The following is a 56416-nucleotide window of genomic DNA, read 5'->3' as shown; positions in this document are numbered from 1 at the left end:
GTGACGGCGACCTTCCAGTCGCCGGCGACGGGGATCTGCACGCCGCTCGCCGACCAGTGGCCGGTGGTGATGTGGTCGGGGTCGACCGGAAGGGGGCCGATCTTCTTCGCCTCCTGGGTGAGGGAGACCTTCACCTCGGGGACGTCGAAGGCCCGGCCGTTGGGCCGCTGGACGTACACGTGCATCTCGTTGCCGCCCACGCGTGCGGGGTCGAGGTCGATGCTGACGACGCCCTTGCCGTCGGTGCCGCCGGTGTCGAACGGCATGTCCAGGGTGAGTGCGCCGGACGACGCCGAGGTGCCGGAGCGGCTCTGCGCGGCGCCGGCCGCCTTGGCTTCCTGCTCGGTGCGGCCCGGCTCGGTCTGGGTCAGCGCGGTGGTGACGGCGAGCAGCACGACGGCGACACCGGCCTCGGCGAGCACCGAGCGGCGCAGACCGAAGCGGTTCGGGTCGCCGTCCCGCAGCCGCTTCTGCCGGGCGGCGTCGACGGCGGCGCGCTGCCGGGCGAGCTGGGCGGCACGCTGGGAGTCACCGGTGCCGGTGCCCTTGCCGCCGGCAGCGCCCCTGCCGGTCGCCTTGGAGGCCGTGACCTGCTCCTTCTCCCTCTCCCTCTCCTTTTCCTTCTCCGTGCGGGCCTGCGCGGCCCGGACCTGGGCCTTCTTCGCCTTGCCCGCGCGGACGACCGGGTCGGTGAGCCGCGTGGTCCACCGCCGGGACACGGCCGCGATGCCGACCAGCACCGCCACCAGCCCGATCTTGACCAGCAGCAGCTGCCCGTAGCGGGTCTCGGTGAACGCCGACCAGGAGCCGAGCTGCCGCCAGGACTGGTAGACGCCGGTGACGACGAGGGCGACGACGCAACCGAAGGCCAGCCGGGAGAAGCGCTGGACGGCGGCGGCCTCGACCGGGGTGTCGGCGGGCGCCCGGTACAGCGCGACCAGCAGGGCGGCGAGGCCGCCGAGCCAGCCGGCGACGGCCAGCAGATGGAGGACGTCGACCGGCATGGCGAGGCCGGGTTCGAGTCCGGTGGAGGCGTGCTCGGCCATGGCCCAGCTGGCCGCGAGCCCGGCCGCGACGACGACTCCGCCGACCGCGAGCCCGAAGGTCAGGTCACGCTTCTCGGTGCCCTCCTCCCGCCGGGTGTAGGCGCCGAAGAGGACGGCGACGAACAGCGCGGCGGCGGCGAGCAGCAGCAGCCGGGAGACCAGCGCGGCACCGGTCTTGGTCTGGAGCACCTGGCCGAGCAGATCGAGGTCGAAGACGTCGGCGACCTTGCCCGAGCTGGTGTACGAGCCGCGCAGGAGCAGCAGCCACAGGGTGGCCGCGGTCAGCGTGATCCAGCCGCCGACGACCAGCCGCTGCAGGGCCCGTACCCCGGCGCCGCGCTGCCAGCAGGCGAGGACGAAGGCCGCGCCGCCGGCGAGCACGATGAAGCCGGCGTAGGACACATAGCGCCCGAAGGCGTAGAGCCCGCCCACGACTCCGCCGCCCGCGACCGGTCCGGTGCCGGAGACGACGGTCTGCGAGGGCGCCCCGACGGAGAAGGTGTAGGCGCCGGCGACGGGATGGCTGTCAGCGGAGACGACCTGGTAGGTGACGGTGTACGTGCCCTTGGCCAGGCCGCTCTTGAGCTTCACGGCGTACGTCGTGCCGCTCACGTTGGCGGGGCTGCCCGTCTGGACGGGCTTGCCCTTGGGGTCGAGGACGCGCAGCGAGTCGTCGCTCATCGCCACCTTCTCGGAGAAGGTGAGCGACACCTGGGTGGGCGCCTTGTCGGCCACCACCCCCTGTGCGGGGTCGCTGCCGGTCAGCGCCGCATGGGCGGAGGCCGGTCCGGCGCCCGCCAGGAGCGCGCCGGTGACGGCGAGGCACAGCAGCAGCAGGATCCGCAGGCGGGGGGCGATGGTCCGGGTCACGGTGGTCCCTCCCTCAGTGGCCGGTCGACGGGTTGTACGTCGCGGACTTCACCGGCATCTCGACGGTGAGGGGCCCGGACTTGGCAAAGGTGAGCTTGACGGTGACGGTCTGGCCCTGCCGGGGCGGGTGCTTCAGCTTCTCGAACATCAGATGGTTGCCGCCGCTCTTGAACACGAGCCGGCCGTGGGCCGGTATGGCGAAGGAGGACTCCTCCGTCATGGCGCCGCCGACGGTGCTGTGCATGGTGACCTGGCCGGCCGCCGCGCTGCTGACCGAGGTCAGCCTGTCGTCGGTCCCGCCGTTGTTGGTGATGGTCAGGAAGCCGGCCGCCATGTCGGCGGAGACGGGCTGCGGCATGTAGGAGGAGGCGACCGACAGCTCCGCCTTCGCGGCGCCGGAACCCGAGCAGCCGGTGAGGGCGAGGGCGCCGGCCAGCGCGCCCGCGGTCAGGACGGCACGGCGCCTCACGGCTTGGCCCCCTTCACGAGCTCGGGCAGGTCCTTGGTGTAGTCGTCGACGGTGGCCCGCTCGCCGTAGAGGACGTAACCGGCGTCGGTCTTCGGGGAGAAGGCGATGACCTGGGTGCCGTGCACCGAGACGAGCTTGCCGCTCTTGTCCTTCTTCGTCGGCTCGATGGCGATGCCGACGGACCGGGCACCGGCCTTGACCTTGGCGAAGTCGCCGGTCAGGCCGATGAACCGGGGGTCGATGCCCTTGAGCCACCTGCCCAGCTCGGCGGGGGTGTCGCGGCCGGGGTCGGTGGTGACGAACACGACCCGCAGATCGTCCTGCTCGGCCTTGGGCAGCGCCTTCTTGGCCACGGCGATGTTGCTCATCGTCGCCGGGCAGATGTCGGGGCAGTGCGTGTAGCCGAAGTAGAGCAGGGTCGGGTGGCCCGCGGTCTCCTTGCGGAGGTCGTACTTCTTGCCGTGGGTGTCGGTGAGGACCAGGTCCGGCTTGGTGAAGGGCTGGTCGAGGACGGTGGCGGCCTTGCCCTGGTCGGACCCGCCCGAGACCACGGTGACCGGTGACGCGGCGTCGTCGCCGGAGCCGCAGGCGGACAGGGTCAGGCTGGTGGCGGCGAGCAGTACGGCCGCGGCGAACGTCTTCTTGCGCATAGAAAAATGTCCCAGATGTGTGAACTCCGGCGCGCACCGGGGTCGTACGGGGTGTCGCACGTCGCCGTACGACACCCGGTGCGCGCCGCGGACCCGAGGGCTCAGGCGGCGTTCCGGCGGCGGCCGGCGAGGACGCCGTAGGCCACGCCCGCGACGCCGATGACGATGCCGGCCGCACCGAGCACGCGCGCGGTGGTGTCGCTGTCGCTGCCGGAGTCCGAGGCGGCGGCCGTCTTCTCGGTCTTGTCGGTCTTGTCGGCGGTGTCGGTGGCGCCCGCCGAGCCGTGGTGGTCCTCGGTGGCGGCGGACAGCTCAAGGACCGGGGCCGGGTTCTCGGGCTCGTCCTGGCCCTTCTGCGGCACCTCGATCCAGCGCACGACCTCCTTGTTGGAGTACGTCTGGATCGCCTTGAACGTCAGCTCGTCGGCGTTCTCCGGCAGGGCTCCGAGGGAGAGCGGGAACTTCTGGAAGTAGCCGGGCTCGATGCCCTTGCCGTCTGCGGTCCAGGTGACCTTGGAGACGGCCTCGTCGATCTTCTCGCCGTGCATGGTCAGCGGCTTGTCCAGCTTGGACTTGGTGACGGCGACCTTCCAGCCCGGAACCGGCTGCGGCATCACCGAGGCGATCGGGTGGTCGGCCGGAAGGCTCACCTCGATCTTGGTGGTCGAGGCGTTGTCGCGCTCGTTCGGGACCTTGAAGTCGACGACCGCGTAGCCGCCCTTGGCCGCGGTGCCTTCCGGCTGCACGCTGACGTGCGCGAAGGCGGGGGCGGACAGGACGACGACGGCCGAGCCCGCGACGAGGGTGGCGGCGGCGATACGAGAAGCCTTCATGGCAGGGAGTACTCCACTCCGGGTGAGGTCCGATGGTGATCAGGAGTACGCGTGCGCGGGGCCGGACCACTCGTGGCCGGCGCTCCGGATGTGCGCACGCGCGCGTGCCGCACGACGGCGGCCCTCCTGTCCGGCTCCCCGTTTCCGGTTCCGCTGGAGTGGTGGTCGCGTCGCGTCAGGCGGCGAGAAGGAACGCGGCGGCGGGCGGGCCGCGCCGGATCACCGTGTGCTGGAGCGCGGCGGTGTGCGGGGCCGGTGCCTCGTCGCGGTCGGGGCGCGGGCCGCGCGGGCCGGGGTCGGCGGCGGGGAGCAGCCCGGCGCACAGGGCGCGCGCCAGCGCGAGCGCCGCGCGCAGAGACCGTACGAGCGCCCCCTCCGTGACTCCGTGCGCCGACAGTTCGATTAGCCGCAGCACGGCAAGGTCCCCGCGGCGCAGCAGCCAGCCGGCGGCGACGGCCGCGAGCACATGCCCGAGCAGCATCGGCAGCGACGGCAGCAGGCCGGCCGAGGCGCCGGTGACGTCGTGCCCGTGCGGGAAGGCGCCCAGGACGGCCGTCGGCCGGCCCGAGCGGTCTATGAGGCGCGCGTCGAGCAGCAGCCGGAAGGCGTGCCCCGGGCTGAGGGACACCGGGGTCGATCCGCACAGCAGCCGCGCGGCCTGCTCGACCAGCGCGCCGTCGCTCAGCGTCGCCCCCGTGGATCCGGCGGATCCGGTGGCGGCCGTCGGCCCCATCGGCATCCCGGCCATCGCGGTCCCGTGCTGGCCCAGGCCGAACAGCGTGTGCAGCCCGGTCTGGCCGACGGCGAGCAGCACGGCGATCCCGGGCAGCGAGCGGGCCCGTCCGGCGAGCGGCACCACGAGCAGCAGGGCGCCGAGGAAGCCCGCGCCCAGGGTCCACAGCGGCACCTGCGCGCAGGAGGCCAGAGCATGCCCGCACGCGGCCAGCGCGACGCAGACCGCGGCGAACACCGCGGCCCGCAGAATCCGGAGCCCGGCTCCGGGACGCGCCGTGCGCATGTGGGGGGCAGTCATGGCGCGCTCATCATCGCACTGCCCTTACCCACGGCATACGGCAGGTCGCCGAGGCCGTCCCTCATACACCGATTCCTCCCCCGGCGCATCGGCTGTATGGGCGGAGTCACCTCAAAAGAGTGCTTACGGCTCCGTACGGGCGGCAATACGTAACGGTATGTCGAGCCGCGGCCAGGAGGCTGGAGCATGAGCATCTGGTGGTCACTCCATCTGCGGCGCGAGGCCGCGAGCGTGCCGCTCGCCCGCCGACTGCTGATCGGCACCATGGAGACGGCGGGCGTCGACCCGGACATCTCCTACGACCTGTCGGTCGCCCTGAGCGAGGCCTGCGCCAACGCCGTCGAGCACGGCGGGGACGCGGCGTCCGGCACCTCGGAGGCGTACCGGGTCACCGCCTACCTCGACGGCGAGAAGTGCCGTATCGAAGTGACCGATTCCGGTCCCGGTCTCGCCCTCGGCCACGAGGTGCGGCCCGCCCGCCCGGACGCCGAGCACGGCCGCGGCCTCTGTCTGATCCGGGAGCTCGCCGACCACGTCCACATCGGGGTGAAGCCCGGCCGGGGCACCGGGACGGTGGTCAGCTTCGACAAGCTGCTCAAGTGGAAGAAGGATCCCTCCCTGCTCACGGCCTAGCGGCGCACCCGGACCGGCCCGCCCGCTACGGACCCGCCGTGTCCAGCACCTTCGCCAGGACATCCAGCGCCTGCGGATAAGCGCGCTCCCGCGGGGTGCCGTAGCCGACGACCAGGCCCTGCGGCCGGCCCGGCCCCGGGGTGTGCCAGTGCTCGCTGAGGGCGCCGACCGCCAGCCCCTCGGCCGCCGCCCGGGCGAGCGCCCCGGCCTCGTCCTCCACCTCGATCAGCGCGTGCAGCCCGGCCGCGATCCCGCGCACGCTGCGCCGCGCCCCCAGCCGCTCCAGCAGCTGGTCCCGGCGCCGCCGGTAGCGCAGCCTGCACGCGCGCACGTGGCGGTCGTAGGCGTGACTGTCGATCAGCTCGGCGAGCGCGAGCTGGCCGATCGTCTCGGTGTGGTGGTCGCTGTGCAGCTTGGCGTCGGCGACCGCGTCGACCAGGTGCGGGGGCAGCACCATCCAGCCCAGGCGCAGGGCGGGGCCGAGCGTCTTGGAGGCGGTGCCCAGGTAGACGACCTGGCCCGGTGCCATGCCCTGGAGGGCGCCGACGGGCTGCCGGTCGTAGCGGAACTCGCCGTCGTAGTCGTCCTCGACGATCAGTCCGCCGTGCGCGCGCGCCCAGTCGGTGAGTGCCCGGCGCCGCTCGGGGTGCAGGGTCACCCCGGTCGGGTACTGGTGGGCCGGTGTGACCACCACGGCCGCCGCCCCGCCGAGTTCCCCGGGGCGCACCCCGCGCGTGTCGACCGGGACCGGCAGGACCGTCCCGCCGTTGTGCCGGACCACCTCCCGGTGGAAGGGCAGCCCCGGGTCCTCCATGGCGACGGCGGCGCCGCCCAGCACGCGGGTGAGCAGCGCGAGGCCCTGCACATAGCCGGAGGTGACGACGATCCGCTCCGGCGGCGCGAGCACCCCGCGGGCCCGCCCCAGATAGCCGGAGAGCGCGGTGCGCAGCTCGATCCGGCCGCGCGGGTCGCCGTAGTCGTACGCCAGCGAGGGGGCCGTCGCTATGGCCCGGCGCAGCGCGCGCAGCCAGGCGGCGGCCGGGAACGCGCCGACGTCCGGGCTGCCCGGGCGCAGGTCGAAACGCGGCGTACGCGCGCGCGTGGCCGTTCCCGGTTCCTCGGCGGCCACGGCCGGCAGCTCGGCGACCCGGGTGCCCGAACCCTGCCGCGCCGTCAGGTACCCCTCGGCGACGAGCTGGTCGTAGGCGGCCTTGGCGGTGCCGCGCGAGATGCCGAGGTCGGCCGCGAGCCGCCGGGTGGCCGGCAGCCGGACGCCGGGCGTGAGCCGCCCGTCGCGCACGGCGTCCCTGAGGGCCCGTTCGAGCCCGACCCGGCGTCCGTCCGCCGAGTCCGGTTCCAGGTGCAGGTCGACGCCGACGCCGGACCAGAAGTCGTTCACGATCCCCCCAACGTGAAAATGGCCGGGTACCCATCGGTACCCGGCCATTCAGTGTGGCGTCAGCCCTTCAGCGAGGCCATCCAGGTCTCCACATCGGCGGAGCGGCGCGGCAGACCGGCCGAAAGGTTTCGGTTGCCGTCCTCGGTGACGAGGATGTCGTCCTCGATCCGGACGCCGATGCCCCGGTACTCCTGCGGCACCGTGAGGTCGTCGGCCTGGAAGTACAGGCCCGGCTCGACCGTCAGCACCATGCCCGGCTCCAGCGTGCCGTCGACGTAGGTCTCGGTCCGCGCGGCGGCGCAGTCGTGGACGTCCATGCCGAGCATGTGACCGGTGCCGTGCAGCGTCCAGCGGCGCTGGAGCCCCAGCTCCAGGACCCGCTCCACCGGGCCCTCGACGAGACCCCACTCGACGAGCTTCGCGGCCAGCACGCGCTGCGCGGCGTCATGGAAGTCGCGGTACTTCGCGCCCGGGGTGACGGCCGCGATACCGGCCTCCTGGGCCTCGTACACCGCGTCGTAGACCCGCTTCTGGACCTCGCTGTACGTGCCGTTGACCGGCAGCGTGCGCGTGACGTCGGCGGTGTAGAGGGAGTGGGTCTCCACGCCGGCGTCGAGCAGCAGCAGGTCGCCGGAGCGGACCGGGCCGTCGTTGCGCACCCAGTGCAGGGTGCAGGCGTGCGGGCCGGCCGCGCAGATGGAGCCGTAGCCGACGTCGTTGCCCTCCACGCGCGCGCGGAGGAAGAACGTGCCCTCGATGTAGCGCTCGGAGGTGGCCTCGGCCTTGTCGAGGACCTTCACGACGTCCTCGAAGCCGCGGACCGTGGAGTCGACGGCCTTCTGCAGCTCGCCGACCTCGAACTCGTCCTTGACCAGCCGGGCCTCGGAGAGGAAGACGCGCAGCTCCTCGTCGCGCTCGGCGGTGACCTTGTCGGTCAGGGCCGCCTCGATGCCGGCGTCGTGACCGCGCACCACCCGGACCGGGCCGGTGGCCTCGCGCAGCGCGCCGGCCAGCTCGCGCACATCGGCGGCCGGGATGCCGTACAGCGCCTCGGACTCGGTGAGCGAGTGCCGGCGGCCGACCCACAGCTCGCCCTGGCCGGAGAGCCAGAACTCGCCGTTCTCGCGGTTCGAGCGCGGCAGCAGGTAGATCGTCGCGCGGTGGCCGTCGGCCTCGGGCTCCAGGACCAGGACGCCGTCCTCGGTCTGGTCGCCGGTGAGGTACGCGTACTCGACGGACGCGCGGAAGGGGTACTCGGTGTCGTTCGAGCGGGTCTTCAGGTTGCCCGCCGGGACCACCAGCCGCTCGCCCGGGAAGCGGGCGGAGAGCGCGGCACGGCGGCGCGCGGTGTGCCCGGCCTGCTCGATCGGCTTCAGGTCGCGCAGCTCCGTGTCGGCCCAGCCGGACCGCATGTTCTCGGCCAGCTCGTCGGAGACACCCGGGTACAGGCCGTTCTTCCGCTGCTTGACGGTCTCCTCGGACTCGGTCTCCGGGCCCTCCGCGGTAGCGGAATCGGGCACAGCCGGGTTGAGCTCGTCGGACACGTGATCCTCCTCGATACGCCTGGTGATCTCCCCCGGGGCCCGGGACGCTCCTGCTTGTGGCCGAGCGGGGCCTCCATCATCGTACGGTCGTACCGGGAGCGGGCGGGGTCCGGATGACCTGTTATGCCCGGTCATGCCAGCGGACCGCGGTGCGCTCAGTCGAAGCGGGCCGCCAGCAGGACCACGTCCTCCTCGCTGTCGGCCGTGTCGAGTCCGTCCGGCAGGACCGCGCGCAGGACGTGCTCGGCGACGGCCCCCGGATCGTGCCGCACCGCGCGCGGGACGCCCGCCGCGGCGGCGTGCAGCCGGGCGAAGGCCCGGTCCATCGGGTCGCCGGTACGGTGCAGCAGCCCGTCGGTGTAGAGCAGGACCGTCTCCCCGGCCTCCGCCTGGAACTCCACACTGGGCGCCTCCCAGCAGGCGAGCATGCCGAGCGGCGCGGAGACGGAGGTCTCGGCGAACTCGGTGCGCCGCTCGCCGATCAGCAGCGGCGGGCTGTGCCCGGCCCCGGCCAGAGTGATCTTGCGCAGGGCGGGCTCGCAGTAGGCGAACAGGGCGGTGGCCGAGCGGGCGGGCTCGGTCAGCCGCAGCAGCAGCTCCAGGTCGGACAGGACGGCGACCGGGTCCTCGCCCTCCATCACGGCGTACGCGCGCAGGGAGGCGCGCAGCCGGCCCATGGCGGCCACCGCGCTGGGCCCGGAGCCGGTGACCGAGCCGACGGAGAGGCCGAGGGCGGCGTCCGGGAGCGGCAGCGCGTCGTACCAGTCGCCGCCGCCGCGCGGTCCCGTGCGGTGCCGGGCGGCGAGCTGCACGCCGGCGACCCGGGGCAGCCGGGAGGGCAGCAGTTCCTCGGTGATGGTCGCCACGCACGCGCGCGTGCGCTCCACTTCCAGCAGCCGGGCGAGGTGCTCGGCCGCGTGCCGGACGTACAGGCCGGCGAGGTGGCGGCGGCGCTCGTGCGGCTCGGCCGGTTCGTCGTAGAGCCAGACGACGGCGCCCAGGCGGCCGGCGGAGTCGGTGGCGAGCGGCAGGGCGTAGCTGGCGGCGTAGCCGAGACGGGCGGCGACCTCGCGGTGCCGCGGGTCGAGGCCGTCCTCGGCGAGCAGATCGGGGTGGACGATCTCGGCGGTGCCCGCGGTGTCGTACGGCAGGGCGCCGCGCGGCACGGTCTCGATGTGGCCGAGGTCGGCGTGGCCGAGGCCGAGGCCGACGGTGGTGCGGGGGCCGAGCCCGTCGCCCGGCTCCAGGACGACCAGGCCGCGGCGGGCGCCGACCAGGGAGGCGCCGGCGCGCAGCAGCTCGTGCAGGGCGGGGTCCAGCGCGCTGGTGCCGGAGAGGCGCTCGGTGAGTTCGTGGAGGGTCGTGAGGTCGGAGACCCAGCCGGCGAGCCGGTCCTGGAGCAGCGCGCCGGGTGCGGGCGGGTGCGGTGCGGGGACGGGGGCGGGCGCGGTGTCCGGGACGGGACCGGAGCCCGGTACGGGAGGGGCGGGCGCGACAGTGTGTGCGGATGAGGGAGCCGTTGAATCGATTCCGGCCACTTTCGCAGAGTGCGGGGCGTTCATGGCGTCCGGCCTTCAGACCGGTGCGTATTGCTGAGAAGCATCGCAAACCCCCATGTCATTCTGCGCCGCTAGCAGTGTCTCCACATGTACACGCACTCGTGAGGGGATGTCCAGCATTGTCCTGCGGGGATTCCTGGTGTCCATGGGGCGGACGAGGGTTTTTCCCGAACCCCTTGCCTTACTGCCAAGTTGGCTGAAAACTGCCTTAGGTATCGGTTCATTGCGGTCGACTGGCCTTGCTCCACAGAGCGTCACAGCGGTCGTGATGGGTACGTACTCGGAGAAGGCCAGGGGTGGTTGGGGGCCGCCCGGAACCTGGCGACGGACCCGGGCGTCATAGCCACCGACGGCCGAGCCCCATCCTCCCGTGGCGGAGGCGGAGAGAAATACGCGCGACGGCAAAACGCCAGACTTCGCCACCCCCACACCGCAACCGTGCTTTTGATAGACGCACTACGGAAGCGGACGCGGCCAACGCTCGACCCCATGGGGTTCCTGGGGTTCCCCATGCCGTGCGCAGGGGTGTGATGCGCCATTTGATACGCACAGTGAAGTGATCGACACATGGTGTGATGTGGCTCTCGGTGTTGCCAGCGGTGCAACGGAAAGGAACGAGCGCTCATGCGCGAGATCCCCGGAAAGCGACGCAGGCTCCTGTCCAGGCGGAACGGCCGGAGGCCTGAGCTGATCGACGCGGCCCTGACCTTCGCGGCGGAATACCGGTGGCCGGTGCTCCCGGGCGTGGCGCCGGACCCCCGGGGGCGGGCCCGCTGCGCCTGCCCCGACCCGGAGTGCACGGTTCCCGGTGCGCACCCCTTCGACCCCGGGCTGCTCGCGGCCACCACGGACGCCCGCATGGTGCGCTGGTGGTGGACCAACCGGCCGGCCGCCCCGATCGTCCTGGCCACCGGCGGCACGGCGCCCTGCGCGGTCAGCCTGCCGGCGCTCGCCGCCTCCCGTGCCCTCGCCCTGCTCGACCGGCGCGGCATGCGGCTCGGCCCGGTGGTCGCCGCGCCGACCCGCTGGGCGCTGCTCGTGAAGCCGTACTCCATGGAGCAGCTGGGTGAGCTGCTCTACGCCAAGGACTTCGTCCCCGGCTCCCTGCGGTTCCACGGCGAGGGCGGCTATCTCGCCCTGCCCCCGTCCGAGACCGGCCAGGGCGCCGTCCGCTGGGAGCGGGCCCCGCTGCCCGGCTCGGCCTCCCCCTGGGTGCCCGACGTGGAGGCCGTGGTGGACGCCGTGGTCGACGCCCTCACTCGTACGGGTGTGAGCGCACCCGAGTTGTAGGGGTGTCGGGCGCGGTCAGGGCGGGTGGGCGCCACTGGCTCGTTATCTTCCGCACATGCTGCGTCATTCCGGCCGCCACAGTGCCGCACAGTCGCCCGGGGGCGAGTGGGACCCCCGAAGGCTCCGTCTGTTCGCCCTCGTGGTCGTCGTGGCGGGCGTGGCCGCGCTGCCGCTGACCATGGCGGCCGCGGGGCAGGAGGGCGACACCGCCGGGCGGGCCGCCGCGCCGGCCGCTCCCCGTGGCGACGCCAAGTCCCACCCGGACACCGCCCGCCGCTCCCCCTTCCTGCTCGGCCTCGGGCTCGCCACCGCCACCCGCTGCGGCCCCGAACTCACCTCGCCCGACGGCATCGAGGCGCAGACGTGCGTGCTGACGCAGGGTGACGACACCTGGGCGCGCACCTACTACCGCAATGCCACCGGCGAGGGGCTGGAATCCGTGCTGAGCCTGATGGGGCCGGGCGGCCGGACCGTGCAGATCCGCTGTGCCACCGGGGCCGACGACGAGCCCGCCACCTGTGAGACCCCGCGCGAGCGCAGCAGGGGCCTGCCGGACGCCTACACGGCCGTCACCGAATTCGCCGCTCGCGGCGCGGACGGGGGCCTGCTGCTCCGCTCGGGCAGCAACTCCTAGGCGGTACGCGCAAGTTGGCGGCCCATGGCGCCGTGCGCACCGGATCGGGACGCGGTCGCGGGCATGGAAAGGCCCGGTTGCTGGCGACGGGGGATGCACCAGCAACCGGGCTACTGGAACGGTAACAAGAGATCGGCGGTTCGCAAATTCCGACTTGGCGATTCGGACACCGATTTCCCTGTCAGAACCGGGAGTTGTGACAGGAGTCACCTGTGGTGCGGCACGGTGTCACGGCTGACCGACCAGTCAGCCGTGACACCCGCGGCGGGGCCGGATCAGCTGAGCGTGACCTGCCGGTTGGTCAGCCCGCCGCGCGCCCGGCGCTCGTCCGCGGTGAGCGGTTCCGTGACGGCGAGGGCGGCGGCGAGGCGCTCGGCGAACTCGGCGGCCGGCTTCTCCACGTCCTCGGCGGTGACCCCGCTCGGCAGGTCCCACACCGGCACGGTCAGGCCGTGAGCACGGAAGGAGCCCACGAGCCTGGTGCCCTCCGTCAGGGCGGAACGGCCGGCCGCGTGCAGGCGCGCGAGAGCGTCCAGAAGCTGCTCCTCCGGATGCGGCATGACCCAGCGCAGGTGGTTCTTCTCCGGGGTCTCGCACCAGTACGCGGCGTCGACGCCGGACAGCTTCACGGTGGGGATGGCGGCGGCGTTGGCCCGCTCCAGGGAGGCGGCCACCTCCGGGGTGGCGTTCTCCGCGTCCGGCACCCAGAACTCGAAGCCGCTGTGCACGACCGGCTCGAAGGCGCCCTCCGGGTCCAGCAGGTCCTGCAGCCGCGGGCCCTCGGCGGGGGCGCGGCGGCCCTGCACCGGGGTGCCGGGCTCGGCCTCCAGCGCGCGCAGCAGGGTGTCGGCGAGGTCGCGGCTGATGTCGCCGGACGCCGTGTCGTTCTGCAGGCCGAGCAGGACCGAGCCGTCGTCCCGGCGCAGCGCCGGCCAGGCCATCGGCAGCACCGTGGCCAGCGTGACCGACGGGACGCCCTCGGGCAGGCCGTCCTTCAGGGGCAGCTCGGCCGTCGCGGCCGGGACCAGCTCCCGCAGCGCGACCCAGTCGCACTCGCTGGGCAGGCCCTCGAACGGGCGTCGTACCAGCTCGGTCGCGGCGTGCGCGGCGGCCCGGCCGTGGCAGGCCTTGTACCGCCGGCCGCTGCCGCAGGGGCAGGGCTCGCGGGCGCCGACTACCGGGACCTCCCCGTCGATCCGCTTCGGCTCGGACTTCGTCTGGGGTCGCTTCTTGGCCATGGTGGGTGTCTCCCGGTTACGGCTCTTCTGGTACGGCGGGAGCCTAGCCGTTCGGGCCATGGCCGACGGGAACCTGTGGACAACGCACGCACGCTCGACGCCGGTGGTGTGAATCCGCGGGCCCCTCGCGGGCCCGCGCCGGCCGGGCGGCCCGATGGCGGCGGGCCCCTGCCGGCCGCGCGCGCCCGGTCAGTCCAGGTCCTCGAAGGCGTCCGCGAAATCCAGCTCCGACAGGTCGGGCAGCCGCACGTCCCGGGCCGTGATGCCCGAGAGCGGCAGCTCCGGGGCCGGGGTGCGAGTGACGCGCGTAGCGAAAGCGTCATGACGGCACCCGGCATCGGGATCGTGGACGTCCTCGTGGACCAGCGCCCAGACCGTCACCTCGCCGCGGGTGTCGTCCCGGACGCCCCAGTCGTCGGCGAGGGCCGTGATGATGTTCAGCCCCCGGCCGCCGTGCGCGGTCACCGACGGAGTGGCCGGCGCCGGGCGGGTCGGGCCCCCGCCGTCCGTGACCTCCACGATGAGCCGCCCGCGCGCGTCGACCTCCCACGCGGCCCGGACGTCGCCGTCCCCGGACGGCGCGTCCCCCAGGGGCCGCCCGTGCTTGCACGCATTGCTCAACAGCTCCGAAAGGATCAGTACGGCATCGTCGATGACCGACTCCGATACGCCACCGCTGCGCAGCTGCGCCCGCATCCGGTGCCGTGCCTTGCCCACGCCCGCAGGGCCATGGGGTACGGCCATGCTCGACGACGTGGGCACTTCCTGTGCCACCACCAACGCCACCCCCGAGACCTCCTTCGCCCCACGCCAGGGGTTGGATGCCCCATTGGCCTGTACCGGAAACCGGCCAATCCTCTTCCGGTGACGCATTCAACAGGGACGTACACGCAGCGAACGCGCCGGAGCACTCCCTGTGACGCACACGCTTCGACAGCGGTCGTTCTGGCCGGATTCGGGCGGTCTCGGGCGGGGAAGGGTGCGCTCAGCGCCCCAGCCGCCGGAGCACCTCGCGCGGGCGGTTGGTGATGATGGCGTCGATGCCCAGCTCCACGCAGAGGTCGACGTCCTCGGGCTCGTTCACGGTCCACACATGCACCTGGTGGCCGGCCCGCTTCAGCCGCTCCACATAGCCGGGGTTGTTGCGCACGAGGCGGATCGAGGGGCCCGCGATCCGCACCCCGGCGGGCAGCCGCCCGTCCCGCAGCCGGGGCGAGAGGAACTGGACCAGGTAGACCGTCGGCAGCGTCGGCGCCGCGGTGCGCACCCGGTGCAGCGAACGCGCCGAGAAGCTCATGATCCGGACCGAGGACTCGGCGGCGGAGGCCGGCGCGTCCAGGCTGAACCGCTTCAGCAGCGTCAGTAGCCGGTCCTCGACCTGGCCGGCCCAGCGCGTGGGGTGCTTGGTCTCGATGGCCAGCTCCACCCGCCGCCCGGCGTCCGCGACCAGTTCGAGCAGCCGCTCCAGGGTGAGCACGGAGGTCTCCTCGCGGTCCTCCGGGCGGTGCTCCCAGTCGGGCTCCTCGTCGCGCGTGCGCCAGGCCTCGCGCGTCTTCCAGGAGCCGAAGTCGAGGGCGGCCAGCTCGGCCAGCTCCAGCGCGGAGACCGCGCCGCGGCCGTTGGAGGTACGGTTCACCCGCCGGTCGTGGACGCAGACCAGATGGCCGTCCGCGGTCAGGCGTACATCGCACTCCAGTGCGTCGGCGCCGTCCTCGATCGCCTTGCGGTAGGCCGCGAGGGTGTGCTCGGGGGCGTCTTCGGAGGCGCCCCGGTGGGCTACGACCTGGAGCGAGTGCTGTGGTGCGTGGGTCACCGCGTCATGGTGCCACCGTCGCCGGGTACACGGGGCGGCGCCTATGCGTCCGGGTGGCGAACGGGCACATGCGCCCTGTTCATTTATGTAACTTTTGCCTTAATAGTCATAAAAGATCCAATATAAAGACGGGTGCCGGACCCACAGGCACCGCTTATGGTGCTCTGACGGCCTGTGGGAAAAGCTGAGTGTTGACCAGTACGACTGACGACTGCAGGCGTGGACCGAGGAGAAAACAGCTGTGAGCACCGAGAACGAGGGCAACCCGGTACCCCCGGCGCCGTCCGCACCTCCCGTGCCGACGGCCTCTCCCGCCGCCTCCCCGCAGGGCCCGGCGCCCGAGGGGAACGCACCGACGGCTCAGCTTCCGCCCGTGCCCCCGGCGAGTCCGGCGGCCCCCGGCTCACCCGGACAGAGCACGTTCCACCAGCCGGTCCCGGCGGGCCAGGCCCCCGACGGCTCCTGGCCGCCCCCGCCGCCGGCCACCCCGGCCTACGCCGACGGCGGCCCCGGCGGCCCCGGCGCCGGCTGGGGAGCCTCGTACCAGCAGCCGGCCCCCGGGCCGCGCGGCGGGCGCGGCGGGCTCGTGGCGGCGGTCCTGGTGGCCGCGCTGGTCGCGGGCGGCCTGGGCGGCGGCCTCGGCTACACCCTGGCCCGGGACCGGGACGACCGCGGCTCCACCACGGTCTCCGCGTCCGACAGCGCCACGCAGGTCAAGCGCGCGCCCGGGACGATCGCGGGCGTGGCGAACAAGTCGCTGCCCAGCACGGTGACCATCGAGGCCGAGAGCAACAACGGCGAGGGCGGCACGGGCACCGGGTTCGTCTTCGACACCCAGGGCCACATCGTCACCAACAACCACGTCGTCGCGGAAGCGGTGGACGGCGGCAAGCTCACCGCCACCTTCCCGGACGGCAAGAAGTACGACGCCGAGGTCGTCGGCCACGCACAGGGCTACGACGTGGCGGTCATCAAGCTCAAGAACGCCCCGTCCGACCTCAAGCCGCTCGCCCTCGGCGACTCGGACAAGGTGGCCGTCGGCGACGAGACCATCGCCATCGGAGCCCCCTTCGGGCTGTCCAACACGGTGACGACGGGCATCATCAGCGCCAAGGACCGCCCGGTGGCCTCCAGCGACGGCAGCTCCACCAGCAAGGCGTCGTACATGAGCGCCCTGCAGACCGACGCGTCGATCAACCCCGGCAACTCCGGCGGCCCGCTGCTGGACGCCACCGGCGCGGTCATCGGCATCAACTCCGCGATCCAGTCGAGCAGCAGCGGCGGCTTCGGCTCGGGCCAGTCCGGCTCGATCGGCCTGGGCTTCGCCATCCCGATCAACCAGGCCAAGTACGTCGCCCAGCAGCTGATCAAGACCGGCAAGCCGGTGTACGCCAGGATCGGCGCCTCCGTCTCCCTGGAGGAGTCCACCGACGGCGCCAAGATCACCGACCAGGGCACGGGCGGCGCCGCGGCGGTCGAGTCGGGCGGACCGGCGGCCAAGGCCGGCCTGAAGCCCGGCGATGTCATCACCAAGCTCGACGACCACGTGATCGACAGCGGCCCCACCCTGATCGGCGAGATCTGGACCCACAAGCCGGGCGACAAGGTCACCATCGCCTACAAGCGGGGCGGCCAGGACCACACGGTGGAGCTGACGTTGGGCGCCCGGGAGGGCGACAGCTGACGCCGTCCGGCGCCCGAGGCGGACCACGCCCGCACGTCCCGGCGCGATCCCGGTACGCTGTACCAGCCCTGCCCCCGGTGGCGGGACAGAGGTGGGTTGCCCGAGCGGCCTAAGGGAACGGTCTTGAAAACCGTCGTGGCAGCGATGTCACCGTGGGTTCAAATCCCACACCCACCGCAGCGGTTCGGCCCGGATGCCGGACGCGAGGGGCGTCTCCCGAGGGAGGCGCCCCTTCCGTGTGGTCCCCGGCGGGTCCGGGAAGGCGACGCGGACGTGCCGCGGGCCCGGCGGGGTCAGCAGGCCGGGCGGTGCCCGGTCATCCGGGCCGCCGACGCGATCGTCGCCCGGGCCTCGCGTTCCGACAGGCCGGTGTGCAGGGCCGCCTCGGTCAGGGGGGCCGCCAGGGCGGCGCCGATGCCGTTCTCGTAGGCGCGGCAGGCCGCCCAGAAGAGCCGGGTGTTGCGCTGGCCCTCGTGGGCCGAGAGGACGAACTGGACCAGGCCGCGGCCGTGGTCGCCGGGGGCGGGCGACGCCGCGTGGCGGGGGCGCGGCGGGGGCAGCAGGAGGCGGAGCAGGGACGGCGGGCAGGGGGCCGGCGCCAGCTGGGCGGTGCCCGGCGCGGCGGCGTAGACACCGTGGTCGGTGCGGGAGCCGGGGCCCACCAGGTAGCCGCCGGCGCCCCGGATGTCGATGCCGGGGGCGAGCCGGCCGGCCGAGTTGGGCACGACCGCGTCCGGCGGCCCGGTCAGCCACAGGTGGCGGCCCCCGCTCGGGGTCAGGACGACGACCGTCTCGGGGATCGTGAACAGGTGCCGCAGGGCCAGTTCGCGCAGCGCGGCCGAGGAGTCGGTGCCGGACTTGGTGTCCAGGTCGACGCCGATCAGGTGGTACGGGGGCAGCCCGCAGGCGATGCCGTAGCCGGTGGCCCAGGGGGCGGCGGCGAAGAGCCGGCGGATGCGGGCCGGGTCGGTGGAGGCGTCGTACACGCCGTGCCCGAAGCGGCCGCACGCGCCGTGGCAGGGGGCGGGGTCGGGGTCGTCGCGGTGGGGGGAGCGCAGGGCCGGGAGTTTCGTCCGGGACAGGGGGATCACGGCCAGGCCGCGTTCGGCGGCTGACAGGGCGTGTGCGAGGGCCAGCGTCGTGGCCTGCCGGTCGGTGGTGGCCATGCATTCATGTTCGTACGTACGTTCGAAAAAGGGAAGGGCGTCATCGGCGACGCGCCGGGCCGGAACGGATTGACCGGAAAAGTGCCGGAACGATTCATCCCTTGTGTCGCTTGAGGGGTGGAAGTCCCTACTGGGCCGGACCGGGGGGTGGGATGACCAAAGGTGGCGATAGGGGTTTATCGACTTGTCATCACGCTTGCGTGCGAATCAGGGGTTCCGGGGTGGTTCGCCGGGGATTCGGTGGGCAATTCTTGAGGCGCGACGTCGTCCACGACAGTCGAGGCGGTCGGCCAACTGCCTTGATACAAGCCGTAGTTCACATACTCCTGGCCCTCGGGCCTGAGTGCTTGGTTCTGGAGGAACAACATGGCAAGCATCCGTACCGCCCGCGTTCTCGCCGCCGTCTCTGCTCTTCCGCTGGCCGCCGCTCTCTTCACCGGTGTCGCGGCGGCGGACAACGGCGGTGTCGCGGACGACGGATCGAACGCGGGCGTGGCCAGCGTCATCGGCAGCGGCGTGGGTCACAACAACAACGGCAACTCGAACACCACGCAGCAGAACGCGGTGGGCGCGGGCGCCTCGAACCAGAGCAACACCGCGCAGGTGAACGGGTCCGCGTGGACCGCCATCCAGCAGGGCAACGAGAACGTCGCCGTCCACTTCACCCAGCTGTGGTGGTGACGCTCAGCTGAGGTCCCTCGTGGGGAGGGCCTCTGGGGGTGCGCTTCAGGGTCGCAACACGTCAGCGCGGCGGCACTTCGGTGCCGCCGCGTCGGCGTTTCCCGGTCCGGTGCGGGCGTGCCCGACCTTGACACTCCACCGTATCTGACGGACAGTCAGAAACCGTCCGGGCCCGAGCCAGGGGGTGGTGGCGTGAGCGACGAGCAGGGGTACGACGCACTGGGCGCGCGTCTGAAGGAGTTCGAGGGCCGGCCGGCCGCCGTCGCCGGCACCGGCAAGGACCCGGTGAACGCGCCGATGATCCGGCACTGGTGCGAGGCGATGGGCGACACCAACCCCGCCTACACGGGACCGGAGGCCATCGCCCCGCCCGCCATGCTCCAGGCCTGGACGATGGCCGGCCTGTCCGGGCACCAGGACCGCACCGGCGCCTACGACGAACTCCTCGGCCTGCTGGACGCCTCGGGCTGCACCGCCGTCGTGGCCACCGACTGCGAGCAGGAGTACCTGCGGCCCCTGCGGCCGGGCGACGAGGTCGCCTTCGACACGGTGATCGAGGAGGTCTCCGGCCGCAAGACGACGAAGCTGGGCACGGGCTACTTCGTCACCACCCGCACGGACGTCCGGGTGGGCGGCGAGCCGGCGGGCACCCACCGCTTCCGCATCCTCAAGTACGCCCCCGCGCCCCGACCGCCCGCCGCGCCGCAGAGGAGCGCCGAGCCCGGGAAGCCGGGGGCGCTGCGCCCCCGCCCGGTGGTCAACCGGGACAACGCGGGCTTCTGGGAGGGCGTGGCCGCTCACCGCCTGCTCATCCAGCGCTGCACCGGCTGCGGCACCCTGCGCCACCCCTGGCTGCCCGGCTGCAACGCCTGCGGCGGCCTGGACTGGGACACGGTGGAGGCGAGCGGCGAGGGCACCGTTCACTCGTACGTGGTGATGCACCACCCGCACTTCCCGGCCTTCACGGAATCCGGCACCGGACCCGACGGATCCGACGGAGGCGCCGGAGCCGACGGGCCGTACGCCGTCGGGCTGATCGAACTCGCCGAGGGCGTGCGGATGGTGAGCAACGTGGTCGGGGTGCCGTACGACAAGGTGCGCGTCGGGCTGCCGGTGCGGCTGGTGTTCCGGCGGTACGACGCGGAGCTGACCCTCCCGGTGTTCCGGGCGGTGGACCGGTGAGGGCCGGCGAGCGGCTGCCCGAGCTGCGGATCCCGGTGACCCGCACCCTGATCGTGGCGGGCGCGATCGCCTCCCGTGACTACCAGGACGTGCACCACGACCCGGAGCTGGCCGGGCGGAAGGGGGCCCCGGACGTCTTCATGAACATCCTGACGACGAACGGCCTGGTCGGCCGGTACATCACGGACCACTTCGGCCCGACGGCGATCCTGCGCAGGGTCGCCATCCGGCTGGGGGCACCCAACTACCCGGGGGACACCATGGTGCTGACCGGCAGTGTCGAGGAGGTCGACGGCGACACGGCCGTCGTCCGGGTCCTCGGCGCCAACGGGCTCGGCGCCCATGTGACGGGCACGGTGACCGTCACGGTGCCCGTGACGAACCCGGAGGCCGCCTCATGAGCCTGCGCACGCGTGACACCCTCGGCGGACGCGCGGCGATCGCCGGCGTCGGGGCCACCGAGTTCTCCAAGGACTCCGGGCGCAGCGAGCTGCGGCTCGCGGTGGAGGCAGTGCGCGCCGCGCTCGACGACGCCGGGCTCACCCCGGCGGACGTGGACGGCCTGGTGACGTTCACGATGGACACCAGCCCGGAGATCACCGTGGCCCAGGCCTGCGGGATGGGCGAGCTGTCCTTCTTCTCCCGGGTCCACTACGGCGGCGGGGCGGCCTGCGCCACCGTGCAGCAGGCGGCGCTCGCGGTGGCGGCAGGCGTGGCGGAGGTGGTGGTCTGCTACCGGGCGTTCAACGAGCGGTCGGGCCGCCGGTTCGGCGCGGGCGTGCGGCACCGGGAGCCCACGGCGGAGGGGGCGGCGCTCGGCTGGATGCTCCCGTTCGGGCTGCTCACCCCGGCCTCCTGGGTGGCGATGGCGGCCCAGCGGTACCTGCACGCGTACGGGCTGACGACGGAGGCGTTCGGGCAGGTGGCCGTCGTGGACCGCGGGTACGCGGCGACCAACCCGGCCGCCTGGTTCCACGGCCGCCCGATCACGCTCGCCGACCACGCCGCCTCCCGCTGGATCGCCGAGCCGCTCCGGCTGCTGGACTGCTGCCAGGAGACCGACGGCGGGCAGGCGCTCGTCGTCACGTCCGTGGAGCGGGCCCGGGACCTGCCGGGGCCGCCCGCCGTGATCGCCGCCGCGGCCCAGGGCGCGGGCCGGGCGCAGGAGCAGATGACCAGCTTCTACCGGGACGATCTGACCGGCCTGCCGGAGATGGGCGCGGTGGCCCGCCAGCTGTGGCGCACCTGCGGCCTCGGCCCGGACGACATCGACGTGGGCATCCTGTACGACCACTTCACCCCGTTCGTGCTGATGCAGCTGGAGGAGTTCGGGTTCTGCGGCAAGGGGGAGGCGGCGGACTTCGTGGCGGAGCGGCGGCTGCCGCTGAACACGCACGGGGGCCAGCTCGGCGAGGCGTACCTGCACGGGATGAACGGCATCGCGGAGGCGGTGCGCCAGCTGCGGGGCACGGCCGTGAACCAGGTTCCGGGGGCGGCCCGTACCCTGGTGACGGCGGGCACCGGGGTGCCTACATCGGGGCTGGTCCTGACGGCGGACGGCTGAGGTCTCGGGGTCCGACCCGCAGACGGGGCTGACCCGCAGTCCACCTTCAGGAGGTGGGGCGGGCCCCAGCCCTACAACCTGAGGGGGACTCTCCTTCGGGACCTGCGGCCGATCCCCGGCGCGGGACCCGCTTCTAGCGTGGAGGCATGACCACACCCGTCTGCACCAGCGCCTCGGCCGCCGCCGCTCCCGGGCGGCAGACCGTCCCGCACGCCCGCCTCCACGCGCGCGCCGGGACCCCCGCCTACCCGTCGTTCGCGTCGTACGTGCGGGCCCGTCAGACGGTCCTGCTGCGCACCGCGCGCTCGCTGACCGCGAACCCGTGCGATGCCGAGGACCTGCTGCAGACCGCGCTCGCCAAGACCTATGTGGCCTGGGAGCGGATCGAGGACCAGCGGGCGCTCGACGGCTATGTGCGCCGGGCGCTGCTGAACACCCGCACCTCCCAGTGGCGCAAGCGCAGAGTGGACGAGTTCGCCTGCGACGAGCTGCCCGAGCCGGACCCCGAGCAGGGCGGCGACGACCCGGCCGAGCGGCAGGCGCTGCGCGACGCCATGTGGCGGGCGGTCCTGAAGCTGCCGGACCGTCAGCGGGCGATGGTCGTCCTCAGGTACTACGAGGACCTCAGCGAGGCCCAGACGGCCGAGGTGCTCGGCGTGTCGGTGGGCACGGTGAAGTCGGCGGTGTCGCGCGCGCTGTCCAAGCTCCGCGAGGATCCCGAGCTGGTGCGGGCCCGTTAGAGCGGACGGAGACCAGTCCCCTTCAGCACAGTGACATAACACCTAGTGACATACCGCGTGGTATGCACGGAGAATCGGCGCAACCTCTACTCCCGCGTAGGCAATGTCGCCCAGGAGGACGCCGTGCTGAGCACCATGCAGGACGTACCGCTGACCGTCACCCGCATCCTCGAGCACGGGATGCTGGTCCACGGCCGGTCGCAGATCATCACCTGGACCGGGGAGGACGAGCCGCAGCGGCGCAGTTTCTCCGAGGCGGGAACGCGCGCGGTGCAGCTGGCGAACGCCCTCAGGGACGAACTCGGCATCCGCCGCGACGACCGGGTCGCCACGCTCATGTGGAACAACGCCGAGCACGTCGAGGCGTACTTCGCGATCCCGTCCATGGGCGCGGTGCTGCACACGCTCAATCTGCGGCTGCCCGCCGAGCAGCTGGCGTGGATCGTCAACCACGCCGCCGACCGCGTCGTCATCGTCAACGGCTCGCTGATCCCGCTGCTCGCGCCGCTGCTGTCCAGGCTGCCGACGGTGGAGCACATCGTCGTCGCGGGCCCCGGTGACCGCTCCCCGCTCGCGGCCGCCACCGCGCGGGTGCACGAGTACGAGGAGCTGATCGCGGGCCGGCCCACCGCCTACGACTGGCCCGAGCTGGACGAACGCCAGGCCGCCGCGATGTGTTACACCTCCGGCACCACCGGCGAGCCCAAGGGCGTCGTCTACAGCCACCGCTCGGTCTACCTGCACTCGATGCAGGTCAACATGACCCAGTCGATGGGCCTGACCGACCAGGACACCTCGCTCGTCGTGGTCCCGCAGTTCCACGTCAACGCCTGGGGCCTGCCGCACGCCACCTTCATGACCGGCGTCAACATGCTGATGCCGGACCGCTTCCTGCAGCCGGCCCCGCTCGCCGAGATGATCGAGCGCGAGCGGCCCACCCACGCGGCGGCCGTCCCGACCATCTGGCAGGGCCTGCTCGGCGAACTCACCGCGCGCCCCCGGGACGTCGCCTCCCTCACCCAGGTCACGATCGGCGGCGCGGCCTGCCCGCCGTCCCTGATGGCCGCGTTCGACAAGCTCGGCATGCGGGTCTGCCACGCCTGGGGCATGACCGAGACCTCCCCGCTGGGCACGGTGGCCCGCCCGCCGGCCCACGCGATCGGCACGGACGAGGAGTTCGGCTACCGGCTCACCCAGGGCCGCTTCCCGGCCGGCGTCGAGGGCCGCCTCACCGGTCCCGACGGCGAACGGCTCCCCTGGGACGGCGAGTCGGCGGGCGAGCTGGAGGTCCGCGGCCCGTGGATCGCGGGTGCCTACTACAACGGCCCCGACGCCGAACCGCTGCGTCCGTCGGACAAGTTCAGCGAGGACGGCTGGCTGAAGACGGGCGACGTCGGCACGATCTCGCCCGACGGCTTCCTCACCCTCACCGACCGCGCCAAGGACGTCATCAAGTCCGGCGGCGAGTGGATCTCCTCGGTCGAGCTGGAGAACGCGCTGATGTCCCACCCGGACGTCACCGAGGCCGCCGTGGTCGCCGTACCCGACGAGAAGTGGGGCGAGCGCCCGCTGGCGACCGTCGTCCTCCGGCCCGGCGCCGGCGCCGACTTCGAGACCCTGCGCACCTTCCTCGCCGAGGAGGGCAGGATCGCCCGCTGGCAGCTGCCCGAGCGCTGGGCGATCGTCGAGGCGGTCCCGAAGACGAGCGTCGGCAAGTTCGACAAGAAGGTGCTGCGCCGGCGGTACGCGGAGGGATCGCTGGACATCACCCGCCTCTGACCCGCCCGCGGCCGGAGCCCGCGCCCGCGGGCTCCGGCCGGTGAGCGGGGCAGGGCTCCGGCCGGTGAGCTGGGGGGGCGGCCGGCGGAACCGTACGCGCCATCCGTACGGCCCCGCCGGGGACCAGCGGTCGCACCGGCGGCGGGGCGCGCGGCCCCGGGCCGGCCTAGTTGGTGCCGACCCGGGCCAGCAGATCCACGATCCGGCCCTGCACCTCGGTGCTGGTGGACCGCTCGGCGAGGAACAGCACCGTCTCGCCCGAGGCCAGCCGGGGCAGCTCGGCCTGGTCGACGGCGGCCGTGTAGACGACCAGCGGGGTGCGGTTGAGCAGGCCGTTGGCCCGCAGCCAGTCCACGATCCCGGCCCGCCTGCGGTGCACCTGCAACAGGTCCATCACCACCAGGTTCGGCCGGAACTGCCCCGCCAGCGTCACCGCGTCGTTGTCGCTCGCGGCCCGCGCCACCTGCATCCCGCGCCGTTCCAGCGTCGCGGTCAGGGCCAGCGCGATCTCCGCGTGCTCCTCGATGAGCAGCACCCGCGGCGGGTGCTGCTCGCTGTCGCGGGGAGCCAGCGCCTTCAGCAGCACGGCGGGATCGGCGCCGTACGCCGCCTCGCGCGTCGCCTGCCCGAGCCCGGCCGTGACCAGCACCGGCACCTCGGCGGCGACGGCGGCCTGGCGCAGCGACTGCAGTGCCGTCCGGGTGATGGGCCCGGTCAGCGGGTCCACGAACAGCGCGGCGGGGAAGGCCGCGATCTGCGCGTCGACCTCCTCGCGCGAGTGCACGATGACCGGCCGGTAGCCGCGGTCGCTGAGCGCCTGCTGGGTGGTGACGTCCGGCGCCGGCCACACCAGCAGCCGGCGCGGGTTGTCCAGCGGCTCCGGGGGCAGCTCGTCGTCCAGCGGCTGCGGACGCGGTGTGTCCGCCACCTCGACGGCCCCGCCGGGACCGTCCAGCGGCTCGGGCCCCTCGGCGGCATCGGGCCGCGGGGCGCCTATGGCGTACGACCGCCCGGCCCCCTCGGTGCCCGGGACCGGCCGGGGCTGACCGCCGGGCGCGGGCTGCGGCGCGGGCTGCGCCGCCGGCGGCTGACCGCCGGGCGAGGGCTGCGCGGGCGCCGGTTCGGCCGACGGGTGCGGCCGGGCCGACTGGTCCTCGCGCGGCTCCTGCGGCTGCGGCTCCGGGCGGTCGGGGGGCGTGCCCAGCTTGCGCCGCCGGCCCGAACCGCCCGGCGCGTGCGGCGGCGGGGTCGCCGTCGGCTGCTGCACCTGGGCGGCCTGCCGGGCGAACGGCACACCCTGCCCGAGCGTGCGGACGCTGATCGCCCGCCCCTGCGTCGAGTCCGGGTCGACCGGCACACCGCCCGCCGCCTCGGCGGGCAACGGCTGCGCGACCCGCTGCGGTCGCGCGCCGCCGGACCCGGCGGGCAGCGGGGTGCCCGGCGCCGGGGCAGCGGCGGCCGCCGGTCCGGGGACGGGAGTTCCGGCAGCCGGTGTGGCGGGCGCCGGGACGGGCCGGCCGGCGCCGCCGGCCGTGTCGCCCGCACCGGGCCACTGCTGCGGGACGCCACCGGGCAGCACCGGCCCGGACGGGGCCCCCTGCGGCCCCGACGGCACCGGTCCGGTGCCGGTCTCGGCGGGCAGCGGCAGCGCACCCGGGGGTGTCACCGGGGTACCGGCGGGCGGGGTGCCCGGCTGCGCGGCGGTGCCCTGGGCGGGGGTGGCCGAGGCGGCGGGCGCCGGGGGTGCGGGCGCGGGCCGACCCGTGCCCGCCGTCCCCTGCGCCGGAACGCTCCGCGTCCCCTGGCCCGCCGGTGCCTGGCCGGGCGCGGCCTCCGGTGCCACCGCCTGGGCGGCGCCGGACTGCTGGGCCATGGACCGGCGGCGCCGGCCGGTCGGGGCGCTGGTCGGATGCGGGTGCGGCGGGGTGTGGTCCTCGTCCTGGTCGAGCGGTACGGCGTCGTGCCGGGCGGCGTCACCCGGGACGCCCGGGGCGGGCACGGCCGGCTGAGCGGGCACCGGCACCGGGCCGGCGCCGGCCGGCGCAGCCGTGACCGGCGGGCCGTCGGCAGCGGGAGCCGCGCCCGCAACGCCCGGAGCACCGGCGTCCGGAGCCACTGGCACGGCCACGCCGTCCCCCGCCTCGGCTTCGGGTGCCGCTTCCGGTGTCACGGGGGAGCGGTCGGCGTCGGCGGGCGGCAGGGCGAAGACCGTACGCGGCCCGGCCGCCTCCTGTGCGGCGGCGCGTTCGGCCGCCGCGGCCAGCGCCCGCCGGCGCCGCCCGGTCGGCTGCGTGCCCTCGTCCTGACCTTCCTCGCCGCCCTGCGCCGCGACCGCCGGGTCGCCCTCGGCGGGCACCGGCTGCGCGGCAGGCAGCGCCGGCGGCAGAGCGGCCTGCGGGGCGCCGTCGCGGCGGGCCCGCCGGCCCGTCGGCCCGGGCACGCCCTGCGGCGGCACGGTGCCGCCGAGTCCGTTGCCCGAGGCGGCGGCCCCCGCGCCCTGCTCGGCCGCGGTCATCACCGCGCCCTCGGCCACGTCCTCGCCCTTGCCCGCATCGGGGCCGGCGCCTTCGGCGGCGGCGTTCTCGGCGGGCCGTCCGCGGCGCCGCCCGGTACCGCCGGACGCGCTCTCCGGGCCCTCGGCCGGGGGCACGGCAGCCTCCTCGGCGGGCGCGGCGGCCCGCCGCCGGCGCCGGCCGGTCGGCACCGACGACTCCGCCTCACCGGCGTCGCCCGGGCCGGCCACGTCACTGTCGAGGAAGGCGTCCGTCGAGCCCCTGCGGGCCCGCCGCCTGCCGCCCGCCGCCTGCTCGGCGGCGCCGGGGTCGGGCGCGGCGCCCGCACCGGCCTCCAGGACCAGGGCGGAGCCCCGGGCCGGTGCGGCGACCGCGCCCGCCCCGCCGCCGAGCGGCACTTCGAGCACGTACGCGCTGCCGCTCATGCCCGGCACCTCGTGCGTCTGCAGCACGCCCCCGTGGGCGCGCACGATCCCGCGCACGATCGGCTCGTGCACCGGGTCTCCCCCGGCGTACGGACCGCGTACCTCGATCCGCGCGACCTCGCCGCGCTGGGCGGCGGCGACCACGACGGTGCTGTCCAGATAACCGCCCGCCGAGAGGGGCGTGTTGCCGGTGGCGTCGACCCCGGCGACATCCGCCACGAGATGCGCGAGCGCGGTGGCGAGCCGCTGCGGGTCGACCTCGGCCTCGATGGGCGGCGCGTGCACGGCGAACTGCACCCGTCCCGGGCCGATCAGCTCGACGGCACCGTCCACACCCGCGGCGACGACCGCGTCCAGCATCACCTTCGTACGGGTGATGTCCTCGCCGCCCGCGTCCAGGCGCTGGTAGCCGAGGACGTTGTCGATGAGGGTGGTGATCCGCGCGTACCCGGCGGACAGGTGGTGCAGGACCTGGTTCGCCTCGGGCCACAGCTGCCCGGCGTCGTCGGCGGCCAGCGCCGACAGCTCGCGCCGCAGCTCGTCCAGCGGGCCGCGCAGCGACTGCCCGAGCAGCGTGAGCAGCTGCTCGTGCCGCCCGGCGAGGGCCTCGTAGCGGTCCTTCTCCCGCTCGGCGAGCGCGGCGTAGCGCTCCTCGCCGGCCGCCAGCTCCTCCTCGTGCTGCTCGCGCAGTTCCTCGGTCTCGGTGACATGCCGCTGGCGCAGCGCGGTCAGATCGGAGGCGTGCTCCTCGGAGAGCTTTTCCAGCTCCTCGGCGTGCGCCTTCTCCAGCGCTTCCTTCTCCTCGACCAGGCTGTCGTACGGCCGCCGGTCGGCGAAGGTCATCACGGCACCGACGAGCTGGTCCCCGTCCCGCACCGGCGCGGTGGTCAGATCGACCGCGACCTTCTCGTCGCCCTTGGACCACAGCACCTGCCCGCGCACCCGGTGCTTGCGCCCGGAGCGCAGGGTGTCGGCGAGCGGCGACTCCTCGTACGGGAACGGCGAACCGTCGGCGCGCGAGTGCAGCACCAGCGTGTGCAGCTCCTTGCCGCCCAGCTCGCCCGCCCGGTATCCCAGTATCTGGGCGGCGGCGGGGTTGACGAGCACGATGCGCCCGTCGGTGTCGGTCCCCACGACCCCTTCCGAGGCCGCTCGCAGGATCATCTCGGTCTGCCGCTGCGAGCGTGCCAGCTCCGCCTCGGTGTCGACGGTCCCGGACAGATCCCGGACCACGAGCATGAGCAGCTCGTCACCGGTGTAGCCGTAACCGTCGTACGCCTGCTGCCCGTTCTCCAGGTTCGCGCTGGTGACCTCGACCGGGAACTCGTTCCCGTCGGTGCGCCTCGCGACCATCCGGGTCGGTTTGGTCCGCCCCCGGGGATCCATGTGGTCGGGTCGCCGCATGGACCCGGGGATCAGCCTGGAATCGAACTGGGGCAGCAGATCGAGCAGCCCACGCCCCACGAGCGCCGTGCCGGGAGCCTCGAAGGCCTCCAGCGCGATGGTGTTGGCGTTGACGACTGTTCCGTTGGCGTTGACCAGGACCAACGCGTCCGGCAGCGCGTCGAGTATGGCTGCGAGGCGAGCAGCGCCTCGGGATGGCCTGCTGCTCACGAGACGCCTTCCTCCCTGTTACCGCACCTTGCCGACCGCTCGGGCCATCTTGCCAACCGGCCCGCGACGTGTCACGCGAGGGAGTCTAAAGGCACGGGTCGCGCTCGCGGCGCCGGATGAGAGGGACGTCCCACGTGGAAGTGACGGCGAACGCGTGACCGCACGCCCCCGCGCCCCGATTCTTCCCCGGTCGTCCCCGGGACCTTTACGGAACCAACGCGTCCGCCAAGCACCCCGGGACCCCTCACCCATGACCCGCGCGAGCCCCTCCTCCTCCCTCTCCCCCTCCTCCTCCCTCTCCCCCTCCTCCTCCCTCTCCCCCTCTCCCCCTCTCTCAGCTTTCCCCTCGCCGCTCCTGCGCCGGTCGCTACGCCTGCCTTCGCGTGCTCCCGCCCGTCGCGGGCAGCAGCGGCACCATCCGGTCCCACCGCTCGATCGCGCACCCGTCGGCGCGGTCGTAGGAGGCGTCGACCGGCCGGCCGGCCCAGGTGCCGGTGACATGGGCGGTGGCCGGACCGCCGTAGATCATGGTGCAGGTGGTGCCGGGGGCGGCCGGCGCGAAGGGGTCGCGCCCCCAGCGCGTGCGCGTGTCGAGCGCCCGGCAGGCCCCGGCGGGGTCCGGATGACGGCCGCCGTCGGGATGGCAGCGCACCTCGTACGTCCCGTCCCGCCCGGCGCCGGCGTGCCGGACCACGACGGTGAGGTGATCACCCTGGTCCTCGGCCCTGACGGGCGGCGGCGCGGCGGCGGCCGGTACGGCGGTGAGCGGTACGAGGACGGCGGTGGCGGCGGCGGTGGCGAGGGACGCCCTGAGGAGGCGGCGCCCGGTGACCGGCGGGACAGAGACCATGGTCTGTCCAACGCGGAATCCGCCGGGACGTTGCGCCGCACCACCGAACGAAGCCCTTTGCCCTGTGCCCTGCCTGCCTAGTACCGTAGGGGGCGATTGGTGACAGGGCACTCGCCTGTGTCATCATCTGCACGCACCACTCGCGCGCTCGCGTGAGCGGTTGTGCTGGAGGCGTCGCCTAGTCCGGTCTATGGCGCCGCACTGCTAATGCGGTTTGGGCCTTAAAGCCCATCGAGGGTTCAAATCCCTCCGCCTCCGCCCCCTCCGAAGCCCCGGTCCCCAGGACCGGGGCTTCGGCGTTCCCAGAGGTCTCTCCCGTATCTGCGCCGCACCCCCCGCTGTGGACGTTTTCGCAGGTCGCAACGGGTATGCGGATCGGATTTCACATGACGGCGGCAGTCATGTAATGTTCTTCCTGTCGCCGCGAGCGGGCCGAAAGGGCCGGGAACGAAGACAAAACAAAAGAACAAGCACTCGTAGCTTAACGGATAGAGCATCTGACTACGGATCAGAAGGTTGCAGGTTCGAATCCTGCCGAGTGCACATAGGTGAGAGGCCCCGGAGAGATCCGGGGCCTCTTGCGTTTCGGGGGCGTACAGCGGGAAGTACAGCAACCGCCTGTCCTCGAACATGCGGGTGACGCTGCCCGGCGGGCGGCAGAGTCGGCGAGGAAGCGGCGGCTTCGGCCACGGACCAGGGCTTGATCCTGTGCCGTCGCGGTGGGCACCTTGACCGGGAAGGCTACGTTCTTGCCGATCTCCTCCCCGGACACGGCATGCGTCAGGGCGCGCGGAGAGCGTCGCGTGCCGCCTGGACGACAGGTCGGGAGGGGCGTACCTCGCAGACTCACCGATCGCGCAGCAGCGCTCCTGAGCCGGCCGCGCTGGCGTTCTTGCCCTGGGCGCAGCACCGGCAGGTGACAGCGAGCTTGCTGATCCACTCCCGGACGTCCCGGACCGAGCCTTCGTAGGAGACGTGGGTCAGTGGTGCCAGATTGGGCTGCTGGGCGGGCTGAGCACTGAGTGCGGTCACGTACTCCGGCGGCAGGGCGACGCGGCGGCCCGATCCCTGCGTCTTCGGTGCGAACGATCAGTAGCTCGCCACCCATGCGCTGAAGAGCCTGCCGGATGGTGAGGAGCCCCTCACGGAGATCCACATCCGACCAGCGCAGCCCCGAGCAGCCCACCCCGCCGACCAGACCGACACCGGCCAAGCGAGATCACACCTGAGGGTCTACGGCCTAGCTGAGGGCCTTACCGACCTCGTAGATCGTGGGCCTGTCTTCGGGCGCTGAGCTGAGCATGGCGTCGATCAGTGCGCCCAGCTCGCCATGCGCCTTCACTGGCCGGCGCTTGCCACTCGCGACGGCTTGTCTCTGCTCAGGGCGGGGTGCGTCGTCCGGGTACTCGACGGCCCGCCAGCCCGTGGCGGAAATGAGCAGGGACGCGCCGAGCGCATAGATGTCGGCTTCCTGCGTAGGCTCTGCCTCTCCGGTGGCAAGCAAGCTGCGCGCGATCTCCGGCGCCTCGTAGTGGACGAGGCAGCCGCGGAACGGGAAGTCGTACCCCTCCGGGACGTGTCCGCCGCGAGCCAAGGCCAGGTCGATGAGGTGCGTGCGATCCGGGCCGATGATGAAGTGCGCGGGCTGCACGTCGCCATGGGCCCAGCCTTTGCCGTGCAGCTCGGCCAGCGCCTCTACGCAGCCGAGGGCGGCACTGGTATGAGGCTCCATACGAGAGTCCGGCTCACGACAGGGCTTCCACAGCTCATACAGGTCGGGTCCCTCGTGCCACGGCTGGAAGTTCCAGGTGCCCTGCTCCCATTCGCCGTACGCGAAGTCATCGAGGCCGAGTCGGTACAGCACGGCCCCTTCGCGTGCGGGAGCGAGGGCCGTCCAGGGCTGTGCGGGCCAGTCGGCCGTGGCCTCGATCGGGTACCCGACCTTGACGGCGTAGTGCCCCCGAGGGCTCTCGACCTCCCTGACCATCGAGCCCCGACGATTGACGACCAGGCGCTGGGCCTTGGGCATGAGTGCATCGAGCACGACGATCGGCAGTTCAGGGGGTGTCCCGGACAACGTCTGTTCTCCTTCCGGGCAACGCGGCCGACCCCCTATCTAGGCCGGCCGCGTCGCTATGTCGTGTCGCTACGCCTGACCGTAGGGACGGCCGCAGTCCGCGTCGCACTGCGCGAGGTTCGTGCCGTCCACGGTCCAGAGGTCGTCGAAGACCATGAACCCGGCCGCCTTCATCGCGTGCGCGGAGGCAGCGACCATCTCAGGGTCACGCCCACCAGCGCCCGGCTTCGGGTTGTGGTGGAGGAAGCGGCCGGCGAACCGCTGGCACAGGTCGGCGTACTCCTTCGTGTGCAGGATGAGCGCGTGCAGACCGAGGTCCACGTCGTCCGACGGGACCATGGGAACGGTCGCGGTCGCGGCGGCGACCACGAAGGCCACCGCCTGGTCCGCGATCCGCTCGGCCCGTTCGAGGGACTGCCCGTTGTGGACGATCACGAAGTGGGTGAGGCTGTCGAACAGCTCCTCACCAGCCACCGCGCGACCGGTCTTCTGGTCGTTGGCCGTTGCCGTCATGCGAATACTCCTTGAGAGTCGCTGTGCTCTGGCATTTGCGCCCGCATCGGTCGCCGAGGCACGGCCCATGGCGACCGGGGGGTGGAAGGCCGACCCCGAACGGGGCAGGGGGCGCCAGGGAAGTTGGCACCCCGTTCGGGGCGGCCGGTCTACTGGCTGGTGCCGAGGGCCATGCCGATCACCAAGCCACACGATCCGCTGATCACGATGATCAACAGGACTCCGGCATACCGGCCGATGGCGCGCATCACAGGCCGTCCCGGCTGTTCCCGTTCTTGATGGCCAGGCGGGTGCTCAGTCCTTCCCGCGCGGTCGGGGCCACCACGTTGTCCGGCAGGACATCCCACTCGACGCCGCCGCCGACGGGCCTTATCTGCACCCGGGCGCCGACCTCGCCCATGACGACGCCGATACGTCCACTGGCAGTGTCCTTCGCCAGTTCACCGATGCCTGGTCTGGTCTGCTGGTTGCTCGCCATGCGGACGAGCATCCTGCCGCTCATCAGGACGTCGGAACCACCACAGAAACCCAGTTGGGGACGTCCCGCATCGGGTAGAACGTCCCTGGTGCCGTCCCCAGGTCTTAGGAGAGATTGCAATGCCGAACGAGAGGTTACGAGCTGCCATGGCAGCCGGCGGCTGGACCTATAACGCCCTCGCAGACAAGGTCGAAGTCGATCCCAAGTCCATCGAGCGATGGGTCAACCAGGGGCGGACGCCGCGTCGCGCAACGGCCATGCTGGCGGCGGAAACGCTAGGAGAAGACGTGCACGCTCTATGGCCCGCGCTCCGGCAGGCTCGTCCTGCCCGCGCTGTCAGTCCGGAACTTGTGGCTCTTTACGACAAGAGGGCGGACATCCCCGTGTCCGCCTTTGTGGACATGCTGACCCAAGCACGCGAGCGCATTGACGTGTTGGTGTACGCAGCCGTCTTCCTGCATGAGGCGTACCCGCGGCTCAATGACTTGCTGCGCGAGCGGGCTGCGGACGGGTGTGCTGTCCGAGTCGCGATCGGCGACCCGGACAGCCAAAACGTGCAGCAGCGCGGAGAGGAGGAACGGTTCGGGCACGGAATCGAGTCCCGATGCCGACTCGCCCTCATGCACTACCGCCCCCTTGCCGGGGTACCTGGCATCGAGGTGCGGACCCACGCGACCACGCTCTACAACTCGATCTATCGTGCGGATGACCAGGCATTGGTCAACGCCCACGTATGGGGAGTGAACGCTTACGGCGCCCCGGTGTGGCACCTGCGCCGCAGCGAGTCGGGGGGCCTGTTCGACACCTACGCCAGCAGCTTCGACGCTGTGTGGGACACCGCGACACCAGTAAGGGAGGAGTGACCGTGGCACGGACCGAGTACTACGACGACCCAGCGGCACCGGAGCCGAACAGCCTGGTGGTCGCCGCGTCCGCCGTGGTCACCGATGACGAAGGTCGCCTGCTCTTGCAGCACCGGCGGGACAACGACCTTTGGGCTCTCCCCGGCGGCGGCATGGAGATGACCGACTCACTTCCCGGTACAGCCGTCCGGGAGGTGAAGGAGGAGACGGGGCTGGACGTGGAGATCACCGGGCTCGTGGGCACGTACACCGACCCACGCCACGTCATCGCCTACTCGGACGGCGAGGTGCGCAGACAGTTCAACGTCTGTTTCACCGCCCGGGTGATCGGCGGGCAGCTCGAGATCTCGGACGAGTCCACGGAGCTGCGGTTCGTCTCGCTGGAGGAGATTGACCACCTGCCGATGCACCACACGCAGCGGCTCCGCATCCGGCATTTTCTGGAGCACCGTGAGCGGCCGTATCTCGGCTGATCGAACCTGTGACACCCGCTTTAGGGTTTCGGTCGAGGCTCACTTCGGCTGCAGGACCGCGTGGACGCCTCGGCCGAGCGAGATCGCATACACGGCCTCTAGCGCACTCAGTCGGTGATGTCAGTCTTGGATGTCAACCGATCCGGGTTCCTCAGCCTCGCAGTCAGCTTGCGTCTTTGAAATCCGGAGCCTTCTCGGCCGCAGCAAGCCACGCCATGAAGGTCTCAACTTCCCTGCTGGGCCGCTCTTCTCTGGTCGCGGTCCAGCGAGCCATCTGCTCTGGGTCCGTCCAGTCTGGTGACTCTTGCCCGACCCCGGGACGGATAGGCCCCACAGCACCCCCGACGGCACAGCACCGCTGCCGTGGCTCAGCCCGCTGGGTGGGTCGGGCGGCGGACTTGAGCGGCCGGTCGAGAGCTCTTGCAGCAGTCTCGGCGCCTTTGGTGGCGTACTTGGCGATGTACGCCGTGACGGCCCGTTCGGTCAGTCCGCAGGGGTGTGCGCGGCCGGTGACAGGGCCGGCCGCGAAGGGGCATGATCCGCTCATGCGCGTACGACGGGAGGTCCGCTGGGCCTTGTGGGGGCTGTGGCTTGCGTGTCTGGTGTTCTCCGTCTGGTTCATCGTCTGGTTCTTCGCGGAGGCGATCTCACTCTTCCTGGAGGCCGAGTCCTGGTGATGCGGGCGTGGTGGTGGACAGCAGCGAGTACAGCAGCGCAGTACAGCAGCGCCAGCAACCGAGATTGATTGAAGGCACCGGAGAGGTCGGGCGGGGCGTCGGGGGGCGCCGGTGCGGTCGCACCCGTTCGGACCGCGTAGCGCGCCCCGGGTCCGGGGGCCGGTGATGATGGGCGCGAGGGGCTGATCCACTCGCGACCGGAGGTGACCGTGGGGCACGCCGTCGGTGATGTACTCGGCCTGGCAGCCGGTGTCGCGGTCAGTCCGCTGCCCATCGTGGCGATCATCCTCATCCTCGCCACCCCCCGCGGCCGTCTCAACGGCTCCCTGTTCGCCCTCGGCTGGCTCCTCGGCCTGGCGGTGCTGGGCGCGATCATGCTGGCGGTGGGCGGTCCGTCCGGTGCCTCCACGCACAAGCACCCGGCCACCTGGGTGGGGGCGCTGAAACTGGCGCTCGGTGTGCTGCTGGTCTTCTTCGGCGCCCGTATGTGGCGCCGGCGGCCCAAGGACCCCTCCCAGGCACAGCTGCCGAAATGGATGGCCGCGATCGACCACTTCACCCCGCTCAAGATCCTCGGACTGGGCCTGGTGCTGTCGGCCGCCAACGCCAAGAACGCCCCGCTGACCATCGCCGCCGGCGCCTCGATCAGTTCGGCCGGGATCCCCGTCCCGCAACAGATCGGGACGCTCGCGATCTTCGTGGTCATCGCTTCCGTCGGCGTCCTCGCACCGCTGGCCGTCTTCCTGGTCATGGGCGACCGGGCCAAGAGCGTGCTGACCAACTGGCGCGACTGGGCCACCCGGCACAACGTCGCCGTCATGGCGGTCCTCTTCTTCGTCCTCGGCCTCAAGCTGCTGGGCGACGGCATCAGCGTCGTCGCCTCCTGAGGGAAGGCTCGAAGCCGTCGGCTTCCGCCGCGCGGGCGGGGCCGAGGTGCGCGGGGGTGCGGGCTGATCTAGCGTCGGACGGGAGAGGGGTGTCCTGCCGGGCCGTCGGGTGCGGGGCCCGGGGCCGCGGTCGTACGCGGGCCGCGTCCGGCACTCGGCGTGTTGTCTTTGCGCACCCCCGATCCGTCCCGGAGAGCAGGTGTCCCCCATGCGAGTGGCGGCCCGTATCGCTTGTGTGCTCACCGGTCCGGCCCTGGTGCTCGGTGGTGCGGTCTTCGCCGCTCCCGCCGCCCAGGCGGACATCCCGGCCTGTACGAACCTGGTCCAGCAGTCGGGCGTCGAGGTCTCGGACGGCGTCCGCGCGGCCTGTACCCAGGGCGTGCACGGTGATCTGCAGGGCTGTGCGAAGGCCCTGACCCAGGCTGGTGTGCCGGGCGGCGCCGCGAACGGTGCCTGCCGGCTGGCGGCCAACCCGCCGTGACCGCGGTCGCCCCCGGTCAGGCCGTGGCGGCGGGGCCGGGGGCCGGGGCCGGGCTGGTCCGGGCAGGTGAAGGCCGTAGCGGGGATCGCCCTCGCGGCTCAGCCGCCATCGCCGTGCCACGGGTGTGTCCCGGGTCCGGTCGGTAGCCTGGGCGCCGTGCCGGGAGAGCAGGCGCCGACGGGCGCGTTTCAGCTGAAGTGGGAGCTTACGGGGGCGGGTTGGGCGATGTGCCGCCTGGCCGACGGCTCCCGGGAGCTCGCCCTGTCCTTCGGCTACTGCACCGACGCCCTTGCCGATCTCGTCTCCGCCGCGGGCGGGCTGTACGGCCAGGGGCGCACCGTCCGCTTCTTCTTCGACGCCGAGCCGCGGGAGCTGCGCTGGGTGCTCCGCCGCGGTGCGGAGGCGGTTGGCGTGAGCGTCTACGAGTTCGGCGATGTGTCGGTGAGCCTCGATCTGCCGGACGACGCGGGGAGGGTGATCTGGCGGGCGGCGTATCCGCGCTCCGTGTTCGCGCACGCCGTGCTGGATGCCGCGCGGACCGTGCTCAGGGAGCACGGCGAGGCCGGCTACCTGGCACGGTGGAGGGAGCACCCCTTCCCCGTCGCCCTGGTCCAGGACCTGCGCCGGCTGCATCTGAGGGACGACGCGTGCGCCCTGCCCCATGACCCGGCCCGCCCCTGAGGGGCCACGTGCCCGGGGGGCCGGGCGGCGCCGTCCGCGTTGTCCGGGCGCTCAGCACTCCTCCTCCGGGTCGTTCCGGTTCAGCTTCTCCAGATAGGTGTGCGCCAGGGACGTGGCGCGGGTGAACCAGTCGGTGATGACCGAGAGTTCCTCCGGGGAGTAGTCGGCGAAGAGGGCCGTCAGGCGCTGGTAGTGGCCGGCGTACATCGCCGCCACGCGGGTGACGGCGGCCGGTACGGCGGCCACCCGGACCCGGCGGCGGTCGGCGGGGTCGGGGCGGCGGGTGACGTATCCGGCGCGTTCCAGACGGTTGAGGATGCCGGTCACCGCGCCCGTGGTGACGTGCGCGCGGGCCGCGAGATCGCCGGCCGTCAGCAGGTCGTCGCCCGCCTCCAGGACGAAGGCGAAGCAGGTCAGGTCGGTGACGTTCAGGCCCAGCCGCCTGGCCAGCTCCTGCTGTCCGATGAGGTGGGCGGCGATGAGGTGGTCCATCGCCGCCAGTGCCTGGGCCGGGGTGGCGGGCTGACGCGGCGGTCCGTGCATCTTTCGTAATCCCTTAGTTCGTGAGATATTCGGCCTGTAAACTTCTTAGCCCGTGAGGGAATCTGGGTTTCGTCCCTGGAGGCGACTTCATGAGTCTGTACGACGAGGGTCACACGATCGCCGGCTGGACCGGCGTGGGTATCGCGACCGTCGGGGGCAGTGCGGCGGGATGGGGAGTGTGCGTCGTCTCGGCGCCCCTGATCATCGGCGGTCTCGCCGTCGTGGCGGTGAGCGCCCTGGTGACCTGGGTCCTGCATCTGTCCGGCTGGGGCAAGCCGCCGGGAGTGCGGCCGCGCGGCGAGTGGGGCATGCGGACCCGCGACACCCGGGCCCGGGAGGGGCACACCGGGTGTGTCAGCTGCCGGCTGGCGGGGCGGGGGCGGCGGAGCGGGGTGCCGGAGGCCGTTCCCGCCGGGTCGAGGCCGCTGTCGCCCGTCGAGTGAACCCGTCGAGTGAGCCCGTGGTGTGAGCCCGTGGTGTGAGCCCGTCGAGTGGACGGGCCTTCCCGGGGGGCGGCCGGCGGCGGACGCCCTCGCCGGCCGGGCCCGTCCCGGCGGCCGGCCGTACGGGAGCGTTGTCGGACCCGCCCTCTACGCTCAAGAGTGATGGCACAGATGTGGAAGTGCTCGGGACTGCGCTGGCCGGCCGGGAGCCCGGTGCTGGAGTGGACCGGCGGGCGGCGCAGCGCGCTGCCCCGGGGGAAGCGGATCGCGTTCGCCGTGCCGGAGGGCGGCGTGCGGACGTGCACGGGGGCGCGGGGGCACGCCTGCCCGGTGCGGGCGGCCGTGCCGGGGCGGAGCAAGGGGGCCCGCTGCGAGGAGTGCGCGCGCCTCGACCGGGCGCACTCCGTGGCCGCCGACACCCTCGCGGACGATCCCCGGCCCTACCGGGTGTATCTGGCGTGGTTCGGGCCGGGCCTGGTGAAGGTGGGCATCACCGCGTCCGAACGCGGCCCGGCCCGGCTGCTGGAACAGGGCGCCGTCTGCTTCAGCTGGCTCGGCACCGGCCCGCTGATGGCCGCGCGGCGCACCGAGGAACTGCTGCGGGCCGCGCTGCGGGTGCCGGGCCGCATCCCGTACGCCGAGAAGCGGGCGGTGCGCTCGGCGCTGCCGGCGACCGAGGACGAGCGCGCCGCCGAGGTGCGGGAGCTGCACGCGCGGGCCGTCGCGCTCACCGGCTGGCCGGAGTCCCTGCGCCCGGAGCCCTGCCAAGTCACCGACCACGTACGGGTCTTCGGGCTCGACGGGGTCGCGGCGGCGTCCGGCGAGGTCGTGGAGCTGGTGCCGGGCGGCGGCGTCGTCGGCGAGCTGGTCGCGGCGGCCGGGCCCGATCTGCATCTGGCGGTCGGTCAGGGCGGGGTCGTCGTCCTCGACACCCGGCTGATGACCGGCTGGGAGCTGGTGCCGGGGACGGCGGCGGAACGCGCCTTCCCGGTCCGGGAGTTCAGGCGGGAGCCGGACGGGCTGTTCTGACGGGCGGGACCCAAGGGTTCGCTGAGAGGCGGCTGTGGGTTTCTCAGAGAAAACACAGACTCCGGAAAGCCTCCTCTCAGAGGTCCCCGACAGGGTGGCCACCATGACCACGACCTCGCCCCAGGGGCGTACCGAACTGCTGAGGCCGGACGGGAGCCCCGTCCGCGTGCTTGTGGTGGACGACGAGCTGTCGATCACCGAACTGCTGAGCATGGCCCTGCGATACGAGGGCTGGCAGATCAGGAGCGCGGGGGACGGGCAGGGCGCCCTCCAGTCGGCCCGCGAGTTCCGGCCGGACGCCGTCGTGCTGGACATGATGCTGCCGGACATGGACGGGCTGGCCGTGCTCGGCCGGCTGCGGCGCGAACTGCCGGACGTGCCGGTGCTGTTCCTCACCGCCAAGGACGCGGTGGAGGACCGTATCGCCGGGCTCACCGCGGGCGGGGACGACTACGTCACCAAGCCGTTCAGCCTGGAAGAGGTCGTGGCGCGGCTGCGCGGGCTGATCCGCAGGGCCGGGGCGGCCGACCGGCGCTCCGACTCCGTGCTCGTCGTGGGCGATCTGACCCTGGACGAGGACAGCCACGAGGTCGCGCGGGCCGGGCAGTCCATCCACCTCACCGCCACCGAGTTCGAGCTGCTGCGCTTCCTCATGCGCAACCCCCGGCGGGTGCTGAGCAAGGCGCAGATCCTGGACCGCGTGTGGTCGTACGACTTCGGCGGCCAGGCCAACGTCGTCGAGCTGTACATCTCCTACCTGCGGCGGAAGATCGACGCCGGCCGGGAACCGATGATCCACACCCGGCGCGGCGCCGGATATCTGATCAAGCCCGCCGCGGCATGAGCGGGCGGCGCCGGCCGGGTCCCCGGCGGCGGCGCGGGCGACGGCCGGGAAAGCCGCGCACCCTGCGGACCCGGCTCGTCGTCGCGTCCGTGACACTGATCGCGGTGGTCTGCGCCGTGATCGGCACGGTGACCACGCTGGCGCTGCGCAGCCATCTGTACGACCAGCTGACCGGCGATGTCACCGAGATCGCGGGCCGGGCGCTCGGGCACATGCGGCAGGACGAGGGCGGCGGCGCCCGGCCGGGGCTGCCCGGCGGCGGCGTGCCGGACGCCGCCACGCCGGCCACCGAGGTGGAGAACCTGCTGACGAGGGGGCCGACCCCGTTCGGGGCCGTCGCCGCCTATGTGCGGGACTCCGCGATCCGGCACGCGGCCGTCGCCCGGAAGCGGACCGGCGGCAACGACCTGGCCAAGCCGTCGCGCGCCGACGGGCTGAGCGCCGCGCAGCGCGAGGCGCTCGGCACCGTGCCCGAGGACGGCAAGGGCCACACCGTGGAGCTCCCGGGGCTCGGCAACTACCTCGCCATGTACGTGGCCGACCCGGACGGCGGCGACGCCTTCTACGTCGCCCTGCCCACCAAGGCCACCGACGACAACATCACCACCCTGATCCTCGTCGAGATCAGTGTCACCGCCGCCGGCCTGGTCGCCGCCGGCATCGCCGGGTACGTGCTCGTCGGCGTCGCCACCCGCCCCCTGCGCAAGGTCGCCCGCACCGCCACCCGGGTCTCCGAACTCCCGCTGCACACCGGCGAGGTGAACCTCAGCGAGCGGGTCCCGGAGGCGGAGTGCGACCCGCACACCGAGGTCGGCCGGGTCGGCGCCGCGCTCAACCGCATGCTCGACCACGTCCACGGCGCCCTGCACGCCCGGCAGCGCAGCGAGACGCGGGTACGGCAGTTCGTCGCCGACGCCAGCCATGAGCTGCGCACCCCCCTCGCCTCCATCCGGGGATACGCGGAACTCACCCGGCGCGGGCGCGAGCAGGTCGGGCCCGACACCCGGCACGCGCTCGGCCGGATCGAGTCCGAGGCCGGGCGGATGACCCTGCTCGTCGAGGACCTGCTGCTGCTCGCCCGGCTCGACGCGGGCCGCCCGCTGCAGTGCGGGCACACCGATCTCGTCCCGCTCGTCGTGGACACCGTCAGCGACTCCCGCGCGGCCGGCACGGACCACGACTGGCGGCTCGACCTGCCCGACGAACCCGCCCCGGTCTCGGCGGACGCGGCCCGGATCCAGCAGGTGCTGGTCAACCTGCTGGGCAACGCCCGCAAGCACACCCCGCCCGGTACGACCGTCACCGCGCGCGTGCGGCGGGGCGGGCCCTGGGTGTGCGTCGACGTGGAGGACGACGGGCCCGGCATCCCGGCGGATCTGCTGCCGCACGTCTTCGAGCGGTTCGCGCGCGGGGACTCCGCGAGATCCCGCGCCACCGGGTCCACCGGGCTCGGCCTCGCCATCGTGCAGGCCGTGGCCGCCGCGCACGGAGGTGCCGTGACCGTGGACAGCGCGCCCGGCCGCACCGTGTTCACCATGCGTCTGCCCGCCCCGGCCGACGACCCCGCCGTTGCCCGGACGGCGCCCGACACGGACCGGCAACCGCACTCACAGGCCCAGCACAGCGCCATCACACGGGTGAGACAGGGCAGTTGAACAGAGTCGGTCCCATGCGAACCGACTCTTCTCCCGGCACCCTGCCGGCGCGGGAGCACCTCCCGGCCACAGACGCCGGTACGCCTGTCCTGGACGTAGTGATCCCCGTCTACAACGAGGAGAAGGACCTCCAGCCGTGCGTCCGCAGACTGCACGAGCACCTCACCCGCACCTTCCCGTACGCCTTCCGCGTCACGATCGCGGACAACGCGTCCACGGACGCCACCCCGCGGGTGGCGGCGCGGCTGGCGGCGGAGATACCCGAGGTCCGCCACTCCCGACTGGACCAGAAGGGGCGGGGGCGGGCGCTGCGGACCGTGTGGTCGGCGTCGGACGCCCCGGTCCTCGCCTACATGGACGTCGACCTGTCCACCGACCTCAACGCGCTGCTGCCGCTCGTGGCGCCGCTGATCTCCGGCCACTCCGACCTGGCGATCGGCTCCCGGCTCGCCCGCACCTCCCGGGTCGTACGCGGCCCCAAGCGGGAGTTCATCAGCCGCGCCTACAACCTGATCCTGCGCGGTTCGCTCCAGGCCCGCTTCTCCGACGCCCAGTGCGGCTTCAAGGCGATCCGGCGGGACGTGGCGCAGGTGCTGCTGCCGCTGGTGGAGGACACCGGCTGGTTCTTCGACACCGAGCTGCTGGTGCTCGCCGAGCGGGCGGGCCTCAGGATCCACGAGGTGCCGGTCGACTGGGTCGACGACCCGGACTCCACCGTGCACATCGTGCGGACGGCCACCGAAGACCTCAGGGGCGTGTGGCGGGTCGGCAGGGCGCTGGCCACCGGCTCGCTGCCGCTGGACCGGCTCGGCCGGCCCTTCGGTGACGACCCGCGCGACCGCGACCTCACCGACGTGCCCACGGGCCTGGCCCGCCAGCTGGTCGGCTTCTGTGTGGTCGGCGGCCTGTCCACCCTCTGCTATCTGCTGCTGTACAGCGCCTTCCGGCAGTTCGCCGGGTCGCAGCCCGCCAACGCGCTCGCGCTGCTGGTCTCCGCCGTGGCCAACACGGCGGCCAACCGGCGGCTCACCTTCGGGGTGCGCGGCCGGGGCGGCGCGGTCCGGCACCAGGCGCAGGGCCTGGTCGTCTTCGGGATCGGCCTCGCCCTGACCAGCGGCTCGCTCGCCGCCCTGAACGCGGCCACCGACGAGCCGGCGCACTCCACCGAACTGGCGGTGCTCGTCGCCGCCAACCTCGCGGCGACCGTCCTGCGGTTCCTGCTCTTCCGTGCCTGGGTCTTCCCGGACCACGCGGAGCCGGCGCGGACCCCGCACCCGACCGACCAGGTCCGCGCCGGTGAGGCCGCGGACGGCAGCTGGAGGGACGCCACCGTGCGACCGCGGCCGGTGCGCCCTCACGACACCGATCCGGGGGACCCCCGATGACCACGCAGTACGACCCGCAGGCCGCCCAGGACAGCGGTACGGCCCCTCAGGACAGCGGTACGGCTCCCCAGAAGAGCGGTACGGCCGCCCGCCACAGGGGTACGGCCGACTGGGGACCGCCGCCCGCCCCGGCCCCGCGAACGACCGGAGCCGGTGAGCCGAAGCAGCCGTTGCCGCGCCGGCTGTGGCGCGGCAGGGCCGAGGACCCCCGCTGGGCCCGCCCGGCCCTCCTCGGCCTGCTGGCCGTCACCCTCCTGCTCTACCTCTGGAACCTCAGCGCCTCCGGTTACGCCAACTCCTTCTACTCGGCGGCCGTACAGGCGGGCAGTACCTCCTGGAAGGCGTTCTTCTTCGGCTCGCTGGACGCGGGCAACGCCATCACCGTCGACAAGCCGCCGGCCTCGCTGTGGCCGATGGAGCTGTCGGTGCGGGTCTTCGGCCTGAACTCCTGGGCGATCCTCGCGCCCCAGGTGCTGATGGGCGTGGCGACGGTCGCCGTGGTGTACGCCGCCGTGCGCCGCCGGTTCAGCCCCGTGGCCGGTCTGATCGCGGGCGCGGTGCTCGCGCTCACCCCGGTCGCGGCGCTGATGTTCCGGTTCGACAACCCGGACGCCATGCTGGCCCTGCTGATGGCGGCGGCCTGCTACCTGGTGGTCCGGGCCGTGGAGGACGGCCGCACCAAGTGGCTGGTGTGGGCGGGGACGGCGATCGGCTTCGCGTTCCTCGCCAAGACGCTCCAGGCGTTCCTGATCCTGCCGCCGCTGGCGCTCGTGTACGCGGTGTGCGCGCCGGTGCCGCCGAGGAGGCGGTTCGGGCAGCTGGCCGCCGCGACGCTCGCGCTGGTCGTCTCGGGCGGCTGGTGGGTCGCGATCGTCGAGCTGTGGCCGGCCTCCTCCCGTCCGTACATCGGCGGTTCGCAGAACAACAGCTTTCTCGAACTGACCTTCGGCTACAACGGCTTCGGCCGGCTCAGCGGCGACGAGACCGGCAGTGTGGGCGGCGGCGGTGGCGCGGGCGGCGGCGGCCGGTGGGGCGAGACCGGCTGGGACCGGATGTTCGACTCCGAGATCGGCGGCCAGATCTCCTGGCTGCTGCCCTCCGCCCTGATCCTGCTGGTCGCGGGCCTGGTGGCCACGCGCAAACTGCGCCGGACGTCCGTCACCCGGGCCTCGTTCCTGGTCTGGGGCGGCTCGCTGCTGATGACCATGGCGGTGTTCAGCTATATGGCGGGCATCTTCCACCAGTACTACACGGTGGCCCTCGCCCCCTACCTCGCGGCCGTGACCGGCATGGGCGCCGGTCTGCTGTGGGAGAAGCGGCGGGAGCGGTGGGTGCCGGTCACGCTCGCCGCGTCCGTGGTCGCGGCGGCGGCCTGGGGGTACGTCCTGCTCAACCGGACCCCCGCCTATCTGCCCTGGCTGAAGTGGCTGGTCCTGATCGGCGGTCTCGGCGCCGCGCTCGGCCTGGTCCTCGCCGGCCGGATCCCCCGGCGGCTCGCCCTCGGCGCGGCGGCGGGCCTCGTGGCCGCGCTGGCCGGGCCGACCGCGTACACCCTCAGCACGGTGCGGGAGGGCCACACCGGTTCGATCGTCACGGCCGGCCCGGCGACCGCCGGCGGGATGGGCGGCTTCGGCGGCGGTGGCGGTGGCGGCAGGCGGGGCGGCTTCGGCGGCGGCGTGCCCGGTCAGCAGGGCCAGGGCCAGGGTCAGCAGGGGCAGCAGGGCCAAGGCCAGGGGCAGCAGGGCACGCCGGGCAACGGCTTCCCGGGGGGCGGCGGAATGCCGGGCCGGCAGGGGCAGGGGCAGGGGCAGGGGCAGCAGGGCATGCCGGGCAATGGGTTCCCCGGTGGCGGCCAGGCGGCCGAGGGCGGCAAGGGCGGCGGCTTCGGCGGCCTGCTGAACGGCGCGAGCGTGTCGTCCGAGGCCAAGAAGCTGCTGGAGCGCAACGCCTCGGAGTACACCTGGGCCGCCGCCTCCGTCGGCTCCCAGAACGCGGCCGGCTACCAGCTCGCCACGGGTGAGCCGGTGATGGCGATCGGCGGCTTCAACGGCACCGACCCGTCCCCGACTCTCGCCCAGTTCAAGAAGTACGTGGAGGACGGCAGGATCCACTACTTCATCTCCGGCGGCGGCATGGGCGCGGGCGGCGGGGGCGCGGACGGTACGGCGTCCCGGATCAGCGCGTGGGTCGAGAGCACCTTCGAGAAGGTGACGGTCGGTTCGGCCACGTTCTACGACCTGACGCGGCGGGCGGGCGCCTGACGGAAAACCGTGTTGTACACCGTATAGCAGCGCTATACGGTGTACGGCATGCCTGCCTCCCACGGCCATCCCCAGCGTTGGCTGATCCTCGCCGTCATCTGTCTCGCACAGCTCACCGTGCTGCTCGACAACACCGTGCTGAACGTGGCCATCCCCTCGCTCACCCGCGAACTGCACGCGTCCACCTCCGACATCCAGTGGATGATCAACGCCTACTCGCTGGTGCAGTCCGGTCTGCTGCTCACCGCCGGCAGCGCCGCCGACCGCTACGGCCGCAAGAAGATGCTGTTCGCCGGGCTCGCCCTGTTCGGCGCGGGGTCGCTCGTGGCCGGACTCGCCGGCAGCACCGGGCAGCTGATCGCCGCGCGGGCCGGCATGGGCGTGGGCGGCGCGCTGCTGATGACCACCACGCTGGCCGTGGCGATGCAGATCTTCGCCCCCGAGGAGCAGCCGAAGGCGATCGGCATCTGGAGCGCGGTCAACGCCCTGGGCTTCGCGGGCGGCCCGCTGATCGGCGGTTTCGTGCTCGACCACTTCTGGTGGGGCGCGATATTCCTGATCAACCTGCCGGTCGCGGCGCTGGGCCTGGTCGCCGTGGTGATCCTCGTCCCCGAGTCCAAGAACCCCCGCGGCGACCGCCCGGACCTGCTGGGCGCGCTGCTGTCCACCATCGGCATGGCCGCGCTGGTCTACGCGATCATCTCCGGCCCCGGACACGGCTGGACCTCGGGCCGGGTGCTCGGCACGGCGGCGGTCGCGGTCGTGGTCCTCGGGTGCTTCGCGTGGTGGGAGAGCCGGCTGGCGGAGCCGATGCTGGACCTCCACTTCTTCCGGGACCGGCGGTTCACCGGCGCGGTCGCCGGGGCGGTGCTCCTCACCTTCGGGATGGGCGGCGCGCTGTTCCTGCTGACGCAGCACCTGCAGTTCGTGCTCGGGTACGAGCCGCTGGAGGCCGGTCTGCGGACGGCTCCGCTGGCGCTGACGGTCGTGGTGCTCAACTTCAGCGGGCTGTCGGCGAAGTGGAGCGCGAAGCTGGGCACCCCGGTGTCGATCGGGCTGGGGATGGCGCTGATGGCCGGGGGCCTGGTGTCCATCGCCGAGCTGGCCTCCGAGGGGTATGCGGGCACGCTGCTGGGGCTGCTGTTGATCGGCGCGGGGTGCGCGGTGGCGAATCCGGCGATGGCGCACGCCATCATGAGCGCGATCCCCCCGGAGAAGGCGGGCGTCGGCGCCGGGATCAACGGAACGCTGGCCGAGTTCGGCAACGGCCTCGGTGTCGCCGTGCTCGGTGCCGTCCTCAGCTCTTCCGTGGCCGCCGGGCGGTCGTTGTCGGCCGGGCTGGGAACCGGCCAGCTGGTCGGCGCCACCGCCGTACTGCTCGGCGGGCTGCTGGCGGCGGGGCTGCTGCGGCGGGCGGAGCGGGGGATCGCGTAACGGCCGCAGGCGGGGGCAGGTGTGCCGTCGCGGGGCGTGCGCGACGGCGCCCGCTCACGCGGCCGGCCGAACGGCGACAGGGCCCCGCGCCCCCGGGAGGGGCCCAGCCCTAGCATCGTGGACAGCGATCCCGAATTCGAGAAAGGTGCGCCGGTGACGAAGGCAGCAGGTCGGTCGGCGCGGGACAGTGTGTGGCTGGCCGGCGAGCCCCGGCGCGGCGGGCGCGGCGGGCAGCCCTCCGGGCTCGACCGGGAGCGGATCACCTCGGCGTCCGTGCGGCTGCTGGACGCCGAGGGTCTCGCCAAGTTCTCCATGCGCCGCCTGGCCGCCGAGCTGAACGTCACCGCGATGTCCCTGTACTGGTACGTCGACACCAAGGACGACCTGCTCGAACTCGCCCTCGACACGGCCTACGCCGAGCTGCGGCTGCCCGACCCGGAGCGTGCCGACCAGGACTGGCGGGAGCAGCTGCGGGAGCTGGCCGCCGCCTACCGGGCCCTGCTGGTCCGCCACCCCTGGCTGTCGCCGCTGGCCGGGCGGTACCTCAACATCGGCCCGAACTCGATCAACTTCTCCCGGGTGGTCCAGCAGGTCATCCGCCGGGCGGGGCTGCCCGCGCACGGGGTGACCGGGGCGATCTCGGCCGTCTTCCAGTTCGTGTACGGCTACGGCACGATCGAGAGCCACTTCCTCGCCCGGATCGCGGACAGCGGGCAGAGCGCGGACGAGTACTTCGAACAGGCCATGACCTCGGTCACCGAGGTCCCGGGGATCGCCGACGTCATCCAGGAGTCCAAGCACCTGATGGCGGCCCGCGGCGGCGACACGGTGGCCGAGATGCTGGACCGGGACTTCACCTTCGCCCTCGACCTGCTGATCGCCGGAATCGAGGCGATGGTCAGCCGCGGCTGACCCCGCCCCGCCCCGCGCGGGCGCCTACGCGTCGTCGGAGGCGAGCCGCGCCGGGAAGCCGCCGGTGGCGACCGGGCCCCAGTGATGCGGGGTCACCCGGATGATCGACTTCCCCTGCTTGATCATCGCCTGCCGGTACTCGTCCCAGTCGGGGTGCTCGCCGGCGATGTTGCGGTAGTACTCGACGAGCGGTTCCACGGAGTCGGGGGGGCCGATGACCTCGGCCGTGCCGTCGATCTGGGCCCAGGGGCCGTTCCACTCGTCGCTGAGGACGACCAGGCTGACCCGGGAGTCGCGCCTGGCGTTGCGGGTCTTGGCCCGCTCGGGGTAGGTGGAGACGACGATCCGGCCGGAGTCGTCCACCCCGCAGGTCAGCGGGGACGCCTGCGGGGAGCCGTCGGCGCGGCGGGTGATCAGCAGCGCGCGGTGGCGGGGGCGTACGAAGTCCAGCAGCTCGGCCGCCGAGACCCGGGTGTTGGTCGCGATGTTCGGTGCCATGCCAGCACCCTAGGGGGAAGAGCCCGCTCTCCGCGTGACCCTGCCGGGCACAGGCTGCGCAAAGCCGTCCGCCGTTCCCCCGGGCGCGGGCGGGCTAGGCCGCCGGCAGTGAATCGCCCTGCACGGCCTGGATGTCCAGTTCCACCTTCAGCGTCGTACCGATCGCGGCGATACCGGCCTGCAGGACCTGGTTGTAGTTCATCGCGAAGTCCTCGCGGTGCAGTTCCGCGGTGGCCCGGAACGCGGCCCGGGTGCCGCCCCACGGGTCGGCGCCGGTGCCCAGGTAGGCCAGCTCCAGGTCGACCGGGCGGACCACCCCGTGCAGGGACAGTTCGCCGTGCACGGTCCAGCGGTCCGGTCCCGCCTGGGTCAGACCGGTCGAGCGGAAGGCGATCTCCGGGTGCTGATCGACGTCGAGGAAGTCGGCGGAGCGCAGGTGCGTGTCGCGCATGCCGTTGCCGGTGTCGATGGAGGCGGCCCGGATGACCGCCGCCACCCGGGACTTGGTGATGTCGTCGGGCGCGATCTCGATCGTGCCGCCGAACTCCGTGAACCGGCCGTGCACGCTGGAGATCCCCAGGTGCTGGGCGGCCGCGGCGACGGAGGAGTGCGCCGGGTCGATGGTCCAGGGGCCGGGCGGCGGCAGCTCGGTACCGCCCTGCCGGGCCAGCGTCACCGTGCCGACCTCGGCCCGGCCGCTCGCGGTGACGATCGCGCTGGACGCCGCGGGCGCGTACCCGATGGCCGTCACGATCACGGTGTACGCCCCCGGTGCCAGCTCGGTGACGTCCCGTACGGCGCCCTCGGCGTCCGCCTCGGCCCGCAGCACCTGGGTACCGGTCATGTCGGTCACCGTGACGACCGCGTGCGACACGGCCCACCCGTCGCGCGTACGGATCTTCGCGGTCAGTCCCATCCCGTTTTCTCCCTGCAAAAGATCAAAAAATGGTCGTATGAAACCGGCCCGTGGCGCGCGCGCCCTCCGCTCAGGGCGCGCGCCGCCACGGGCCGGGGTACGGACTACTCGCCGGGGTGGGCGAGCTCTATGGTGTGGCCGTCGACGCCGGGGCCGGACACGGTCAGCGCGGTGGCCACCGGCGGGTAGCCGGTCGCGATGACGGTGTACTCGCCGCCGTCCAGGTCGGTGAAGGCGTACGCCCCGTCCGTGCCGGTGGTGGCGGAGCCGACCACGTTGCCCGCCTGGTCGACCAGGGTCACCCGGGCGTCGGCCAGCGGGCCGTGCGGGGCCCGGACGACACCCTGGAGCCGGGCGCCGGAGTCCAGGTCGACCTCGATACGGGTGACGCCGGTGGCGCCGACCTCGACCGGCAGGGCGCGCGGCCGGAACCCGCTCGCGTTGACCGCGACGGTCACCGTGCCCGGCACCAGCTCGGTCAGGGCGAACTCGCCCTGCTCGCCGGTGGCGGCGGTGGCCAGCAGATCACCGCGCACATCGGTGACGATCACCATCGCGTCCTTGACCGGCAGCGCGTTCCCGGCCGCCCGGACCACACCGGTCAGCCCGCTGGTGCCGCTGAGCAGGATGTCGTACGACAGCGGCTCCTCGCCCACCAGGACGGTGGAGGCCTGCGGCTGGTAGCCGTCGGCGGAGGCGATCAGCACGTACGACCCGGTGCCCGGGGCGTCGAGCCGGTAGCCGCCGTCGTACTGCGCGACCGCGCGGCCCAGCTGGCGGCCGGACAGCGAGATCAGCGTGACCGCGGCCTGCGGCACGGGGGCGCTCTCGGTGCCGCGGACGAAGCCGTGCACCGGGATGCCGCCGGGGCCGGCGGGCTCGGCCGCCGAGGCGACGGCGGTCATCGGCAGGGTGGCCGTGGCGGCGGCAGCGGCCAGGGCCGTGTCGGACACCGGGGTGGCGGCGACGGCGGCCGGCACCGGCTCCGCCTCGGCGACCGCGGCGGCGGCCGGGGCCTCGGCGGGGGTGTCGCCGTCGGCGCTCTGCGCGAGCGCGCCCTTGGTCTTCAACGGGACCTCCTTGATGAACAGCGTGATCAGGAAGGCGAGGGCGGCGAGGCAGCCGGCGATGAAGAAGACGTCCGCGATGCCGTGGCCGTAGGCGCTCTCCAGCAGCGTCCGGATCGGGGCCGGCAGCGAGTCCATGTCCGGGATGCTGTCGGTGGAGCCGGAGCCGCCGGCCAGCGCGGCCTGGTACTTGGGGCTGAGGTCGGCGACGCCGTCCTTGACGTAGTCGGTGATCTTGTGGGACATCACCGCGCCCAGCGCGGAGACGCCGACCGCACCGCCGAGGGAGCGGAAGAACGTGACCGTGGAGCTGGCCGAGCCGAGGTCGGAGGGCGCCACCTGGTTCTGCGTGGCGAGCACCAGGTTCTGCATCATCATGCCGATGCCGAGACCCAGCAGGGCCATGTAGATGGCCATCTTCCAGTAGTCCGTGTCGTACCGGATGCCGCCGAGCAGCAGCAGCCCGGCCGTCACCAGCACGCCACCGCTGACCAGCCACGCCTTCCAGCGTCCGGTGCGGGTGATGAACTGACCCGAGACGGTCGAGGAGACGAACAGGCCGCCGATCATCGGGATGGTCATGACGCCCGACATGGTCGGGGACTTGTCACGGGCCAGCTGGAAGTACTGGCTGAAGAAGACGGTGCCGCTGAACATCGCGATGCCGACGAACAGCGAGGCGAGCGACGCGAGCGTGATCGTGCGGTTCTTGAACAGGCGCAGCGGGATGATCGGCTCGCTCGCCCGGGACTCGACGAGCACGAACAGCGCGCCGAGGACGATCGAACCGCCGACCATCGCGTAGGTCTGCCAGGAGATCCAGTCGTACTTGTCACCGGCGAAGGTGACCCAGACCAGCAGCAGGGAGACGGCCGCGGCGATGAGGGTCGCGCCGCCCCAGTCGACCTTGACGTCCCGCTTGACCACGGGCAGGTGCAGGGTCTTCTGCAGCACGATCAGCGCGATGATCGCGAAGGGGACACCGACGTAGAAGCACCAGCGCCAGCCCAGCCAGGAGGTGTCGGTGATGACACCGCCGAGCAGCGGGCCGCCGACGGTGGCGACGGCGAAGGTGGCGCCCAGGTATCCGGAGTACCGGCCGCGCTCGCGCGGGGAGATCATCGCGGCCATGACGATCTGGGCCAGGGCGGACAGACCGCCCACGCCTATGCCCTGGAACACCCGGAAGGTGATGAGCATGCCGGGGTTCTGCGACAGACCGGCCGCCATCGACGCGACGACGTAGATGATCAGGGCTATCTGGACGAGAGCCTTCTTGCTGTACAGGTCGGCGAGCTTGCCCCACAGGGGAGTGGCCGCGGTCATCGACAGCAGGGCGGCGGTGACCACCCATGTGTAGGCGGACTGGCCGCCGCCGAGGTCCCCGATGATGTGCGGCAGGGCGTTGGAGACGATCGTGGACGACAGGATCGCCACGAACATGCCGAGCAGCAGCCCGGACAGGGCCTCCATGATCTGCCGGTGCGTCATCGGGGCGTCGCCGTGGGAGCCTCCCCCGTGCTTGGCGTGAGCCCGCACACCGGCTGGTGTGGTCGTTGCCATGGGCTTCCTTTTCTTACGTGCTTGCGGGTGTACGGGTGGTCTCTTCGAGTACGGGGGCGGCCGCGGCGGGGTGCCGGAACGGGACGGACCGGCAGTCGCCGAAGGACTCCCGCAGGCGCGACATCAGCCGGATCAGCTGGGCGACCTCCTCGTCCGTCCAGTCCGCGAGCCGCTCGGCGAGCAGATGGGTGGTCCGCCGGGACAGCTCGTCGAGCTGGTCCAGACCCAGGGGCGTCAGGCGCAGGATGCGCGAGCGTTTGTCCGCCGGGTCCGGGAGCCGCTCGATCCAGCCGCGCGCGGCGACGTGCGCGACATGCCGGCTCGTGACCGACATGTCCACGGCGAGCAGCTCGGCGAGCTTGCTCATGCGCATGTCGCCGTTGCGGCCGAGCAGGGTCAGCACGGCGGCCGAGCCACCCGGGCAGTCGGGCGGCAGGATCCGCCCCATGTCCCGTTTCACGGCCCCGACGGCACTGAGCTGACGCGCCAGCTCTTCGAATTGCGCCCGCTCGGCCATCACACCTCCCGTAGTTCGTTGCTTCGGGCAACCATAGGACTGTTTGGTTGCTGAAGGCAAACAAACCCGGGGGCGCTGGCGCAAAAACTTGGCAAAGGTAAGTATTGCGATAGTAAATATGCAGGTGACTGCGGGTGGGGTGCCCCCGTCTGTCCCGGTGGCCCCCCACTTGGGTGCCCGGGGCCGACTTCGCTAAGGTCTCGGGGCATGGCTAACACCCAGGGCCCCCAGGGCAATTACGACCCCGCCGGCAGCACCCAGATGTTCCGCGCGTTCGTCGACGAGGCTCCCGAGGGGCGCCGGCAGCCGCAGGCGGCCGCCTCCTCCGGCCCCCGCGTCGGTCTGATCATCGGCGTCGTCGTGGCGCTCGTCGTGGTGGCCGGCGTCGCCTGGCTGGCGCTGAAGTAGGGGTCAGTCCCACTCCACGGACACGTCCCGCGTCTCGATGTGCATGCCGAGCGGCACCCGCCAGGCATCGACGCACACCGTCCACGCGGGACTTTCCCGCGCGCCCGGCGCGAGCGGCACCGGCAGGCCGGCGGTCGACTCGAACGTCCCCCAGTCGACGCCGAGCGCGCCGATGATGTGCGTCCCGAACGTCACCTCGCCCGAACGCACCGCCGTGCCTCCCGAGTTGCGCAAGCCCACGGTCACCCGCTGGCACCAGCGCTTGTCGGTGTCCTCGGTCGCCGGGGCGCCCCAGCTCAGCTCGGCGGGCCCGGCGGACGCGGTGGGGGCCGGCGGGCCGGACGGGGGACCCGGCGAGCCGGCCGGCGGTGTCGTACGGCCGCCCTCGCCGCCGCCGCCCGGTTCCGGGGTGCGCGGGGGCGTGCCGGTGCCGGGAGTCCGGTCCGGCGCACGGCCGGTGCCGTCCTCGGCGGCCGGTGACGGCGCGCTGGACCCCGGATCGGCGGAGCCCGCCGAACCGCTCGGCGGCGCCGCGGAGTTGGCGGCCCGTGGCGGTCGCCCACCCCCCTTGGCGTCCCCCTTCGCCCCGTCCAGCGGCACCATGGTCACCGACCCCGACGGGGCGACGGCGGTCGGGCCGCCCCGTCCCGCGCCGACCGCGGTGTAGCCGCCGCCGGGGCCGCCCCCGCACGCGGCCAGCACCCCGCCCAGACAGACGACGGCCGCCGACGCTGCCGTAACGGCGCCTCGGCGGCCACGCGTCCATGTCGTCGTACGCAGCATCCCGTCATGGTGACTGACGCTCCGTCAGATAGGAAGCCTCGCGCGGGATCCCGGTCAGTCGGAGATGAGCCCCTCGCGCAGCTGGGCCAGGGTGCGGGTGAGCAGCCGGGAGACGTGCATCTGGGAGATGCCCACCTCCTCGCCGATCTGCGACTGGGTCATGTTGGCGAAGAAGCGCAGCATGATGATCCGGCGCTCCCGGGGCGGGAGTTTGGCCAGCAGGGGCTTGAGGGACTCGCGGTACTCCACGCCCTCCAGGGCCGTGTCCTCGTACCCGAGCCGGTCGGCGAGCGAGCCCTCGCCGCCGTCGTCCTCGGGGGCCGGGGAGTCCAGGGAGGAGGCGGTGTAGGCGTTGCCGACGGCGAGGCCGTCGACCACGTCCTCCTCGGAGACGCCGAGCACGGCCGCGAGCTCCGTCACCGTGGGGGAGCGGTCCAGCTTCTGGGACAGCTCGTCGCTGGCCTTGGTGAGGGCGAGACGCAGCTCCTGGAGCCGGCGCGGCACCCGCACCGACCAGGAGGTGTCGCGGAAGAACCGCTTGATCTCGCCGACCACGGTCGGCATGGCGAACGTCGGGAACTCCACGCCCCGTTCGCAGTCGAACCGGTCGATCGCCTTGATCAGGCCGATGGTGCCGACCTGGACGATGTCCTCCATCGGCTCGTTGCGGGAGCGGAAGCGCGCCGCCGCGTAGCGGACCAGCGGCAGGTTCAGCTCGATCAGGGTGTCCCGCACGTACGCCCGCTCCGGGCTGTCCTCGTCCAGCGCGGCCAGGCGCAGGAACAGCGACCGGGACAGGGTGCGGGTGTCGATGTTCGCCGTGGCCTGTGGGGCCGGGACAGCTTCGGCGGCCCGGTCGAGGGCCGGGGACGGCACGGCTTCGAGGGCCGTGACGCCCTCGAAGCCGTCGAGGACGTCGAGAGCGTCGAGCTCCTTGGGCGCTGCCTCGCTGTTCGTGGGCGTCAGCACCTTCGAGCTGCCCTGGTCTGCGGACATGCCACCCCCTTTGGGTCGCGGGACGGTCGCGGCGGCGCTCCCTTTCGAGCAACGCAGCCTTCACCTGAATACCGGAGCCGGAGCCACGGCAAACGCGCTTCCCGCAGAATGTCACATGTCGGCAACGCGCTGTACCGACATGTCGACACGCATGAGGCGAATCGGCCCTGGAAAGAAGGGGTCTGACGGTTATTCGGACCGCAAGTGTCGGCATCCGTGCTGGTGAGCGATTCGCTCGTGCCGGTTACCGCTCGATCGGGTTTGCGATGCAGCGCTGTTCGGGTCGTGCTTCCGTGCGCCCGCTATGCATCAGCCGAACGCCTGCTGTGCTTCCGTCCGGGGTCTGCTATGCGTCGATCCGATTTGCCGAGCGCAGCCGCTGGAAGCTACGGGCCAGCAGCCGTGAGACATGCATCTGGGAGACGCCGAGTTCCGCGCTGATCTGAGACTGGGTGAGATTGCTGTAGTAGCGAAGGAGCAGGATTCGCTGTTCTCGTTCGGGGAGTTGGACGAGGAGATGGCGGACCAGGTCGCGGTGCTCCACGCCGGCCAGGGCCGGGTCCTCGTAGCCGATGCGATCCAGCAGGCCGGGCAGGCCGTCGCCCTCCTGGGCGGCCTCCAGCGAGGTGGCGTGGTAGGAGCGGCCCGCCTCGATGCAGCTGAGCACCTCCTCCTCGCTGATCCGGAGGCGTTCGGCGATCTCGGCGGTGGAGGGCGTGCGGCCGTAGAGCGTGGTCAGGTCCTCGGTGGCGCTGTTGACCTGCACCCACAGCTCGTGGAGCCGGCGCGGGACGTGGACCGTGCGGACGTTGTCCCGGAAGTACCGCTTGATCTCGCCGACCACGGTGGGCATCGCGAAGGTCGGGAACTGCACCCCCCGGTCCGGATCGAAGCGGTCGATGGCGTTGATCAGGCCGATGGTGCCGACCTGGACGACGTCCTCCATGGGCTCGTTGCGGGAGCGGAAGCGGGCGGCGGCGTAGCGCACGAGCGGGAGGTTCGCCTCGATCAGCGCCCCCCGCACCCGGTTGTGCTCGGGCGTGCCCGGGGTGAGCTCCTTCAGCTCGGCGAAGAGCACCTGGGTCAGGGCGCGGGTGTCCGCGCCGCGGCGTTTCTCGGGGGCAGGCGGGGGCGCTGGAGCGGGTGCCTCCTCCTGAGGCGGCGCAGTACTGGCCGACAAGGTCAACGCCACCTCTTCATCCGTCAATCATCCGTCAAAAGCGGTCATAGCATCACAAGACATGTGCACTGTGCGCAAGCACCGCATAACGCCGTGTTGTCGTCAAACTTCGACAAGTTGGGGCATATAACGTATAAGAGCCCCCCGCCGGAACGGCGGGGGGCTCCAGGGAGCGTGCGGCTCAGATCTCGTAGTCGGCGATCACCCAGGTGGAGAACTCACGCCACTGCGCGACGCCCGCCTGGTGGGCCGGGTGCTCCAGATAGCGCTTGAGGGCGTCGGTGTCCTCGACGGCCGAGTTGATCGCGAAGTCGTGGGCGATCGGCCGGTCGCTGATGTTCCAGCCGCACTCCCAGAAGCGCAGCTCGTCGATCTGGCCGCCGAGGGCGCGGAAGGCGTCGACGCCGGCCACGACCCGCGGATCGTCGCGTTCGACGCCCTCGTTGAGCCTGAACAGGACCAGGTGCCGGATCATGCGGTGTACCTCAGCTCTTTCCGCCGTTGGCGACCCAGGTCATGAAGTCGCCGACGGCCTTGGCCGCGTCCGATATGCCCTCGAAGCCTATCTGGACGTAGTCGGCCGCCTTGGCCGGATCCGTGATGATTACGTACAGCGCGAAGACCACGAGCACGAACACGGCGATCTTCTTGACGTTCACCGCCACCACGGCCTCCCCTGTGCCACGTGCCTCATGGGCTCCTGCTGCCGGCCGCGAGTGTAACCTTCGGGCCTGCGGACCCCGCCAACAGCCCGCCGCCGCCGGGCGGTTCCGTACGGCACCGGCGGGCGCGGAACGCACGAAGGGCCCCGCCGACCGGCGGGGCCCTTCTCACAGCGGTAGCGGAGGGATTTGAACCCTCGGTGACGGGTTACGCCACACTCGCTTTCGAGGCGAGCTCCTTCGGCCGCTCGGACACGCTACCGAGGGAGACCCTACAGCACGGTGGGGCGTGGTTCGAAATCGATATCCGCGAAGGGTCCCGAGAACCCGTCAGCGGTCCCGGAAGAACTCCGTGAGGAGCCGGGAGCACTCCGCGGCGAGAACGCCCTCGACGACTTCCGGGCGATGGTTGAGCCGCCGGTCGCGCACCACGTCCCACAGGGAGCCGGCCGCGCCCGCCTTCTCGTCCCGGGCGCCGTAGACCACCCGGTCGACCCGGGACTGGACGAGGGCGCCCGCGCACATCGTGCACGGTTCCAGGGTGACGACGAGCGTGCAGCCGGTCAGCCGCCATTCGCCCGCCCGTCGCCCTCCGCCGCTCCGGCCGGAGGCGCTTCGCGCCGCCTCGTTCAGCCGGGCCGCGGCCCGCCGGATGGCGAGCACCTCCGCGTGCGCCGTGGGATCGCCGGTGGCCTCGCGTTCGTTGTGCCCGGCTCCGAGCACCGTCGTGCCGTCCGGGGACAGCACGACGGCGCCGACCGGGACGTCCCCGCCCCGGACGGCCAGTGCGGCCTCGTCCAGGGCGAGCCGCATCGCGGGCCGCCAGCGGTCCCGTACCGGGTCGGGTGCGTCCTTCGGGTCCTGTGGCGGGGTCAGCGGACGGTCTCCAGCACCTCCGAGGCGCCCAGGGCCTCGGCGATCGCGCTCAGCGCGTCCTCGGCGTCGAGGGCGCGCAGCTCCTTCTCGCTGATGCCCAGGTCG

The 56416-nt window shown here is 72.7% G+C and carries 55 protein-coding genes and 4 tRNA genes (2 of these 59 only partly in view); 28 read left to right on the top strand and 31 right to left on the bottom strand.

Going from position 1 to position 56416, the window contains the following annotated elements:
* From ACF073_RS26415 to ACF073_RS26395, 5 genes are all read right to left on the bottom strand, one after another.
* Positions 1–1916 carry the 5' portion of a copper resistance CopC/CopD family protein gene (locus tag ACF073_RS26415; RefSeq protein ID WP_392073858.1) on the bottom strand. It extends 58 nt beyond the left edge of the window, so 1916 of the gene's 1974 nt are visible here — the first part of the coding sequence; the start codon lies at positions 1914–1916; the stop codon falls past the left edge of the window.
* 13 nt (positions 1917–1929) lie between these two features.
* Positions 1930–2385, bottom strand: coding sequence for a copper chaperone PCu(A)C (locus tag ACF073_RS26410; protein ID WP_392073857.1), 456 nt, complete (start codon positions 2383–2385; stop codon positions 1930–1932).
* A complete protein-coding gene (locus tag ACF073_RS26405) occupies positions 2382–3035 on the bottom strand; it encodes an SCO family protein (protein ID WP_392073856.1) in 654 nt (217 codons plus the stop codon). Before ACF073_RS26405 ends, ACF073_RS26410 begins: the two co-directional genes overlap by 4 nt.
* A gap of 101 nt (positions 3036–3136) precedes the next feature.
* Positions 3137–3868 (bottom strand): YcnI family protein, encoded by a 732-nt coding sequence (locus ACF073_RS26400; protein WP_392073855.1) that lies wholly within the window; start codon positions 3866–3868, stop codon positions 3137–3139.
* A gap of 175 nt (positions 3869–4043) precedes the next feature.
* Positions 4044–4901, bottom strand: coding sequence for a hypothetical protein (locus ACF073_RS26395; protein ID WP_392073854.1), 858 nt, complete (start codon positions 4899–4901; stop codon positions 4044–4046).
* Between the two features lie 186 nt (positions 4902–5087).
* On the opposite strand from ACF073_RS26395, the gene ACF073_RS26390 reads away from it, so the two are divergent.
* Complete coding sequence (locus ACF073_RS26390) at positions 5088–5534, top strand: ATP-binding protein (protein WP_392073853.1); 447 nt, start codon at positions 5088–5090, stop codon at positions 5532–5534.
* A gap of 25 nt (positions 5535–5559) precedes the next feature.
* Here the strand turns inward: ACF073_RS26390 and ACF073_RS26385 are convergent, their stop codons facing one another.
* From ACF073_RS26385 to ACF073_RS26375, 3 genes are all read right to left on the bottom strand, one after another.
* Positions 5560–6933 carry a PLP-dependent aminotransferase family protein gene (locus ACF073_RS26385; RefSeq protein ID WP_392073852.1) on the bottom strand — a complete coding sequence of 458 codons (1374 nt, stop codon included), beginning with the start codon at positions 6931–6933 and terminating at the stop codon, positions 5560–5562.
* Positions 6934–6992: 59 nt separating this feature from the next.
* Positions 6993–8477, bottom strand: coding sequence for an aminopeptidase P family protein (locus tag ACF073_RS26380; protein ID WP_392073851.1), 1485 nt, complete (start codon positions 8475–8477; stop codon positions 6993–6995).
* 155 nt (positions 8478–8632) lie between these two features.
* On the bottom strand, positions 8633–10039 hold the full coding sequence (locus ACF073_RS26375) for a PP2C family protein-serine/threonine phosphatase (RefSeq protein ID WP_392073850.1): 1407 nt from the start codon (positions 10037–10039) through the stop codon (positions 8633–8635).
* 621 nt (positions 10040–10660) lie between these two features.
* Here ACF073_RS26375 and ACF073_RS26370 point away from each other — a divergent pair.
* Positions 10661–11326, top strand: a complete 666-nt coding sequence (locus ACF073_RS26370; RefSeq protein ID WP_392073849.1) for a bifunctional DNA primase/polymerase — start codon at positions 10661–10663, stop codon at positions 11324–11326.
* Between the two features lie 55 nt (positions 11327–11381).
* Positions 11382–11960, top strand: a complete 579-nt coding sequence (locus tag ACF073_RS26365; protein WP_392073848.1) for a hypothetical protein — start codon at positions 11382–11384, stop codon at positions 11958–11960.
* 275 nt (positions 11961–12235) lie between these two features.
* On the opposite strand, the gene ACF073_RS26360 is transcribed toward ACF073_RS26365, so the two are convergent.
* The 3 genes from ACF073_RS26360 to ACF073_RS26350 all read right to left on the bottom strand — a co-directional run bounded on the left by ACF073_RS26360 (position 12236) and on the right by ACF073_RS26350 (position 15011).
* Positions 12236–13198, bottom strand: coding sequence for a DUF5926 family protein (locus tag ACF073_RS26360; RefSeq protein ID WP_392073847.1), 963 nt, complete (start codon positions 13196–13198; stop codon positions 12236–12238).
* A 189-nt stretch (positions 13199–13387) separates the two neighbouring features.
* Positions 13388–14071 carry an ATP-binding protein gene (locus tag ACF073_RS26355; protein WP_392073846.1) on the bottom strand — a complete coding sequence of 228 codons (684 nt, stop codon included), beginning with the start codon at positions 14069–14071 and terminating at the stop codon, positions 13388–13390.
* Positions 14072–14183: 112 nt separating this feature from the next.
* A complete protein-coding gene (locus tag ACF073_RS26350) occupies positions 14184–15011 on the bottom strand; it encodes a glycerophosphodiester phosphodiesterase (RefSeq protein WP_392073845.1) in 828 nt (275 codons plus the stop codon).
* Positions 15012–15252: 241 nt separating this feature from the next.
* Between ACF073_RS26350 and ACF073_RS26345 the strand changes: the two genes are divergently transcribed.
* Positions 15253–16695, top strand: coding sequence for a S1C family serine protease (locus ACF073_RS26345; protein WP_392073844.1), 1443 nt, complete (start codon positions 15253–15255; stop codon positions 16693–16695).
* A gap of 90 nt (positions 16696–16785) precedes the next feature.
* Positions 16786–16872, top strand: a tRNA-Ser gene (locus ACF073_RS26340).
* A 116-nt stretch (positions 16873–16988) separates the two neighbouring features.
* Here ACF073_RS26340 and ACF073_RS26335 read toward each other — a convergent pair.
* Complete coding sequence (locus tag ACF073_RS26335) at positions 16989–17861, bottom strand: bifunctional DNA primase/polymerase (RefSeq protein ID WP_392073843.1); 873 nt, start codon at positions 17859–17861, stop codon at positions 16989–16991.
* Between the two features lie 366 nt (positions 17862–18227).
* Here ACF073_RS26335 and ACF073_RS26330 point away from each other — a divergent pair, with 366 nt between their 5' ends.
* The 6 genes from ACF073_RS26330 (at position 18228) to ACF073_RS26305 (ending at position 23807) form a co-directional block, all read left to right on the top strand.
* On the top strand, positions 18228–18542 hold the full coding sequence (locus ACF073_RS26330) for a hypothetical protein (RefSeq protein WP_392073842.1): 315 nt from the start codon (positions 18228–18230) through the stop codon (positions 18540–18542).
* A 192-nt stretch (positions 18543–18734) separates the two neighbouring features.
* Entirely contained in the window at positions 18735–19724 is a 990-nt protein-coding gene (locus ACF073_RS26325) for a bifunctional MaoC family dehydratase N-terminal/OB-fold nucleic acid binding domain-containing protein (protein WP_392073841.1), read from the top strand.
* Complete coding sequence (locus ACF073_RS26320) at positions 19721–20125, top strand: MaoC/PaaZ C-terminal domain-containing protein (RefSeq protein ID WP_392073840.1); 405 nt, start codon at positions 19721–19723, stop codon at positions 20123–20125. Before ACF073_RS26325 ends, ACF073_RS26320 begins: the two co-directional genes overlap by 4 nt.
* Positions 20122–21288 carry a lipid-transfer protein gene (locus ACF073_RS26315; protein ID WP_392073839.1) on the top strand — a complete coding sequence of 389 codons (1167 nt, stop codon included), beginning with the start codon at positions 20122–20124 and terminating at the stop codon, positions 21286–21288. Before ACF073_RS26320 ends, ACF073_RS26315 begins: the two co-directional genes overlap by 4 nt.
* Before the next feature lie 146 nt (positions 21289–21434).
* Positions 21435–22028 carry a SigE family RNA polymerase sigma factor gene (locus ACF073_RS26310; protein WP_392073838.1) on the top strand — a complete coding sequence of 198 codons (594 nt, stop codon included), beginning with the start codon at positions 21435–21437 and terminating at the stop codon, positions 22026–22028.
* 123 nt (positions 22029–22151) lie between these two features.
* On the top strand, positions 22152–23807 hold the full coding sequence (locus ACF073_RS26305; RefSeq protein WP_392073837.1) for a long-chain fatty acid--CoA ligase: 1656 nt from the start codon (positions 22152–22154) through the stop codon (positions 23805–23807).
* A gap of 166 nt (positions 23808–23973) precedes the next feature.
* Here the strand turns inward: ACF073_RS26305 and ACF073_RS26300 are convergent, their stop codons facing one another.
* Both ACF073_RS26300 and ACF073_RS26295 read right to left on the bottom strand, forming a co-directional pair.
* The gene (locus ACF073_RS26300) at positions 23974–28359 is read right to left on the bottom strand and encodes a PAS domain-containing protein (RefSeq protein ID WP_392073836.1); all 4386 of its coding nucleotides are present in this window, start codon (positions 28357–28359) and stop codon (positions 23974–23976) included.
* Positions 28360–28726: 367 nt separating this feature from the next.
* Positions 28727–29209, bottom strand: coding sequence for an SSI family serine proteinase inhibitor (locus ACF073_RS26295; protein WP_392073835.1), 483 nt, complete (start codon positions 29207–29209; stop codon positions 28727–28729).
* A gap of 167 nt (positions 29210–29376) precedes the next feature.
* Between ACF073_RS26295 and ACF073_RS26290 the strand changes: the two genes are divergently transcribed.
* Both ACF073_RS26290 and ACF073_RS26285 read left to right on the top strand, forming a co-directional pair.
* Positions 29377–29467 (top strand) — tRNA-Ser (locus ACF073_RS26290).
* Between the two features lie 212 nt (positions 29468–29679).
* Positions 29680–29752: transfer RNA gene (locus tag ACF073_RS26285), tRNA-Arg, on the top strand.
* 303 nt (positions 29753–30055) lie between these two features.
* On the opposite strand, the gene ACF073_RS26280 is transcribed toward ACF073_RS26285, so the two are convergent.
* The 4 genes from ACF073_RS26280 to ACF073_RS26265 all read right to left on the bottom strand — a co-directional run bounded on the left by ACF073_RS26280 (position 30056) and on the right by ACF073_RS26265 (position 32277).
* Positions 30056–30241, bottom strand: coding sequence for a hypothetical protein (locus ACF073_RS26280; protein WP_392073834.1), 186 nt, complete (start codon positions 30239–30241; stop codon positions 30056–30058).
* A 208-nt stretch (positions 30242–30449) separates the two neighbouring features.
* A complete protein-coding gene (locus tag ACF073_RS26275; protein WP_392073833.1) occupies positions 30450–31286 on the bottom strand; it encodes a protein kinase in 837 nt (278 codons plus the stop codon).
* Between the two features lie 69 nt (positions 31287–31355).
* The gene (locus ACF073_RS26270; RefSeq protein WP_392073832.1) at positions 31356–31799 is read right to left on the bottom strand and encodes a hypothetical protein; all 444 of its coding nucleotides are present in this window, start codon (positions 31797–31799) and stop codon (positions 31356–31358) included.
* 247 nt (positions 31800–32046) lie between these two features.
* Positions 32047–32277, bottom strand: a complete 231-nt coding sequence (locus tag ACF073_RS26265) for a hypothetical protein (protein WP_392073831.1) — start codon at positions 32275–32277, stop codon at positions 32047–32049.
* A 119-nt stretch (positions 32278–32396) separates the two neighbouring features.
* On the opposite strand from ACF073_RS26265, the gene ACF073_RS26260 reads away from it, so the two are divergent.
* The 6 genes from ACF073_RS26260 to ACF073_RS26235 all read left to right on the top strand — a co-directional run bounded on the left by ACF073_RS26260 (position 32397) and on the right by ACF073_RS26235 (position 36339).
* Entirely contained in the window at positions 32397–33140 is a 744-nt protein-coding gene (locus ACF073_RS26260; protein ID WP_392073830.1) for a helix-turn-helix domain-containing protein, read from the top strand.
* Between the two features lie 2 nt (positions 33141–33142).
* Complete coding sequence (locus tag ACF073_RS26255) at positions 33143–33613, top strand: NUDIX domain-containing protein (RefSeq protein ID WP_392073829.1); 471 nt, start codon at positions 33143–33145, stop codon at positions 33611–33613.
* A gap of 545 nt (positions 33614–34158) precedes the next feature.
* Positions 34159–34290, top strand: a complete 132-nt coding sequence (locus tag ACF073_RS26250) for a hypothetical protein (RefSeq protein WP_392073828.1) — start codon at positions 34159–34161, stop codon at positions 34288–34290.
* 209 nt (positions 34291–34499) lie between these two features.
* Positions 34500–35177: a GAP family protein gene (locus ACF073_RS26245; protein ID WP_392073827.1), complete on the top strand. Its 678-nt coding sequence runs from the start codon at positions 34500–34502 to the stop codon at positions 35175–35177.
* A gap of 208 nt (positions 35178–35385) precedes the next feature.
* Entirely contained in the window at positions 35386–35658 is a 273-nt protein-coding gene (locus ACF073_RS26240) for a hypothetical protein (RefSeq protein WP_392074017.1), read from the top strand.
* Positions 35659–35883: 225 nt separating this feature from the next.
* Positions 35884–36339, top strand: coding sequence for a hypothetical protein (locus tag ACF073_RS26235; RefSeq protein WP_392073826.1), 456 nt, complete (start codon positions 35884–35886; stop codon positions 36337–36339).
* Between the two features lie 51 nt (positions 36340–36390).
* On the opposite strand, the gene ACF073_RS26230 is transcribed toward ACF073_RS26235, so the two are convergent.
* Positions 36391–36882: a MarR family transcriptional regulator gene (locus ACF073_RS26230; protein WP_392073825.1), complete on the bottom strand. Its 492-nt coding sequence runs from the start codon at positions 36880–36882 to the stop codon at positions 36391–36393.
* A gap of 89 nt (positions 36883–36971) precedes the next feature.
* Here ACF073_RS26230 and ACF073_RS26225 point away from each other — a divergent pair, with 89 nt between their 5' ends.
* The 8 genes from ACF073_RS26225 to ACF073_RS26190 all read left to right on the top strand — a co-directional run bounded on the left by ACF073_RS26225 (position 36972) and on the right by ACF073_RS26190 (position 46845).
* Positions 36972–37325 (top strand): HGxxPAAW family protein, encoded by a 354-nt coding sequence (locus ACF073_RS26225; protein WP_392073824.1) that lies wholly within the window; start codon positions 36972–36974, stop codon positions 37323–37325.
* Between the two features lie 162 nt (positions 37326–37487).
* The gene (locus tag ACF073_RS26220; protein WP_392073823.1) at positions 37488–38354 is read left to right on the top strand and encodes a DUF2797 domain-containing protein; all 867 of its coding nucleotides are present in this window, start codon (positions 37488–37490) and stop codon (positions 38352–38354) included.
* Positions 38355–38457: 103 nt separating this feature from the next.
* Positions 38458–39198 (top strand): response regulator transcription factor, encoded by a 741-nt coding sequence (locus ACF073_RS26215; protein WP_392073822.1) that lies wholly within the window; start codon positions 38458–38460, stop codon positions 39196–39198.
* A complete protein-coding gene (locus tag ACF073_RS26210) occupies positions 39195–40853 on the top strand; it encodes a sensor histidine kinase (RefSeq protein ID WP_392073821.1) in 1659 nt (552 codons plus the stop codon). Before ACF073_RS26215 ends, ACF073_RS26210 begins: the two co-directional genes overlap by 4 nt.
* A gap of 14 nt (positions 40854–40867) precedes the next feature.
* Positions 40868–42238, top strand: coding sequence for a glycosyltransferase (locus ACF073_RS26205; RefSeq protein ID WP_392073820.1), 1371 nt, complete (start codon positions 40868–40870; stop codon positions 42236–42238).
* Positions 42235–44499 carry an ArnT family glycosyltransferase gene (locus tag ACF073_RS26200; RefSeq protein WP_392073819.1) on the top strand — a complete coding sequence of 755 codons (2265 nt, stop codon included), beginning with the start codon at positions 42235–42237 and terminating at the stop codon, positions 44497–44499. Before ACF073_RS26205 ends, ACF073_RS26200 begins: the two co-directional genes overlap by 4 nt.
* Positions 44500–44547: 48 nt before the next feature.
* Entirely contained in the window at positions 44548–45933 is a 1386-nt protein-coding gene (locus ACF073_RS26195; protein ID WP_392073818.1) for an MFS transporter, read from the top strand.
* Between the two features lie 153 nt (positions 45934–46086).
* Entirely contained in the window at positions 46087–46845 is a 759-nt protein-coding gene (locus tag ACF073_RS26190) for a TetR/AcrR family transcriptional regulator (protein WP_392073817.1), read from the top strand.
* A gap of 24 nt (positions 46846–46869) precedes the next feature.
* Here ACF073_RS26190 and ACF073_RS26185 read toward each other — a convergent pair whose 3' ends face one another.
* From ACF073_RS26185 to ACF073_RS26170, 4 genes are all read right to left on the bottom strand, one after another.
* Positions 46870–47343: a PPOX class F420-dependent oxidoreductase gene (locus tag ACF073_RS26185; RefSeq protein ID WP_392073816.1), complete on the bottom strand. Its 474-nt coding sequence runs from the start codon at positions 47341–47343 to the stop codon at positions 46870–46872.
* Between the two features lie 94 nt (positions 47344–47437).
* Positions 47438–48259, bottom strand: coding sequence for a YceI family protein (locus ACF073_RS26180; protein ID WP_392073815.1), 822 nt, complete (start codon positions 48257–48259; stop codon positions 47438–47440).
* Between the two features lie 104 nt (positions 48260–48363).
* Positions 48364–50889, bottom strand: a complete 2526-nt coding sequence (locus ACF073_RS26175) for an MFS transporter (RefSeq protein ID WP_392073814.1) — start codon at positions 50887–50889, stop codon at positions 48364–48366.
* Positions 50890–50902: 13 nt separating this feature from the next.
* Complete coding sequence (locus ACF073_RS26170) at positions 50903–51406, bottom strand: MarR family winged helix-turn-helix transcriptional regulator (RefSeq protein WP_392073813.1); 504 nt, start codon at positions 51404–51406, stop codon at positions 50903–50905.
* 207 nt (positions 51407–51613) lie between these two features.
* Here ACF073_RS26170 and ACF073_RS26165 point away from each other — a divergent pair, with 207 nt between their 5' ends.
* Complete coding sequence (locus ACF073_RS26165) at positions 51614–51814, top strand: hypothetical protein (protein ID WP_392073812.1); 201 nt, start codon at positions 51614–51616, stop codon at positions 51812–51814.
* Positions 51815–51817: 3 nt separating this feature from the next.
* Here ACF073_RS26165 and ACF073_RS26160 read toward each other — a convergent pair whose 3' ends face one another.
* From ACF073_RS26160 to ACF073_RS26125, 8 genes are all read right to left on the bottom strand, one after another.
* Positions 51818–52597: a hypothetical protein gene (locus tag ACF073_RS26160; RefSeq protein ID WP_392073811.1), complete on the bottom strand. Its 780-nt coding sequence runs from the start codon at positions 52595–52597 to the stop codon at positions 51818–51820.
* Positions 52598–52651: 54 nt separating this feature from the next.
* Complete coding sequence (locus tag ACF073_RS26155; RefSeq protein WP_392073810.1) at positions 52652–53593, bottom strand: RNA polymerase sigma factor SigF; 942 nt, start codon at positions 53591–53593, stop codon at positions 52652–52654.
* A gap of 346 nt (positions 53594–53939) precedes the next feature.
* Complete coding sequence (locus ACF073_RS26150) at positions 53940–54779, bottom strand: RNA polymerase sigma factor SigF (protein WP_392074016.1); 840 nt, start codon at positions 54777–54779, stop codon at positions 53940–53942.
* A 175-nt stretch (positions 54780–54954) separates the two neighbouring features.
* Positions 54955–55248: a Dabb family protein gene (locus tag ACF073_RS26145; protein ID WP_392073809.1), complete on the bottom strand. Its 294-nt coding sequence runs from the start codon at positions 55246–55248 to the stop codon at positions 54955–54957.
* A gap of 10 nt (positions 55249–55258) precedes the next feature.
* A complete protein-coding gene (locus ACF073_RS26140) occupies positions 55259–55438 on the bottom strand; it encodes a hypothetical protein (RefSeq protein WP_392073808.1) in 180 nt (59 codons plus the stop codon).
* Positions 55439–55609: 171 nt separating this feature from the next.
* Positions 55610–55697 (bottom strand) — tRNA-Ser (locus tag ACF073_RS26135).
* A gap of 68 nt (positions 55698–55765) precedes the next feature.
* A complete protein-coding gene (locus tag ACF073_RS26130; RefSeq protein ID WP_392073807.1) occupies positions 55766–56248 on the bottom strand; it encodes a nucleoside deaminase in 483 nt (160 codons plus the stop codon).
* A gap of 59 nt (positions 56249–56307) precedes the next feature.
* On the bottom strand, positions 56308–56416 hold the final stretch of the coding sequence (locus tag ACF073_RS26125; protein WP_392074015.1) for a hypothetical protein. Its footprint extends 416 nt past the window's final position; the window shows 109 of its 525 coding nt (coding positions 417–525); its start codon lies beyond the right edge, outside the window — the gene reads right to left on this strand; its stop codon occupies positions 56308–56310.

The organism is Streptomyces sp. NPDC015171 (assembly GCF_043079545.1).
Taxonomy (GTDB): domain Bacteria; phylum Actinomycetota; class Actinomycetes; order Streptomycetales; family Streptomycetaceae; genus Streptomyces.
The sequence above is the reverse complement of the archived record's forward strand: the minus strand, read 5'-3'. Positions and strand labels throughout refer to the sequence as shown.

Coding starts and splice junctions, on each gene's coding strand:
- ACF073_RS26130 (WP_392073807.1), bottom strand. CDS start 56,248: ATGCGGCTCGCCCTGGACGAGGCCGCACTGGCCGTCCGGGGCGGGGAC.
- ACF073_RS26160 (WP_392073811.1), bottom strand. CDS start 52,597: ATGCTGCGTACGACGACATGGACGCGTGGCCGCCGAGGCGCCGTTACG.
- ACF073_RS26185 (WP_392073816.1), bottom strand. CDS start 47,343: ATGGCACCGAACATCGCGACCAACACCCGGGTCTCGGCGGCCGAGCTG.
- ACF073_RS26195 (WP_392073818.1), top strand. CDS start 44,548: ATGCCTGCCTCCCACGGCCATCCCCAGCGTTGGCTGATCCTCGCCGTC.
- ACF073_RS26395 (WP_392073854.1), bottom strand. CDS start 4,901: ATGACTGCCCCCCACATGCGCACGGCGCGTCCCGGAGCCGGGCTCCGG.
- ACF073_RS26165 (WP_392073812.1), top strand. CDS start 51,614: ATGGCTAACACCCAGGGCCCCCAGGGCAATTACGACCCCGCCGGCAGC.
- ACF073_RS26225 (WP_392073824.1), top strand. CDS start 36,972: ATGAGTCTGTACGACGAGGGTCACACGATCGCCGGCTGGACCGGCGTG.
- ACF073_RS26180 (WP_392073815.1), bottom strand. CDS start 48,259: ATGGGACTGACCGCGAAGATCCGTACGCGCGACGGGTGGGCCGTGTCG.
- ACF073_RS26400 (WP_392073855.1), bottom strand. CDS start 3,868: ATGAAGGCTTCTCGTATCGCCGCCGCCACCCTCGTCGCGGGCTCGGCC.
- ACF073_RS26390 (WP_392073853.1), top strand. CDS start 5,088: ATGAGCATCTGGTGGTCACTCCATCTGCGGCGCGAGGCCGCGAGCGTG.
- ACF073_RS26220 (WP_392073823.1), top strand. CDS start 37,488: ATGGCACAGATGTGGAAGTGCTCGGGACTGCGCTGGCCGGCCGGGAGC.
- ACF073_RS26200 (WP_392073819.1), top strand. CDS start 42,235: ATGACCACGCAGTACGACCCGCAGGCCGCCCAGGACAGCGGTACGGCC.
- ACF073_RS26370 (WP_392073849.1), top strand. CDS start 10,661: ATGCGCGAGATCCCCGGAAAGCGACGCAGGCTCCTGTCCAGGCGGAAC.
- ACF073_RS26145 (WP_392073809.1), bottom strand. CDS start 55,248: ATGATCCGGCACCTGGTCCTGTTCAGGCTCAACGAGGGCGTCGAACGC.
- ACF073_RS26215 (WP_392073822.1), top strand. CDS start 38,458: ATGACCACGACCTCGCCCCAGGGGCGTACCGAACTGCTGAGGCCGGAC.
- ACF073_RS26170 (WP_392073813.1), bottom strand. CDS start 51,406: ATGGCCGAGCGGGCGCAATTCGAAGAGCTGGCGCGTCAGCTCAGTGCC.
- ACF073_RS26330 (WP_392073842.1), top strand. CDS start 18,228: ATGGCAAGCATCCGTACCGCCCGCGTTCTCGCCGCCGTCTCTGCTCTT.
- ACF073_RS26260 (WP_392073830.1), top strand. CDS start 32,397: ATGCCGAACGAGAGGTTACGAGCTGCCATGGCAGCCGGCGGCTGGACC.
- ACF073_RS26265 (WP_392073831.1), bottom strand. CDS start 32,277: ATGGCGAGCAACCAGCAGACCAGACCAGGCATCGGTGAACTGGCGAAG.
- ACF073_RS26310 (WP_392073838.1), top strand. CDS start 21,435: ATGACCACACCCGTCTGCACCAGCGCCTCGGCCGCCGCCGCTCCCGGG.
- ACF073_RS26335 (WP_392073843.1), bottom strand. CDS start 17,861: ATGGCCACCACCGACCGGCAGGCCACGACGCTGGCCCTCGCACACGCC.
- ACF073_RS26230 (WP_392073825.1), bottom strand. CDS start 36,882: ATGCACGGACCGCCGCGTCAGCCCGCCACCCCGGCCCAGGCACTGGCG.
- ACF073_RS26250 (WP_392073828.1), top strand. CDS start 34,159: ATGCGCGTACGACGGGAGGTCCGCTGGGCCTTGTGGGGGCTGTGGCTT.
- ACF073_RS26360 (WP_392073847.1), bottom strand. CDS start 13,198: ATGGCCAAGAAGCGACCCCAGACGAAGTCCGAGCCGAAGCGGATCGAC.
- ACF073_RS26355 (WP_392073846.1), bottom strand. CDS start 14,071: ATGCGTCACCGGAAGAGGATTGGCCGGTTTCCGGTACAGGCCAATGGG.
- ACF073_RS26205 (WP_392073820.1), top strand. CDS start 40,868: ATGCGAACCGACTCTTCTCCCGGCACCCTGCCGGCGCGGGAGCACCTC.
- ACF073_RS26175 (WP_392073814.1), bottom strand. CDS start 50,889: ATGGCAACGACCACACCAGCCGGTGTGCGGGCTCACGCCAAGCACGGG.
- ACF073_RS26155 (WP_392073810.1), bottom strand. CDS start 53,593: ATGTCCGCAGACCAGGGCAGCTCGAAGGTGCTGACGCCCACGAACAGC.
- ACF073_RS26295 (WP_392073835.1), bottom strand. CDS start 29,209: ATGGTCTCTGTCCCGCCGGTCACCGGGCGCCGCCTCCTCAGGGCGTCC.
- ACF073_RS26210 (WP_392073821.1), top strand. CDS start 39,195: ATGAGCGGGCGGCGCCGGCCGGGTCCCCGGCGGCGGCGCGGGCGACGG.
- ACF073_RS26405 (WP_392073856.1), bottom strand. CDS start 3,035: ATGCGCAAGAAGACGTTCGCCGCGGCCGTACTGCTCGCCGCCACCAGC.
- ACF073_RS26270 (WP_392073832.1), bottom strand. CDS start 31,799: ATGACGGCAACGGCCAACGACCAGAAGACCGGTCGCGCGGTGGCTGGT.
- ACF073_RS26240 (WP_392074017.1), top strand. CDS start 35,386: ATGCGAGTGGCGGCCCGTATCGCTTGTGTGCTCACCGGTCCGGCCCTG.
- ACF073_RS26365 (WP_392073848.1), top strand. CDS start 11,382: ATGCTGCGTCATTCCGGCCGCCACAGTGCCGCACAGTCGCCCGGGGGC.
- ACF073_RS26315 (WP_392073839.1), top strand. CDS start 20,122: ATGAGCCTGCGCACGCGTGACACCCTCGGCGGACGCGCGGCGATCGCC.
- ACF073_RS26235 (WP_392073826.1), top strand. CDS start 35,884: ATGTGCCGCCTGGCCGACGGCTCCCGGGAGCTCGCCCTGTCCTTCGGC.
- ACF073_RS26375 (WP_392073850.1), bottom strand. CDS start 10,039: ATGAACGCCCCGCACTCTGCGAAAGTGGCCGGAATCGATTCAACGGCT.